This is a genomic window from Novosphingobium sp. YAF33 (assembly GCF_052113265.1).
Taxonomy (GTDB): Bacteria; Pseudomonadota; Alphaproteobacteria; order Sphingomonadales; family Sphingomonadaceae; genus Novosphingobium.
The window spans coordinates 1-56,803 of record NZ_JBFRCW010000025.1 but is presented as its reverse complement, the minus strand read 5'-3'; the positions used below and the strand labels follow the sequence as shown (position 1 = coordinate 56,803).

The 56,803-nt window shown below is 63.5% G+C and carries 49 protein-coding genes, 1 pseudogene and 1 riboswitch (1 of these 51 cut by a window edge); of the genes and pseudogenes, 21 read left to right on the top strand and 29 right to left on the bottom strand.

Annotation, left to right across the window (positions count from 1 at the left end; translation table 11 throughout):
• Positions 1–464 carry the 3' portion of a Coenzyme F420 hydrogenase/dehydrogenase, beta subunit C-terminal domain gene (locus AB4Z00_RS25690; protein ID WP_442047775.1) on the top strand. 226 nt of this gene lie to the left of the window's left edge, so 464 of the gene's 690 nt are visible here — the last part of the coding sequence; the start codon falls outside the window, past its left edge; its stop codon occupies positions 462–464.
• Between the two features lie 306 nt (positions 465–770).
• Here AB4Z00_RS25690 and AB4Z00_RS25685 read toward each other — a convergent pair whose 3' ends face one another.
• The 10 genes from AB4Z00_RS25685 to AB4Z00_RS25640 all read right to left on the bottom strand — a co-directional run bounded on the left by AB4Z00_RS25685 (position 771) and on the right by AB4Z00_RS25640 (position 12,249).
• Positions 771–1,874, bottom strand: a complete 1,104-nt coding sequence (locus AB4Z00_RS25685; RefSeq protein WP_442047770.1) for a DNA topoisomerase IB — start codon at positions 1,872–1,874, stop codon at positions 771–773.
• A 58-nt stretch (positions 1,875–1,932) separates the two neighbouring features.
• Complete coding sequence (locus tag AB4Z00_RS25680) at positions 1,933–2,292, bottom strand: c-type cytochrome (RefSeq protein ID WP_442047769.1); 360 nt, start codon at positions 2,290–2,292, stop codon at positions 1,933–1,935.
• Between the two features lie 55 nt (positions 2,293–2,347).
• Positions 2,348–3,136 (bottom strand): cytochrome c oxidase assembly protein, encoded by a 789-nt coding sequence (locus AB4Z00_RS25675; protein WP_442047768.1) that lies wholly within the window; start codon positions 3,134–3,136, stop codon positions 2,348–2,350.
• Between the two features lie 397 nt (positions 3,137–3,533).
• On the bottom strand, positions 3,534–4,151 hold the full coding sequence (locus AB4Z00_RS25670; protein WP_442047767.1) for a cytochrome c oxidase subunit 3: 618 nt from the start codon (positions 4,149–4,151) through the stop codon (positions 3,534–3,536).
• Positions 4,148–6,040 (bottom strand): cbb3-type cytochrome c oxidase subunit I, encoded by a 1,893-nt coding sequence (locus AB4Z00_RS25665; RefSeq protein WP_442047766.1) that lies wholly within the window; start codon positions 6,038–6,040, stop codon positions 4,148–4,150. The genes AB4Z00_RS25670 and AB4Z00_RS25665 overlap by 4 nt, the downstream gene beginning before the upstream one ends.
• Positions 6,037–6,999, bottom strand: coding sequence for a cytochrome c oxidase subunit II (locus AB4Z00_RS25660; protein WP_442047765.1), 963 nt, complete (start codon positions 6,997–6,999; stop codon positions 6,037–6,039). Before AB4Z00_RS25660 ends, AB4Z00_RS25665 begins: the two co-directional genes overlap by 4 nt.
• A gap of 23 nt (positions 7,000–7,022) precedes the next feature.
• Positions 7,023–7,472, bottom strand: a complete 450-nt coding sequence (locus AB4Z00_RS25655) for a c-type cytochrome (RefSeq protein ID WP_442047764.1) — start codon at positions 7,470–7,472, stop codon at positions 7,023–7,025.
• Positions 7,472–9,754: an FdhF/YdeP family oxidoreductase gene (locus tag AB4Z00_RS25650; RefSeq protein WP_442047763.1), complete on the bottom strand. Its 2,283-nt coding sequence runs from the start codon at positions 9,752–9,754 to the stop codon at positions 7,472–7,474. Before AB4Z00_RS25650 ends, AB4Z00_RS25655 begins: the two co-directional genes overlap by 1 nt.
• Positions 9,755–10,156: 402 nt before the next feature.
• Entirely contained in the window at positions 10,157–10,678 is a 522-nt protein-coding gene (locus tag AB4Z00_RS25645; RefSeq protein ID WP_442047762.1) for a hypothetical protein, read from the bottom strand.
• Between the two features lie 1,394 nt (positions 10,679–12,072).
• Positions 12,073–12,249, bottom strand: coding sequence for a DUF3606 domain-containing protein (locus AB4Z00_RS25640; protein WP_442047761.1), 177 nt, complete (start codon positions 12,247–12,249; stop codon positions 12,073–12,075).
• 167 nt (positions 12,250–12,416) lie between these two features.
• Between AB4Z00_RS25640 and ligD the strand changes: the two genes are divergently transcribed.
• From ligD to AB4Z00_RS25625, 3 genes are read left to right on the top strand one after another with little or no spacing between them, the layout of a single operon-like run.
• Complete coding sequence (gene ligD / locus AB4Z00_RS25635) at positions 12,417–14,273, top strand: DNA ligase D (RefSeq protein ID WP_442047760.1); 1,857 nt, start codon at positions 12,417–12,419, stop codon at positions 14,271–14,273.
• Positions 14,270–15,079, top strand: a complete 810-nt coding sequence (xth, locus tag AB4Z00_RS25630; RefSeq protein WP_442047759.1) for an exodeoxyribonuclease III — start codon at positions 14,270–14,272, stop codon at positions 15,077–15,079. Before ligD ends, xth begins: the two co-directional genes overlap by 4 nt.
• Positions 15,079–15,585, top strand: coding sequence for a cupin domain-containing protein (locus AB4Z00_RS25625; RefSeq protein WP_442047774.1), 507 nt, complete (start codon positions 15,079–15,081; stop codon positions 15,583–15,585). Before xth ends, AB4Z00_RS25625 begins: the two co-directional genes overlap by 1 nt.
• A gap of 679 nt (positions 15,586–16,264) precedes the next feature.
• Here the strand turns inward: AB4Z00_RS25625 and AB4Z00_RS25620 are convergent.
• Positions 16,265–17,392: an ATP-dependent DNA ligase gene (locus AB4Z00_RS25620; RefSeq protein ID WP_442047758.1), complete on the bottom strand. Its 1,128-nt coding sequence runs from the start codon at positions 17,390–17,392 to the stop codon at positions 16,265–16,267.
• 607 nt (positions 17,393–17,999) lie between these two features.
• On the opposite strand from AB4Z00_RS25620, the gene AB4Z00_RS25615 reads away from it, so the two are divergent.
• From AB4Z00_RS25615 to AB4Z00_RS25605, 3 genes are read left to right on the top strand one after another with little or no spacing between them, the layout of a single operon-like run.
• A complete protein-coding gene (locus tag AB4Z00_RS25615; protein ID WP_442047757.1) occupies positions 18,000–18,560 on the top strand; it encodes an SRPBCC family protein in 561 nt (186 codons plus the stop codon).
• Positions 18,560–19,750, top strand: coding sequence for a zinc-dependent alcohol dehydrogenase (locus tag AB4Z00_RS25610; protein ID WP_442047756.1), 1,191 nt, complete (start codon positions 18,560–18,562; stop codon positions 19,748–19,750). Before AB4Z00_RS25615 ends, AB4Z00_RS25610 begins: the two co-directional genes overlap by 1 nt.
• 7 nt (positions 19,751–19,757) lie before the next feature.
• A complete protein-coding gene (locus tag AB4Z00_RS25605; protein ID WP_442047755.1) occupies positions 19,758–20,540 on the top strand; it encodes an SDR family NAD(P)-dependent oxidoreductase in 783 nt (260 codons plus the stop codon).
• Positions 20,541–20,601: 61 nt separating this feature from the next.
• On the opposite strand, the gene AB4Z00_RS25600 is transcribed toward AB4Z00_RS25605, so the two are convergent.
• Positions 20,602–20,778, bottom strand: a complete 177-nt coding sequence (locus AB4Z00_RS25600) for a hypothetical protein (protein ID WP_442047754.1) — start codon at positions 20,776–20,778, stop codon at positions 20,602–20,604.
• A gap of 362 nt (positions 20,779–21,140) precedes the next feature.
• Between AB4Z00_RS25600 and AB4Z00_RS25595 the strand changes: the two genes are divergently transcribed.
• The 5 genes and pseudogenes from AB4Z00_RS25595 (at position 21,141) to AB4Z00_RS25575 (ending at position 25,864) form a co-directional block, all read left to right on the top strand.
• On the top strand, positions 21,141–21,419 hold the full coding sequence (locus AB4Z00_RS25595; protein ID WP_442047753.1) for a hypothetical protein: 279 nt from the start codon (positions 21,141–21,143) through the stop codon (positions 21,417–21,419).
• Positions 21,420–21,709: 290 nt separating this feature from the next.
• Positions 21,710–23,734, top strand: a pseudogene (locus AB4Z00_RS25590) (catalase); the annotation flags it as partial.
• A gap of 151 nt (positions 23,735–23,885) precedes the next feature.
• A complete protein-coding gene (locus AB4Z00_RS25585; RefSeq protein WP_134093666.1) occupies positions 23,886–24,308 on the top strand; it encodes a hypothetical protein in 423 nt (140 codons plus the stop codon).
• Between the two features lie 63 nt (positions 24,309–24,371).
• Positions 24,372–25,124 carry a peroxide stress protein YaaA gene (yaaA, locus tag AB4Z00_RS25580; protein WP_134093667.1) on the top strand — a complete coding sequence of 251 codons (753 nt, stop codon included), beginning with the start codon at positions 24,372–24,374 and terminating at the stop codon, positions 25,122–25,124.
• Positions 25,121–25,864 (top strand): SDR family NAD(P)-dependent oxidoreductase, encoded by a 744-nt coding sequence (locus tag AB4Z00_RS25575; protein ID WP_442047752.1) that lies wholly within the window; start codon positions 25,121–25,123, stop codon positions 25,862–25,864. The genes yaaA and AB4Z00_RS25575 overlap by 4 nt, the downstream gene beginning before the upstream one ends.
• 54 nt (positions 25,865–25,918) lie before the next feature.
• Here AB4Z00_RS25575 and AB4Z00_RS25570 read toward each other — a convergent pair whose 3' ends face one another.
• Positions 25,919–26,272, bottom strand: a complete 354-nt coding sequence (locus AB4Z00_RS25570) for a VOC family protein (RefSeq protein ID WP_134093669.1) — start codon at positions 26,270–26,272, stop codon at positions 25,919–25,921.
• 220 nt (positions 26,273–26,492) lie between these two features.
• On the opposite strand from AB4Z00_RS25570, the gene AB4Z00_RS25565 reads away from it, so the two are divergent.
• Positions 26,493–29,642: a glycoside hydrolase family 2 TIM barrel-domain containing protein gene (locus AB4Z00_RS25565; RefSeq protein WP_442047751.1), complete on the top strand. Its 3,150-nt coding sequence runs from the start codon at positions 26,493–26,495 to the stop codon at positions 29,640–29,642.
• A gap of 170 nt (positions 29,643–29,812) precedes the next feature.
• On the opposite strand, the gene AB4Z00_RS25560 is transcribed toward AB4Z00_RS25565, so the two are convergent.
• The 4 genes from AB4Z00_RS25560 to AB4Z00_RS25545 all read right to left on the bottom strand — a co-directional run bounded on the left by AB4Z00_RS25560 (position 29,813) and on the right by AB4Z00_RS25545 (position 34,052).
• Positions 29,813–30,193: a DUF779 domain-containing protein gene (locus tag AB4Z00_RS25560; protein WP_431567711.1), complete on the bottom strand. Its 381-nt coding sequence runs from the start codon at positions 30,191–30,193 to the stop codon at positions 29,813–29,815.
• A gap of 57 nt (positions 30,194–30,250) precedes the next feature.
• Complete coding sequence (adhP, locus tag AB4Z00_RS25555; protein ID WP_132269242.1) at positions 30,251–31,282, bottom strand: alcohol dehydrogenase AdhP; 1,032 nt, start codon at positions 31,280–31,282, stop codon at positions 30,251–30,253.
• 97 nt (positions 31,283–31,379) lie between these two features.
• Positions 31,380–32,900: an aldehyde dehydrogenase gene (gene adh / locus AB4Z00_RS25550; RefSeq protein WP_132269244.1), complete on the bottom strand. Its 1,521-nt coding sequence runs from the start codon at positions 32,898–32,900 to the stop codon at positions 31,380–31,382.
• 180 nt (positions 32,901–33,080) lie between these two features.
• Positions 33,081–34,052, bottom strand: a complete 972-nt coding sequence (locus tag AB4Z00_RS25545; protein WP_431567712.1) for a GAF domain-containing protein — start codon at positions 34,050–34,052, stop codon at positions 33,081–33,083.
• 263 nt (positions 34,053–34,315) lie between these two features.
• On the opposite strand from AB4Z00_RS25545, the gene AB4Z00_RS25540 reads away from it, so the two are divergent.
• The 3 genes from AB4Z00_RS25540 to AB4Z00_RS25530 all read left to right on the top strand — a co-directional run bounded on the left by AB4Z00_RS25540 (position 34,316) and on the right by AB4Z00_RS25530 (position 37,955).
• Positions 34,316–35,902 (top strand): TIR domain-containing protein, encoded by a 1,587-nt coding sequence (locus tag AB4Z00_RS25540; protein ID WP_442047750.1) that lies wholly within the window; start codon positions 34,316–34,318, stop codon positions 35,900–35,902.
• 73 nt (positions 35,903–35,975) lie between these two features.
• Positions 35,976–36,455, top strand: a complete 480-nt coding sequence (locus AB4Z00_RS25535; RefSeq protein ID WP_132269249.1) for a nucleotide synthetase — start codon at positions 35,976–35,978, stop codon at positions 36,453–36,455.
• A gap of 27 nt (positions 36,456–36,482) precedes the next feature.
• Positions 36,483–37,955 (top strand): TRAFs-binding domain-containing protein, encoded by a 1,473-nt coding sequence (locus tag AB4Z00_RS25530; protein ID WP_442047749.1) that lies wholly within the window; start codon positions 36,483–36,485, stop codon positions 37,953–37,955.
• 18 nt (positions 37,956–37,973) lie between these two features.
• On the opposite strand, the gene AB4Z00_RS25525 is transcribed toward AB4Z00_RS25530, so the two are convergent.
• The 4 genes from AB4Z00_RS25525 to AB4Z00_RS25510 all read right to left on the bottom strand — a co-directional run bounded on the left by AB4Z00_RS25525 (position 37,974) and on the right by AB4Z00_RS25510 (position 43,071).
• Positions 37,974–38,633 carry a Crp/Fnr family transcriptional regulator gene (locus AB4Z00_RS25525; protein ID WP_442047748.1) on the bottom strand — a complete coding sequence of 220 codons (660 nt, stop codon included), beginning with the start codon at positions 38,631–38,633 and terminating at the stop codon, positions 37,974–37,976.
• 715 nt (positions 38,634–39,348) lie between these two features.
• Positions 39,349–41,043, bottom strand: coding sequence for a M28 family metallopeptidase (locus AB4Z00_RS25520; protein ID WP_442047747.1), 1,695 nt, complete (start codon positions 41,041–41,043; stop codon positions 39,349–39,351).
• 162 nt (positions 41,044–41,205) lie between these two features.
• A complete protein-coding gene (locus tag AB4Z00_RS25515; RefSeq protein WP_442047746.1) occupies positions 41,206–42,321 on the bottom strand; it encodes an aminotransferase class V-fold PLP-dependent enzyme in 1,116 nt (371 codons plus the stop codon).
• A gap of 3 nt (positions 42,322–42,324) precedes the next feature.
• Positions 42,325–43,071, bottom strand: coding sequence for a tryptophan 2,3-dioxygenase family protein (locus tag AB4Z00_RS25510; RefSeq protein ID WP_134093678.1), 747 nt, complete (start codon positions 43,069–43,071; stop codon positions 42,325–42,327).
• Positions 43,072–43,217: 146 nt separating this feature from the next.
• Here AB4Z00_RS25510 and AB4Z00_RS25505 point away from each other — a divergent pair, with 146 nt between their 5' ends.
• The gene (locus tag AB4Z00_RS25505; RefSeq protein ID WP_442047745.1) at positions 43,218–43,676 is read left to right on the top strand and encodes an Lrp/AsnC family transcriptional regulator; all 459 of its coding nucleotides are present in this window, start codon (positions 43,218–43,220) and stop codon (positions 43,674–43,676) included.
• A 36-nt stretch (positions 43,677–43,712) separates the two neighbouring features.
• On the opposite strand, the gene msrB is transcribed toward AB4Z00_RS25505, so the two are convergent.
• The 5 genes from msrB to AB4Z00_RS25480 form a co-directional block, all read right to left on the bottom strand.
• Positions 43,713–44,162 (bottom strand): peptide-methionine (R)-S-oxide reductase MsrB, encoded by a 450-nt coding sequence (gene msrB / locus AB4Z00_RS25500; RefSeq protein ID WP_314468572.1) that lies wholly within the window; start codon positions 44,160–44,162, stop codon positions 43,713–43,715.
• Between the two features lie 67 nt (positions 44,163–44,229).
• Entirely contained in the window at positions 44,230–45,534 is a 1,305-nt protein-coding gene (locus AB4Z00_RS25495) for a glycoside hydrolase family 130 protein (RefSeq protein ID WP_442047744.1), read from the bottom strand.
• Between the two features lie 16 nt (positions 45,535–45,550).
• Positions 45,551–46,270 (bottom strand): metallophosphoesterase family protein, encoded by a 720-nt coding sequence (locus tag AB4Z00_RS25490; RefSeq protein ID WP_243654420.1) that lies wholly within the window; start codon positions 46,268–46,270, stop codon positions 45,551–45,553.
• Positions 46,263–47,051 carry a hypothetical protein gene (locus tag AB4Z00_RS25485; RefSeq protein ID WP_134093681.1) on the bottom strand — a complete coding sequence of 263 codons (789 nt, stop codon included), beginning with the start codon at positions 47,049–47,051 and terminating at the stop codon, positions 46,263–46,265. The genes AB4Z00_RS25490 and AB4Z00_RS25485 overlap by 8 nt, the downstream gene beginning before the upstream one ends.
• Positions 47,052–47,121: 70 nt before the next feature.
• Positions 47,122–48,024 carry a LysR substrate-binding domain-containing protein gene (locus AB4Z00_RS25480; protein ID WP_442047743.1) on the bottom strand — a complete coding sequence of 301 codons (903 nt, stop codon included), beginning with the start codon at positions 48,022–48,024 and terminating at the stop codon, positions 47,122–47,124.
• A gap of 147 nt (positions 48,025–48,171) precedes the next feature.
• Between AB4Z00_RS25480 and AB4Z00_RS25475 the strand changes: the two genes are divergently transcribed.
• Positions 48,172–49,476, top strand: a complete 1,305-nt coding sequence (locus AB4Z00_RS25475) for an N-succinylarginine dihydrolase (RefSeq protein ID WP_442047742.1) — start codon at positions 48,172–48,174, stop codon at positions 49,474–49,476.
• A gap of 69 nt (positions 49,477–49,545) precedes the next feature.
• On the opposite strand, the gene AB4Z00_RS25470 is transcribed toward AB4Z00_RS25475, so the two are convergent.
• The 3 genes from AB4Z00_RS25470 to AB4Z00_RS25460 form a co-directional block, all read right to left on the bottom strand.
• A complete protein-coding gene (locus tag AB4Z00_RS25470; protein WP_442047741.1) occupies positions 49,546–50,361 on the bottom strand; it encodes a universal stress protein in 816 nt (271 codons plus the stop codon).
• A gap of 67 nt (positions 50,362–50,428) precedes the next feature.
• Complete coding sequence (gene nhaA / locus AB4Z00_RS25465) at positions 50,429–51,616, bottom strand: Na+/H+ antiporter NhaA (RefSeq protein WP_134093685.1); 1,188 nt, start codon at positions 51,614–51,616, stop codon at positions 50,429–50,431.
• Between the two features lie 155 nt (positions 51,617–51,771).
• Positions 51,772–52,974, bottom strand: coding sequence for an MlaA family lipoprotein (locus tag AB4Z00_RS25460; RefSeq protein WP_442047740.1), 1,203 nt, complete (start codon positions 52,972–52,974; stop codon positions 51,772–51,774).
• Between the two features lie 202 nt (positions 52,975–53,176).
• A riboswitch (SAM-I-IV-variant riboswitch) is annotated at positions 53,177–53,284 on the top strand.
• A gap of 34 nt (positions 53,285–53,318) precedes the next feature.
• Here AB4Z00_RS25460 and AB4Z00_RS25455 point away from each other — a divergent pair.
• From AB4Z00_RS25455 to AB4Z00_RS25445, 3 genes are all read left to right on the top strand, one after another.
• Positions 53,319–54,314 (top strand): homoserine O-succinyltransferase, encoded by a 996-nt coding sequence (locus AB4Z00_RS25455; protein WP_442047739.1) that lies wholly within the window; start codon positions 53,319–53,321, stop codon positions 54,312–54,314.
• 168 nt (positions 54,315–54,482) lie between these two features.
• Complete coding sequence (locus tag AB4Z00_RS25450; RefSeq protein WP_431567725.1) at positions 54,483–55,208, top strand: TorF family putative porin; 726 nt, start codon at positions 54,483–54,485, stop codon at positions 55,206–55,208.
• A 22-nt stretch (positions 55,209–55,230) separates the two neighbouring features.
• Positions 55,231–56,803 (top strand): PDC sensor domain-containing protein (locus AB4Z00_RS25445; protein WP_442047738.1); only part of this gene is annotated, 1,573 nt, incomplete at its 3' end.

Below are 56,803 nucleotides of genomic sequence, written 5' to 3'. Positions count from 1 at the left end.
ACGCGTGGGTGGAACCTTACAGTTCCGATGGTCGCGGCACGAATGTAGTAATAGTCCGCAGTCGAGAAGTCGACGCTCTCATCCGATGTGCGATAGCAGACAAACGGCTGGGGCTGCAGGAGGTCAGCGCCGATTTTGTGGCCGAAACCCAGGCTGCCGGGCTACGGCAGCGGCGCGAAGGCCTGGCCTACCGGTTGGCGTTCTCGCCGCCGCCCCTCTCGCTAAGGAAACGCGTCGCCAAATCACGCAACATCCCTCTAAGGCGCAAACTTATCTACCGGGCCAGAAGGCTAATTTCCATACATAGCCATGAGATATTTTGGCTGTCCAAGCGTTTGCAGGTGCCGGTTATTTATCTTTATTGGGCATGGGGGTCAAAATACGTCTATGAAGGGCTCGCTTACCTGCGTGGTCCGCTCGGAACGCTATTTTCATACCTCGACCGTTCGAGAGATCGCGATTAGCTCCGCAAGAATCGCATTTTGGGCGAAAGCGTCCTTTAATGCCAGGGCAGTTGTATGAAGATCTCTAGTGTCATCTGCGTTCGATCACTCTTGTATGTAACRACACAATCGAACTGAACAAATCAGTAGATAATTACTGGCCGGCGTCGGTCTTTAATCCTCTTCTGGCGCCGGTCCAAAATCCCGACCTTTTTCTTTCGGTTATGGGAGGACGGGAGCGCCTGATAACACCGAAAGAGATCAGCGCCCGGCAAGTTTGAGTGTTTCCCCGCCAAGAGGCTACTATAAGGCATATGCCGCTGCGTTTCAGGCAGGTTCGTAGCTCTGCTTCTGTTTCAAACGGCGTTGCAGAAATGCTAGGACCAGCGCTTCCTCCGGCTGAAGGTCGCCGATGCTTTCTCTTAACTCGCGTTCGACTTCCTGCTCAATTTCCAGGATGAGCGCATCTTCCATATAGCTGTCGATCACTTCGGGATGAATATAACATTTTCGGCAGATCGCCGGCGTGTTGCCGAGCCGCGATGCTACCTGTTCGATTGCGGCCCTAATGTTCCGCTTCGCGGCCGCTTCGCTGTCGTACTGCTCGAATTCTGCCAGGGCGAGAGCTGCAAGGACCGTGCCCGTCCATGTGCGGAAGTCTTTGGCGCTCACATCGCGGCCGCTTATTTCGCGCAGGTAAGCATTGACGTCGCTTGAAGTGACCGAGCGCTGGACCCCGTCCTCATCGAGGTATTGGAACAAATGCTGGCCAGGTAGCTCCTGGCTTTGTTTTACGATGCGGGCAATGCGCCGATCGGTCAGCCTGAGATTCCACTGCTTTCCGCTTTTTCCTTTGAAGCGGAATTTCATCTCGTTTCCGTCAATCTTGACATGTCGGTCATTCAGGGTCGTGAGACCGTAACTTTTGTTCTGCTTGACATAGTCAGCATTGCCAACACGGATCATCGTCGTTTCAAGAAGACGCACAATGGTGGCGAGAACCTTTTCCCGCGGCAGACCGCGCCTGCGCATATCATTATCAATGGCGCCTCTTATCGACGGCAGAGCCTGCGCAAAAGCGAGCATGTGCTCATACTTGGAGCTGTCGCGGATTTCCCGGAACCGCGTATGGTACCGATATTGCTTACGCCCACGCCCATCGCGACCAGTAGCCTGAATGTGACCATTTGCGTCGGGGCAAATCCAGACCTCTGTATACGCAGCAGGGATGCCGATGCCTCTGATCCGTTCCAGCACGGCCGGGTCTGAGACCCGCGATCCGTCTGGCATTCGGTAGGACCATCCCCTGCCGCTTTTACGCCGCGAAATTCCGGGTTCCTGATCATTGACATAGCGTAGACCGGCGCTCAGCGCAGCGTCGTATGGATCGACGAGGGATTGATCTTCAGGCATCGGACTAACGATGTTCATGGGTAATGAACGCGCCAGGCTGGCATGGTTTCCCGGGATGCGCCTTCCTGATCCGGGCTTATTTTTGCGAGTACAGATAGGCTGAAATATCGCGTGCCTTTCGAAGCGGCATAGGCTGCTTTGGCATTCCGCAGCCGGGCGACACCTTCTGTGGATCCTGCAACCAGTTAATCAAGTTGCTCGGGTCGTTCGCTAATCGGCCCCCTATCTGGGCACGCAGACCCAGATGCGTAAGATCCGGGCCGACCTGACCGTCGGCGCCCGGCACGCCGGGTATGATATGGCAACTTCCACAGCCATACTGAACCAGCGCTGATTTGCCGGCTCCTTCGTTGCCCCCACTCAAGCTTTCGGCACGAAGGCGCGCAGTGTGGCGTCCCTGTAAATATTCGTAAGCACCCGCAGCGATCGAGATCATAAGCGCTGCGCCTATAAGCAGGATTAGCCATTGCAGGCTGCTCGGTATCGCTCGTCTAGCCATGCACGGGCTTCCATAGGCGCTGCATGAGAAGGAGGGCTGCTCCTCCGTGAACCAGCCCGCCCGGCACCCACATGATGAGGCCGGCCAGCTGTTGATCTTCTGCCGGTGTGAGACCGAACGGTGCCATGCCCATCGTCGAGTAGCCAGAATACCAAGGACTTGAGGCGAAGGCCATCAGCGCGCCAAGAGCTCCAGACACGATCGACGTTATCACGAGGCAAAGGGCGGCAACGCTGATGGATCGATGCCGCGCAAGCATGGCATACCAGAACAGCAAGGCAGCAGTCAGGAATGCGGCGTGCTGTACAGCATGCCACCATTCACTCGCCAGAGCCAGATTGAAGAGGGTAGGCATGTGCCATAACCACAGTACTCCCGCTTGGATAATGGTCGCAGTCACGGGAGCAGACAAAAAGCCCCAAAGTGAAGCAAACCGAGAGCGGACAACCCAGCTTCCAACAGGCTGCCGGATCTGAGACGGAAGGGCCCAAAGCATGACGGGAAGCGGCTTCGAGAAGACGAGTAGCGGTGCGGCGACCAGCATGATGAGCTCGTGTTCGACCATGTGCGCGCAGAACGCTAGTTCGCCAGCTTCATGCAAAGGCGATACAAGGGCCAGGGAAAGAACGATCCAGCCGCTGCCAAACAGACGGGCCCGGTGAAGCAGCTGGTTTGCTCCTCGCCTGGAGCGGGATCGAAGCCGCCGCCACCCCGCGCCGAATAGCAATGCACTAAAAAGGAGCGGTGTGACGATTCCCGGATCGAAGTTCCATTGCGGCAAGCCATGATGGCTCGTAACCGTCGTATGTGCGAAGGCTCCCGGTGAGGGATAAAGCCCGAGACAAACGCAGGCCACAGCACAGGCGAAGTCTCTTAGCCGGTACATACGGGCACAGTCGCAACAGCGAGGATCTGGAAGCCGATAGCGAGACAGAACATTCTTGAAAAAGCCGGCTGTAATTTTGACAGCCAACCGCTCGTATCTGCCTCTGCGCGGTCCCGAAATGGGCGGCCAAACCAGACACTTGCTAAGCAGATCGCTATGCTCGCAAGACCCCATATGACCCCGACCATGCGTTCCCCGCATCGAGCTTTATCGAGAACTGATAAACCCTGTTCAAAGACGAACCAGGTTGCCGGAGGCAGGCTCAAAGCAACCCACGAACGAGCCTGCGCGCTCATGATAGTCTCGGCGTCCAATAGATGAGCACATAGAGGGGAAGCCAGCAAATGGCCACGAACGTCCAGTAGTTGGAATTATCCTCAACATCGGCAAATTGGTCGTCCTCCACTTCATGAGTAAACAACCACGCTGTCAGCACGGCGGATTCTCCCCATTCGGTCACGATATGAGTGGTATGCAGCACCAGGAGCAGCCAGGTGATCGAGCCGAAGCTGTCGTTGTACCAGGAAACGCCCAGGCTATGGAACTCCATAGCCCGCGCGCCGAGAAGGGCGAGCGTAATGAGCGACATTGCCAGCATTCCCCATCTGACGCCCGCACGGTGCTTTGCGCGTGCCCAGCGAAGGACAAGCAGGTTCGGCAGTTCGCTGGTAAGCAGGCCCGCCGTGAACACGCCGCCCCATAGCAGATCCGGTACCGCGTCCCCTTCGGGCGGCCAGACTGCTGCCTGGGTCATGAAGTAGAGGTAGGCGGCTGCGGCGAGCGCGAAGCCCGTGCCCTCAATCAGCATGAAACCGACGTTGCCCCACCAGACCAGATGGTCTGCTCCGCTTGCGCTGCGGGGAAGGTGGGAGAGGTCGCAGACCGCGACGATCCGGGGGGTATCACTCATGACCCGGCTCCAAGCGGTCCATCACTGGCGCGCGGGCGGACCGGCCAGAACCAACCTGTAAGCGAGGCAGCAATGGGCAGTAAGCCAATCGCTATAGCCCACGGCGTGAAAATGCTGCCGACGAACATGGCAGAGACGGCGATCGCGCTGATGAGAGGCCATATTGATGGTCCCGCACTTTTCTGCCAGTAAAGGGGTCGCGCTTCGGCAACGCTCGTTATGAGAACTTCTCGCCGCGCGAGCACGGATCCGGTGACAACTTCTAGCTCTCCCGGGCGGTCCCACAAAGGCGTCAAGGAAGACACCTGCGGCGCGAACGCGAAGTTGGGCGGCGGCGGCGGTGCCGGACACGCCCACTCCAGAGTTGGCGCCTGCCAGGGGTTGGAGCCGCTCAGCTCGCCGCGCCAATAGCTCGCGAATGCGTTGCCAGCGAATACAAGGGCACCGATGACGGCAATGACCGAGCCGGCGGTGGCGACCTGGTTGAGTCCCTCCCAGCCCAGCCCAGCTGGATATGTATAAATGCGCCGCGGCATGCCCAGAAGACCAAGTATGTGCATCGGGAAAAAACCGAGGTTGAAGCCGCCGACAATCAGCGCGAAAGCGACCTTGCCCCAACGTTCCGACATCATCCGGCCGGTCGCTTTGGGGTACCAGTAACAAAATGCTCCGAACAACGGGAAAATCGCTCCCCCGACGAGAACGTAGTGAAGATGCGCGACCACGAAATATGTGTCGGTGAGCTGCAGGTCCAGGGCCGCCGAAGCGGTCATGACGCCTGATAGGCCGCCAAGAACGAAGGTGGCAAGAAAGCCAATCATCCAGAGCATCGGTGTCGCGAAACGAACGCGGCCGCTCCAGATCGTTGCTATCCAGCAAAAAATCTGCAGGCCCGCCGGCAAGGAGATGGCCATGCTTGCCGCTGTGTAGAAGTTATTGCCGAGGCGCGGCAGGCCGACTGCAAACATATGGTGTACCCACAGACCGAAAGCGAGCGCGCCGATTGCCATGATAGACAGCACTACCACGCTATGACCAAGCAAGGGCCGACGGGCGAAGGTCTCGATGATAGATGAAACAAAGCCCGTCGCGGGCACGAAGATGATGTAGACTTCCGGGTGGCCGAAAAACCAAAAGAGATGCTGAAATAGCAGTGGATCTCCGCCGCTGGCGACAGCGAAGAACTGTGTGGAGACCAGCCGATCCGATATGAGCATAGACGTCACTAGCATGACCGCTGGCATTGAAAGGATCGTCATCAACGAGGCGATGAGCATGGCCCAGAGGAAGACCGGCATTTTGGCGAGCGTCATACCCGGAGGACGCATTTTCAAGATCGTCGCAGCTACGTTGACCGAAGCTGCAAGCGCGGCCACTTCCGTGAAAGTGATCATTTGAGCCCAAACGTCTGCCCGGTGTCCAGGCGAATAGGCCGGGCCGGAAAGAGGAGGGTACTCAAACCAGCCGAGATCGGGGGTGATGCCGATGGCATGAGCAAGCCATAAGGTCAGAACCCCGCCGAAGTAGAGCCAGAAGCTGAAAGCGCCGAGGCGGGGAAAGGCCATGTTGTGCGTGCCGAGCATCAACGGGACGATCCAGAAGGCCATCGCTTCCATGATCGGCACGGATACGAGAAACAACATGGTCGAACCATGGAGAGAGAAGCTCTCATTATAGAGCTGCGGCCCCATTCGGGTATTGTCCGGAACGGAGAGCTGCCAGCGCATGTCAAGTGCGAGCAAGCCTGCTAATAGCATCAGGAACAGGGCCGTGACAATGTAACGCCCCGCGATCCGTTTGTGATCGACGGTGGTTAGGAAGCCCCATAGTCCTGGTGGGTCGCCCCAAGTACGATTGAGCTGTTCAATACGAGAAGGGACTACCGTCATTTCAGGCCTGCCAGATAGTCTGCGACTGCGTCAGCACGGCTCGCACTCAACCCGCTAGCGGGCATCATGGTACCTGGTTTTAACGCCTGAGGCTGGACGATCCATCCTTGCAGCCCTCCGCGCGTCATTGGCAAGGTTCCTGCGGCAATCGATCGCCTTCCGGCGATATGGGTAAGATCGGGCCCTGCTTTTCCCTTGGCCGAAGTACCACGGATTACGTGGCAGCTTGCACAGTGCGCATCAAAAACTGGAGCGCCAGGGAGGGATTGTAAGGAACCGAGCTGAGCGGGCGCTGCTTGACGGGCCAGCCAACTATCGAAACTGCGCGCATCTTCAATACGTACGTCAAGAGCCATATGGGCGTGCTGGGCTCCGCAATATTCGGCGCATTGTCCGCGATACCAGCCTAACCGGCGCGGCGTAAGGTCAAGCTGGTTGGGGCGGCCGGGTACCATGTCGATCTTGCCCGCAACATTAGGCACCCAGAAGCTGTGAATAACGTCTGATGTCCGGACAAGAACCCTTGTGGTGCGGGAGACTGGCAGATGAAGCTCATTTGCCGTCTCGATCCATTTACCAGTTGCGGCATCCTGGTACTCGATCCGCCACCACCATTGATGCGCTGTGATCCTCACGAGCATCGCCGGCTGAGCGCGGGTTGAAAAAAGCGCACGGTCGGCGAGGAAGCTGGCCAATATCAACGCGGTAAGTGCCAGTGTGATGACAGTCGCTGCGCCCCATAGACCTTTGCCGATGCTTGGTTCCTGTGCGACGTTGATTTTGCGGGCAGCAGCTGCCTTACCGCGCAGGACACTCCAGCATAGGCCCACCAGAACGCTCGCGTAGAGTAGCCCGGATACGATGAACATCAGTATCAGGAGCTGATGGAGAGCAACTGCTTGGTCACCCGCCGGCGCAAGCGGAGATTGTTGATGCGCGCATCCGCCAATGACTAGCATAAGCGCTAGCGCGCAGGCCCGTTTCATAGGGGGCCTTTCCAGATCCGACCGCTGGGCTCCGAGGATTGGTCGTCGTTAAGGCGGTCAATTTTCTCCTCATGATGACGGGGCAGATCACGAACGTAGGCCGTGAGTTGCCAAATCTGTTCGCTGGGAATCGAAACGCCGAAGCCAAGGCCAGGGTGGCCGTTGGCGATAGCAGAATAGATAAAGGTGAAAGATCGCCTTTTTTCGGGGGTTGGCGCATCAAGGGAGATCGGAGCGCCCGCGTGATGGCAACCGTTGCAACCGTACCAGGAGAAATATCGACCGCCCTGGGAAATCTGGTAGAAGTTGTTTTCGGCAATTGAAATTCGGGGGTCCGTCCGCCCATTCGGCGCGGTTTGCGGCAAGTCAGGGCCAAGTGCGCGTTCCTCGCTACTGCACGAGATGAGCAAACCGGCAAGAATGGCGATGGCAAGTGACCGGCTCACTAGCAAACGATCCGAACAGGAATGCCCTTCGCTGCCGGTGTTTTGGATTCCTCGTCATGATACCACAGAGGCATCAACGGGTTCATTTCAGGATAATATGCGCCGATGCACCCACGCGGCAGCGAGAACGGTGTAATCGTCAATCCATCCACTTGCCGGTGAACACCGTCACCCGCATCGCTCGCAAGAGCAACCAATTGTCCGTCAGACAAGCCAGCCGCAGCGATGTCGTCTGGGTGCATGAGCACAACGCTACGGGTGCCTTCGATGCCGCGTAGCCGATCCGAAAAGCCATAGATCGTCGTGTTGAATTGGTCATTGGACCGGAGGGTCATCAGCCGGTACCGGCCCAGCGCGTCGGCAAAGCCGACGGAGCGCATGGATTTTGGCACTGTAAATTGAGCCTTGCCACTTTCCGTTTTCCAGATGCGCTCACGAGCGGCGTTGCCCCTATAGAAACCGCCAGGGGTGAAAACGCGCTCATTGAAGTCGCGGAACTGGTCCGGGTAGGTCTCCTCGATGGATTGACGTACTTTCGAATAATCCGCTGCCCAGGCATCCCAGGTGACTTTGGGGTTGGGAGCCAGCGTTGCTTTTGCCAGTCCGGCAACGATGGCAAGTTCGGACATCAAGAAGGGAGAGGCTGGTGTGTTTTTTCCTAGCGAGCCGTGGATGCAGGAAAGCGAGTCTTCCATCGTTACTGCCTGGGGGCCACTCGCTTGAAGGTCCTCTTCCGAGCGACCAAGGCACGGAAGTAAATAGGCCACTTTGCCGTTTATCAAATGACTACGGTTGAGCTTCGTGGCGATCTGGACCGTCAAGCGCAGGCCGGCCCAGGCCCGTTCCATCTTTTCACGCTCGGGAATGGCCCGTACGAAGTTCCCGCCCAGTCCGATAAAGGCCCGAACTTTTCCTGAAAGGATATTTTGACAGGCCTTGACGGTGTTCATGCCCTCTTCGCGTGGAGGCTCGAAGCCAAACTGTTCAGCGAGTTGATCGAGCGGCACAAGTTCAGGCTTTTCAGATATGCCGACGGTTCTTTGACCCTGTACGTTGGAATGCCCTCGCACAGGGGAGATACCAGTACCTTCGCGCCCGATATTACCTTTGAGCAGCCACAGGTTGGTCAGCGCTGCGAGATTGTCAAAACCGTGGACATGCTGAGTCAGGCCCATACCATACATCGCGATCGCCCGCGGCGCCTCTGCGTAAATTTCTGCCGCGGTTAGTAGATCTTCTCGCGAAAGCCCACTTTCCTCCTCGACTTTCGGCCACTCCAACGCCGTGGCCCATTCCTTCAGCTCTTCGAAGCCGATGGTGTGCTGGTCAATAAAGTCTACATCGAGAACGTGCTGCTTCTTCTCGGTCCAGGTTCTTTTTTCAATTTCAAACAAATGTTTGATCATCCCTGAGATCGCAGCGATATCTCCGCCCGTCTTTACCTGAAGGTACAAGGTGGATATTTGCGTTTTCTTTGGGGTAAGCATTTCGACTGGACTTTGCGGATTCTTGAAAACCTCCAGGCCCTTTTCTCGCACTGGATTGAAGGTCACGATCTTTGCGCCGCGCTTGACCGCTTCCTGCAATGGATGAAGTAAGCGAGGGCTGTTCGAACCGGTGTTCTGGCCAAAAAAGAAGATTGTATCGCAAAGATGCAGATCGGAAAGAATGCAGGTTCCCACTGGGGAACCGATGAGCTTTTTCAGGGCTACCGACGTCGTCTCGTGGCACATGTTCGAGCTGTCGGGGAGGTTATTATGCCCATACAAACGTGCAAAAAGCGCATAAAGGTAGCTGGTCTCGAGAGATGCCCGACCGGACGCATAGAATACCGCATCTTGCGGGCTGATCGCCTGGAGCTCGGCTCCGATCTTCGCAAATGCTTCGTCCCAGCTGCAAGGCACATACTTATCACTTACCGGATCGTATCGCAGTGGGTGGGTGAGGCGACCCTGATGCTCGAGGTCATGATCTGACCAAGTCTTCAGTTCCTCGACCGTGTGTTGAGCGAAGAATTCTGGGGAGCAGCGGCGACTGGTAAGCTCCCAGATCGTCGCCTTGGCTCCGTTTTCGCAAAATTCCAATGGGTGCGGGTGAGCAGGCTTGGTCCATGCACATGAAACGCACATGAAGCCCTTAACCTTATTCTGGCGCCGTAATGTGTTCAGCGCAGCAGGCGTGGGTGCCTCCCGCCACGCCGTCTCGGCGATCCCCCTTACAGATCCCCATCCGCCTTCGGCACCCTCATAGTGAACGGTATGCTCGTCTTCGTTTGTCGGCATGAGGTTCTCGCATTCTGATCAGCTATCCAGAAACGCACCAGCAATGTAGCGGTTCGCTCGCTATAATCTGTATCAACAAAGCGTTTTCAAAGGCTCGCAGAGAATCTACCGGTTTCGCATCACGTTTAGCCCCTGGCAGCCCAGACCCAATGACGGCGCTGCCCACGACGAAGCAGACCATGGAGCCTCAATTAATCGGGCCGTTTCAGTGTCGAGGTGAACAGGCCTCTTTCAGGCATACCTATTAACTTCGCCAAAGGGCGAGGCGGTAAGGCCAGTCGGGACGCAGCCATTCTCACATCCTGTCCGAAAGCAGCGCAGCGATAGTACCTCGACTGTTTACCGGGCCAACAGAAGGGGTAGCAGGCGCGAGCATCTGTCCCGCGCCTGCACGTATTTTTATCAGATGCCGGCCGATCGCGCCTGGGTGGCGTTGTGCCCCCCTGCGCGGTAAAGCGCTTCGCGAACGCCCTGCGTATCGACGCCAGTGTCTTCCACGGTAACCACCACGGCGCCATCCTTCATGCGTTCGCCATAGTAAGCGGCATCTTCCTCACTGACACCATGTTTGGTGAGAGTCTCGTTGAGGGTACCGCCGATGGCGCCCAGCACCGCACCGATTCCGACGGCCTCGGGTACCGCCGAAGCGGCGATTGCACCAGCCGCAGCCAGTGGTCCTACCCCCGGGATAGCGAGTGCGGCAACGCCGAGACCAGCGCCAAGTGCACCGCCGCCAAGGATGCCGCGAAGCACGTTGCGGTGATGCTCATCGGTGACTTCGCCGTCGCCCGAGCGGGTTGTGGTTGTGCCGCCATGGTGCGCGATGACGGAAAGATCGCCGTCGCTCAGTCCCAAAGCCCTCAGCTGAGACACGGCACGCTCTGCATCGGCGTGCGTGTCGAAGATTGCGGATACCTTTGACATCGGTTCTCTCCTATCGGCCTAGTGCCGGCAATACAAAGCAGCACACCGAAAGATCGTTCCTTACTAAGCGGCCGTTCGAGGCATTTTGCGAGCAGCTGCCTTGCACCTATTGGCCTGGGTAAGAATAAGGGTCCGCAAAACGCAGATGAATGGAAAAGAAGCTCGCGCTTGCCGGGATCAACCAAGGCAATACCGAGGACGAAGCAAACCGAGTTGCTGTCAACCGATCCGCCGTCTGGTAACAGGATATTTTTTGTTGGTTTCGCCCATGACCGGATCAACAGTTGCGAAATAGGGTAACAAGCAAGATCGACGATCAGTCGCAGCTCTTGTGCTCCGCTGTGCCTAGGCACTCGGCACGTGGCCCGAGAACATGAGTGCTGTCAGCGTAAAGGGTCAGGCGCTCCCGAGAGCGCCAAAGTTTGTTCGCCTGGGCTGGCCTTGTGCGGATGCTGATATCCAAGTTGATAAGGACCAACTTTGCAGGCCACGGGCGATATCGACCAATGCCGCAATAGGGGCGATAAAGCGCAAGGCGGCGCTCCATTTCAGCGCCGAAGTTTTGTTGGCTATCGGCGTAGCGTTCACGCCTGACCCCGCTCCCAGTCGAATGAAAATTTATAAAGCATTAGCATTAGAAATAGCATCGCCCTCGTTGACGCCAATGTTGCGACCACGGCACGGCGCGACTGACACTCGAGAGCTCTTGGACAGGTTCAATAAGGCGATCAGCGCCGCCCCCGCGAATTCTGCCATGAAAGCGAGATGTCTCGCTTCACGGGACTGGCGATTTAAACGGCAGGGCCAGCTTGAAAGTGAGGGTCGCAATCCCGCAGGCGAGGAGGCGAGGAGGCGAGGAAGCGAGCAAGGTCAAGGCGAGAGGTGCTCGATCAAGCTTGCGAAAGCGGCAATAACTGGATCGCGGCGTAATACGTCACGGGGTTAGGCTGCCGTACGGCTACTTGGCGGCCCGTTAGTCTGTGAAGCAGCAGCGGTTCAAATTTGATAGCACGAATAACGGGCGCGTGGGAGAACCGGGCGGACGGGGCAGGGCGGCGACGGATTATCCAATCGACCCGTATTCGATGCGCTCGCAGGTTCAGCGGTCAGGCATCGTCTTCGATTTCAAGCCACCAGTATCGCATGGCAGCGTTCCAGCCCTAGCCGTGCGTCTTCGGCAAATCCTGCCGCGAACCGAGCATCGGAGGCATTGCCCTGTTAGCTCTCGGGCTGAGAGCATACGACAGGTTTTTTTATTGCCGCCGTGTCTTCATCAAGGGCCTTGGTCCGATCGATAGAGCAGCACAAGGATATTGGAATCGGCGCGCTGTTCCTCGCAGAGCGAGCGGCATGGGGTGTTAGGTGAGCGACTGCACAACTGGGCAGGGCGATCGTCAGCCTTTCAAGTGCTGCTCGACCGCATCTGCGCTGTTACCGACCGCCTTCACCGCCTCTTCCAGCCGTTCCTTGCTGACGCCAAACTTGCCGGTCCAATAAGCGACCTCATAATCCTCGCCCAGCGCAATGCGCGCACGGTCCTGGGGGCCGCGAGAAGTCTTGTCGTCTGTCATTTCCGCTTCCTCATTCATTGATGAGTTTAGTGAACGCTTTGGCGATGAGCCGGTTTCCAGGATAGGCGCGCCGTGAAGCGGCGGTCGGCGAGCTGAGTCCGGCACGGGCCGGAACGAGTCCGCGTCTCGCGCGCTTTCATCCACATGACGACTAAAGGCTGTTGATCATGACGCGAGCAAGCTCGGGACGCAGGAAAGCGACTTCAAGCAGCAGCGCACCGCCTTTCCGCCCGGTGCAGCTCGCGACCTTGGTCGACACCGTTCCTACTGGCAATCGCTGGCTGCATGAGATGAAATATGACGGTTACCGCGTGTTGCTGAGCGTTGGCGGCGGCGAGGCGGTTGCTTATACGCGCTCCGGTCTCGACTGGTCGGACAAGTTTAGCGCGCTGGTCGCCGATGCCGCGAAGCTGAAAGTTGGCTCGGCGCTCATCGATGGAGAGGCGGTTGTGCTCGACGCCGAGGGTCGCTCCAGCTTTCAGGCGCTGCAGAATGCCCTAAAAAGCGCGCCCGGTTCGATCGACTATTATGCGTTCGACCTGCTGGAGCTTGATGGCGAGGACCTAACTCAGCTGACACTGACCGAGCGCAAGGCGAAGCTCGCGAAGATCCTTCCCAAAGGCAATTCGCGATTGCGTTATTCGGATCACATTGCGGGCAATGGCGAAAAGTTGCTTAACCAGTTCTGCGCCGCGGGCCTCGAGGGAGTTGTCTCCAAGCAGTCCGATGGCCGGTACGTCGGCTCGCGATCGGGAGGCTGGCTCAAGACCAAATGCATCAAGCGTCAGGAGTTCGTCGTGGTCGGATGGACTCCGTCGGACAAGTCGCGGCTGTTCCGATCGCTGATCCTCGGCGTCTACGAGGATGGAGTGCTCCGTTACGCCGGCAAGGTTGGCACCGGTTTCGACAACCAGGAGATTATCGACCTGATGGCGGTCATGACACCGCTCGAACAGGAAGCGCCAACCGTGAAGGCACCGCGCGCAGAGGTTCGTGGGGCGCATTGGCTGCGATCCGAGCTGGTCGCGGAGATCGCATTTACCGAGATGACCAATGAGGGGACGCTCCGGCATCCCTCCTACCTGGGTCTGCGCGAGGACAAGAAGCCGGAGGCGATAGTGGTGGAAACCGAGGCGCCGGTGAAGGCGGCTACCGCACCGGTCACATCGGTCGCCATCAGCAACCGCGACCGCGTCATCTTTCCCGAGGGCAAGCTCACCAAGGGGGAGCTGGCGGATTACTACGCGCAAGTGGCGCCGATCATGCTGCCTTGGGCCGGATCGCGACCGATCAGTCTTGTGCGCTGCCCCCAGGGGCGGGCCAAGAAATGCTTCTTCCAGAAGCATGACGCAGGCAGTTTCGGAGATGCCGTGCGGCATGTCGCGATCCGCGAAAAGGACGGGCATGATGAGCCCTATCTCTTCCTCGACACCCCAGCGGGGCTGCTCACTTGTGTGCAGATGGGCACGATCGAGTTTCATGGGTGGGGTTCGAGGATCGAGGATGTGGAAAAGGCCGACCGCCTCGTCTTCGATCTAGATCCCGATGTCGGCCTTGATTTCGAGAATGTGCGCAGCGCCGCCTTCCAGTTTCGCGACATCCTTAAGACGCTGGGCCTCGAGACCTTTCCGATGCTGACCGGCGGCAAGGGCGTGCATGTGATCGCCCCGCTGGTTCCGGAGGCGGAGTGGCCGGAAGTGAAGGACTTTGCGCATCGGCTTGCGCAGGCCGTTGCCCAGAGCGACCCGGAGCATTTCACCGCCGCTTTGCCAAAAGTACAGCGCAAGGGCCGCATCTTCGTCGATTATCTTCGCAACCAGCGCGGAGCGACGGCGGTCATGCCCTATGGGGTCCGCGCACGTGAAGGCGCACCGGTCGCTGTACCGATCACCTGGAAGGAAATGGAGACGATCGACAAGCCATCGCACTGGAGCATCCGTGATGGTGCCGAACTTGTAAGGCGGGCCGGCTCGGCAGCGCTGAGCGGTTGGGGCCGCGCCGACCAGAAATTGCCCGGCCTATGAAGATCGCCACCTACAATGTGAACGGCGTGAATGGGCGGCTGCCGGTGTTGCTGCGCTGGCTCGAGGAAGCAGAACCCGATGTGGTTGTGCTACAGGAGTTGAAAGCGCCGCAGGAGAAATTTCCGGAAAGTGCCATCCGCGCCCTTGGCTATGATGTCATCTGGCACGGTCAAAAGTCGTGGAATGGGGTCGCGCTGTTAAGCCGCGTCGGTCAAATCCACGAGACGCGGCGCGGGCTTCCGGACGATCCTGACCCGAGCCAGAGCCGCTATATCGAGGCGGCCGTCAATGGCATCCTGCTTGGCGGACTTTATCTCCCCAATGGCAATCCGCGGCCTGGCCCCAAATTCGACTACAAGCTGCGCTGGTTCGACCGCCTTATCGAGCATGCTGCCACGCTGCTGGAGAGCGAGCTGCCGGTGATGCTGGCCGGTGATTTCAATGTCATGCCCACCGATCTCGACGTCTACAAGCCGGAGCGGTGGATCAATGATGCGTTGTTCGCTCCCGAAGTGAAAGCGGCGTATTTCCGGTTACTGGACCAGGGCTGGACCGACGCACTGCGCACGCGGCACGCCGGCGAGGTCATTTATACATTCTGGGATTATTTCCGGAATGCCTACGGGCGCAATGCGGGCCTGCGCATCGATCATCTGCTACTCAGTCCCACGCTTGCCGACCGGCTGCTCGATGCGCAAGTCGACAGCCATGTGCGCGGCTGGGAAAAGACCAGCGACCATGCCCCGGTCTGGATCGAGCTGGCCGACAAGCCGAAGCGCAAGCGCGCGCCGAAAGCGAAGACGTGATGGAGATTGAGAGCTTCCTGCTCGGCGAGAATGGCTGGGTGCCAAACAACACGCGATTGCCCGTGGTTGTATATCGCGGGGCGCTGGAGTGCGATGGCGATGATTTAGCCTGCCGCTTCGAGGCCTTGTTCGATGACCATGGCTGGACCCCGACCTGGCGCGACGACGTGTTCGACTATCGCCACTATCATTCGACGGCGCATGAGGCTTTGGGCGTGTTTGCAGGCGAGGCGACACTCGAACTTGGCGGGTCAGGCGGGCGCGACGTCTTCGTCGCAGCCGGCGATGCGCTCATGCTGCCGACGGGCACTGGCCACCGCGCAGTTTCTGCGAGCGACGATTTTCGGGTCGTCGGCGCCTATCCGCAGGGACAAAACTGGGACATTTGTCGCGGCGCGCCGAATGATGCTGCCCGCGCACGGATGGAGGCGCTTCCTGATMCGAAGCGCGATCCTGTAACCGGCGCGGCGGGAGCGGGGACGGATGCGCGGCCAGGACCAAGTTGACTGGCGGCGGTGCCTGCGGCGCGGCCCGCAGCGCGCCTGGCTTTCAGCCTTTCGATGCGGGTTACTGCCATTGCCGGACTTGCCAGCTGAACAGCGGCGCACCCGTCACGCGCGTTCGCGACGGTGCCGTCGGTGATTTACATATCATCAATGGTTTACGGCGACGCTGCGATCATCCGAAATCGGCAAGCGGGTTTCTGCGCTCCATGCGGCACGGAGCTCGCGATTCAGGTCGAGCACCGGGCCGACACGATTGACTTCACGATGGCTTGTGAGCCGAGAGCCTTCGTGCCGGGCTTTCATATTTGATGGGTCAGCGTATCCCCTGGTTCGACACCGCCGACATGCGACCGCGTCATGCCAGGTTCCGGCCGGCTACTGGTCGACTGTTTGAAGGCCGCACCGGGCCTGAGATGTTACCGGCGGCCAGTCACAACCGAGTTTTCGAATGGGCCGCATCAATCCGCTGAAAGTCGACGTCGTGACAGATTTCTGAAGCCTATCCCTCGCCAAGCATCGTTGCTCGAAGATGTCAGCTAGCTTGCCTGCCGCGAGGTCGCCGGCCTTTTACGCTAATCCAATAACTGGGATTGTTTGCTGTTTTCCAGCCAGGTGTTCCTCGATCTTCGACAGGGCAGATGATTGCTTCACCGCTTCTGTGCCCTCTTCCGCTCGCTGCTTATACGCGAGGTGCGCTCGGTAGGTCGGCCGCGTCCGAATCCGGCGCGATCAGCTCTACCAGTTCGGCGGGCTTGAGCTCTCGGATGAGTTGATCATCGTTGCACTGCCGTCCGGCTTTGTCAGGGCGCCAGCGATGAAACCGCGTGCCGTGGCGGAAACGGCCAGCGGTCACCTGGTCATAGATTACTTCGGCAACCAGCTGATGATCGAGGGGAATATAAACGCCGCTCTTATTCGGGTTCCAGCGGCTCGGGCCTCCCGGCGCTTTACCTGTAAAGCCGGGACCGCCTTCATGCAGCTTCAAGACACTGCGAAGTGCCTTTCGCTCCGCGACCGGGAACGCCGAGCTAAAGCCAACAAGGTCCAGCTTCCCGTCTTTGTTGAAGAGGCCGAGCAGTAATGATGAAACCTCCCCCTTGTCATTGGTACGATAGCCGCCGACCACGCAGTCGGCTGTGCGTAATTGCTTGACCTTGCGCATGGCACGCTCGCCCGGCCGATAGGGTTGGTCGAGTGGCTTAGCGACCACCCCGTCGAGGGCGCCGCCCGTCGCGCTCAACCAAGTCGCCGCCTGTTCGAGAGACAACGATGCCGGGGAAAGTATCAGGGCTGGATTGATGATTGTCTTGTGCAGTTCCTCAAGCGCAGCGCGGCGTTGCGCGAGTGGCCGGGCGCTGAGGTCGTGCGGGCCGATCCTCAGAGCGTCGAACAGGACCAGTTGCGCCGGCGTTTCGCGCGATAGTTTCGCGATACGTGAGGCCGCGGGGTGAAGGCGGGCCTGCAGCGCATCGAACGAAAGTACATCGCCAATGGCTATGACCAGCTCGCCGTCGATCAGAAGACTTTTTTCCTCTAGACTTCGAATATGCTCGATCACTTCGGGGAAATAGCGGCCGAGCGATTTGCCGGATTTTGACCAAATCGTGACATCAGCGCCCTTGCGATCGACAAGGGCACGGAAGCCATCCCACTTTGGCTCAAATTGCCATCCTGGCGGTTCGGGCAGCGTTTCGACCAGCAGCGCCTCCATCGGGGCGAACGGGGGTGCGGGCTGATCGATCAAAGACGGAGAGGATTGCCTGCGGACCATGGCGGTATAACCCTCATTGGCGCAGGCAGTTTCCAAGTATGGTTAGGCGCCAGTCGACCGGGCGGCTCAAGAGGCATAGTTTTGGCTGGCTTGAAAAAGAGGCGCCTGCGCACAATGCGAAGCATACATGATCGACATCGGCTGACGGGCGAGCGGATGGTTCGGGTGTCGTCCACCTAGAGCCATGAAATCCCTGTGCTGATGACTGGCGGACTTAAAAGGGTTTGTCGCCAATCGCACGCACTGTCTTCGATCGCACATCCCGTCCAGATGGCGCGGGTACGACAACAGGCTGTAAGCCTGTGTGAAGGAAAGGCACGAGATCGGCCGCTTGGCTTCCATCATGCAAGACCTCCGGCACAGAAAGCTGAAGCCTGAGATATCGTTTTCGCTCCAAGCTGCCGCAGGACGGACCGGCGGCTTTGGAAAACTTAATCTTGGTCAATCTGAAAGACCCGGCAGCTGGGCGTGCCGGGGCGGCCTCGCAGCTCGAGATACTTACCCCTCGGAAAAGCGCCGACAAGCTCGCCTGCTTACCCCGAGTATACCTCGTCTCGTCCTCTCGAACCTTGCAAGCCTGGAGCAGCGCGGAACCGGCCAACAATCCGGTGAGTTCGACCAGAGTATTAGCAGGAGCAAACATATGGCTACTGAGGCAGAGCCGGACCGGGCATCGCGCGACGATGCCCCCGTCACGACCGCGAAAGAGTCCCACTCCGAAAGAACGCTGCTGGCAGAAGCAGTAACAATAAACCGACCAGCTCTCGAGCTTTACAGCTTCTGGCGTGATACCGCCAACCTGGCACGTTTCATGGAAAATATCGAAAGCATCGAGCCGATAGATTCCACGCGGTCTCGCTGGAGGGTGAAAGCGCCGGCCGGGCGCGAAGTCACCTGGGAGGCTGTAATCACCAGCGAAGTGCCTGGTGAAGAAATCACCTGGCAATCATCGGAGGGTGCTGACGTTGCAAATAGCGGCCGGATCGAGTTCCGCGACGCCGGCGCCCGGGGGACCGTCGTAAGGGCTGTCATTGCTTATGAGCCGCCTGCCGGTCTCGTAGGTCAGCTTATTGCGAAGCTGTTCCAGCGCGAGCCGCGAATTCAGACGCGGCGGGACTTGCGGCGCTTCAAGCAGCTTATGGAAACCGGTGAAATTGCCACTGCAGCGCGCACCCGCGCGCAACTGGAAAAGGAAAACGGCTGATGCGCGCACTAACATGGCACGGCAAGCATGACGTGCGGGTCGATACTGTCGACGATCCGGAAATTCTCAATCCGCGCGACGCCATCATCAAGATCACGGCGACCGCCATTTGCGGCTCCGACCTCCACCTTTATGATGGTTACATCCCGACCATGCAGAAAGGCGACATTCTTGGCCACGAGTTCATGGGGGAAGTCGTCGAGACCGGCCCGAAGAGTACGCTCCAGCGAGGGCAAAAGGTCGTCGTTCCGTTCACCATCGCGTGCGGAAGCTGCTATCATTGCGGGAAACACCAGTATTCGGCGTGTGACAATGGCAACCCTGCTGACAACCAGGATATCGGGCGTGAACTCTATGGCCAGCCTATGTCGGGGCTATTCGGCTATAGTCATCTGACCGGCGGCTATGCGGGCGGGCAGGCAGAGTATGTGCGTGTGCCGTTCAGCGATGTTGGTCCGATCGTAGTGCCTGATCATCTGGAAGACGAAAAAGTCCTGTTCTTATCGGACATCCTGCCGACCGGCTGGATGGCCGCCGAGAACGCAGAAATCGAACCAGGTGATACAGTGGCGGTTTGGGGCTGCGGCCCGGTGGGGCTCTTTGCAGTCCAATCTGCCTTTCTGATGGGGGCTGCCCGCGTCATTGCCATTGATCACTTCCCGCGGCGGCTGGAACTGGCGAAGCGGTTTGGCGCTGAAACGATCAATTTTGAAGAATCGAAGACTTACGAAGCGCTCATGGAGATGACGGGGGGGATCGGGCCGGATGCGGTGATCGACGCGGTCGGCCTTGAGGCACACGGGTTTTTCCTCGACAATGTGATCGACCAGATCAAGGCCTCGACTTTCATGGGCACTGACCGCACGCATTCTATACGGCAGGCTATCGTTGCTTGCCGCAAAGGGGGACGGGTTTCAATGCCGGCCGTGTACGGCGGGGTCGTTGACAAGTTTCCGCTTGGCGCCTTCATGGAAAAGGGCCTGACCTTGAAGACAGGTCAAACTCATGTGCAGCATTACATGCCTGGGCTGCTCAATGCCATCGTCGAAGGCAAGATCGATACAACTTTCCTTATCTCGCACACGCTGCCGCTCGAGCAGGCGCCGGAAGGGTACAAGATGTTTCATGACAACCAGAACGAAGTGACCAAGGTCGTACTGAAGCCCGGCCTTGCGGCCGCAGCCGAGTAGGTGGACGATGGCGAAAAAACTTGCCTTGGTCACCGGCGCCTCCACCGGTATCGGCTTCGAACTTGCAACTTTGGCCGCTCAAAATGGATATGACGTCATGATCGTCGCCGATGAACCGCTGATCGAAGCGGCGGCGGCAGATCTGGTGCAGTTCGGCACGCAAATCACTCCCCTCGAAGCGGACTTGTCTACATTTGACGGCGTTGACCAAGTGCTTGCCGCTATCGGCGGAAGGCCGATAGAAGTGTTTTGCGCTAATGCTGGTCGCGGGTTAGGGCACGGGTTCTTGGAGCAATCGGTGTCCGACTGGCGCCGGGTAGTCGATACCAATGTCACTGGAACGCTCTATTTGTTGCAGCGCGTTCTTGCCGATATGGTCACCCGTGATGCTGGCAAGGTGCTCGTTACAGGGTCGATTGCCGGGTTCATACCTGGTAGCTTCCAGGCTGTGTACAATGGCACTAAAGCATTCATCGACAGCTTCACCGATGCCATTCGCAATGAACTCAAGGACGTCAGTGGCGTTACCATAACAACGCTGATGCCGGGCCCGGTTGAAACTGAATTCTTCGCGCGGGCCGATATGCTCGATACCAGTGTTGGCGCTTCCGAAAGCAAAAGCGATCCGCTGGCAGTGGCCCGCGACGGTTGGAACGCCATGATGAAGGGCGAGGCGCATATCGTGTCGGGCCTGAAGAACAAGGTTCAGGCTGCCCTCGCACATGTCACGCCTGCTGCGATGCTGGCTGAGCAACACCGGAAAATGGCGGAGCCTGGCTCGAACGAATGAAACTGGATCGCCGCCATGACCCTGGAAGCGGATGGCAATCCACTACCAGGGTCAAGGTTGCTCAACCTTTGGCGCGATCGTTCTCTGGGTAGTCTTCCGGCTTTACGCTGCCGACCATGGGGCGATCTTCCGGTTTTTCGGGCTTTTGGCCGCTCTCATGTTGATGATGCGGATTAGCTTTGTCGGGTCGCGCGTCGCCGAGCGGTCCTGTAGGGTTTTCGGGGTCGCTATTTGCCATGACTACCTCCTGGTTGCGCCGGGCGGATCTGGAGATCCGCTCTCACCTGGATAAGACCGCAGATTGCCTGAACGTTCCCGCAGGCCTGATGCCTTACGGCAACGCTGCTTGTTGAAGCGCAGGTCTGCCTCGGTCTTTTTTGAGCTGCCGAACGTGCATGATAACAGCACGAAGGCAGAGGCCCTTCATGTGAGTGTGCCTTCTACCTGTCTGCAGCTTTCAAGCTGCGGGAATCAAGAAGAGGCCGATCTGGCCAATGGTTTATCCAGATTCAGGCGTCTGGATCACAAGCACCGTGGCATCGTGCAACATCAGCAGATCCTGCGGCTTATTGCTAATGGATACTCAAAGGAGAAGATGAAGTGGGACAAACAATCGAGCAGGTCTTTGATACGCGCGAAGAGGCAGATCTTGCAATCGAACACTTGGTTCAGGAACACGGCATTGAAAGAACCGACATCTTTGTCGAGACTGAAGGTGAAAGCAACAGCTCGGGTCGGTCGGTCAGCGGGGGAGATTTTGCCACGAAGCTTGAAGAGGGCAGGTCGGATCCCAAGCTCGGTGGAGGCATTCGCGTCTCCGTAGATATAAACGACGAAAATCGCGCAAACGATGTGCGGCGGGCATTAAGCATTCGATAATAATGAAGCTCCGCAGAGACCGGCAGTCTCGCGGATAAGTCAAGGTTGTAAGCCGAATAGCGCAATAGGCGAACGTGCATGTAAATATGCGTCTCATTCGAAAATGATTGATACAGGTTAATTTTGCTCGACGGGTTTGCAACCAGTTTGCTGGCCCCGGGTTGCAACTGCGGTTCAACTCGACAGGAAACGCCCGTGGCCACATCATCTTCGCAGCGACCCAAGCCTTCCTCGAACAAAGCTAAGGGCGAGACGCCGGCGGCAATCGCAGGAGCCGACATCGGCGGCGAGCGGCGCTGACGACCCAGCAGGGCGTGCCGGTTTCGGACGACCAGAACAGCCTGAAGCAGGGCGCGCGCGGGCCGACGCTTCTGGAAGACTTCCATTTCCGCGAGAAGATCTTCCACTTCGACCATGAGCGCATCCCCGAGCGYGTCGTCCACGCGCGCGGCTACGGCGCTCACGGCTACTTCGAATTGACGGACAGCCTGGCCGATGTCAGCCGGGCCGACGTGTTCCAGCGCGTCGGMGARCGCWCGCCYGCCTTCGTCCGYTTTTCCACCGTGGCCGGATCGAAGGGTTCGTTCGACCTCGCGCGGGACGTGCGCGGSTTTGCGGTCAAGATCTAYACCCAGGAGGGCAACTGGGACCTGGTAGGCAACAACATCCCGGTCTTCTTCATCCAGGACGCGATGAAGTTCCCCGATCTCGTCCATGCCGCCAAGCCCGAGCCGGATCGCAATTTCCCGCAGGCCCAGACCGCGCACGACAATTTCTGGGACTTCGTCAGCCTGACGCCGGAAAGCTTCCACATGATCATGTGGACCATGTCGGACCGCGCCATYCCGCGCTCTTTCCGCACCATGGARGGCTTCGGCGTGCACACCTTCCGGCTGCTGGACGCCGAGGGCAAGTCCACGTTCGTCAAGTTCCACTGGAAGCCGAAGCAGGGGCTGCAATCGGTGGTCTGGAACGAGGCGGTCAAGATCAACGGCGCCGATCCGGACTTCCAYCGCCGCGACTTGTGGGRCGCCATCAACGCGGGCGACTTCCCCGAATGGGAACTGGGCGTCCAGCTGTTCGACGATGCCTTTGCCGACAGCTTCGACTTCGACGTRCTCGATGCCACCAAGCTCATCCCCGAGGAACTCGTGCCGATCCGCGTCGTCGGCCGCCTGGTGCTCGACCGGGTGGTGGACAACTTCTTCGCCGAGACCGAGCAAGTGGCCTTCTGCACCCAGAACGTGCCGCCGGGGATCGATTTCTCGAACGACCCGCTGCTTCAGGGCCGCAACTTCTCCTACCTCGACACCCAGATCAAGCGGCTGGGCGGACCCAACTTCACGCATATYCCGATCAACGCGCCCAAGTGCCCCATGGCTCATTTCCAGCAGGACGGGCACATGGCCATGCGCAATCCCAAGGGTCGGGCGAATTACGAACCGAACAGCTGGGGCGCCGAGCAGGGCGGCCCGCGMGAGGATCCCGTGCGCGGCTTCACCAGCTATGCCGAGACGGCAGAGGGCCMGAAGCAGCGGGTGCGGTCGGAAACCTTCGCCGATCACTATAGCCAGGCACGGCAGTTCTTCGTGAGCCAGGCGCCCGTCGAGCAGAAGCAYATTGCCGATGCCCTCGTGTTCGAGCTGTCGAAAGTGGAGCGCCCGGACATTCGCGCGCGTACMGTCTCCCACCTGATCCGCATCGACCCCRGGCTGGCAGGCACCGTGGCCGACGGGCTGGGCCTGCCGTTGCCCGATCCCGCGGTCGCGGCGCGCGAGCCGATCGCGGACCTTSCCGCTTCGGACAAGCTGAGCATCGTCAAGAACGGTCCAGCGGACTTCAAGGGYCGCAAGCTGGGCATCCTCGTGAGTGACGGCGCYGACGCGGCGGTGCTCTCYGCCCTGCTCAAGGCGGTGGCGGCCGAGGGCGCCGTCTATGAGGTGRTYGCACCCAAAGTCGGCGGCGTGACGCTGTCGGACGGGACCCGTCTGGCCGCCARGCACAAGATCGACGGCGGCCCTTCGGTGCTGTTCGATGCCGTGGCTCTGGTGGTGTCCGGGGAGGGCGCRGGGCTGCTCGCGATGGATGCGGCGGCGAAGGATTTCGTCACTGACGCCTTCGCGCATTGCAAGTTCATCGGTTACACCGGCGCGGCGGAGGCGATCTTCGCCAAGGCCGGGATCGCCGGCGATCTCGACGAGGCCTGCCTGAAACTGGGCGGTGCCAAGGATGCCGGCGCCTTCCTCAAGGCTTGCCGCGCGCTGCGTCACTGGCCGCGCGAAATGGCGGTCGATCTCGACGCGCAAACGGGCTGACGCAAACGCCGGTTTTCGGCGCGGCCCGGTCTCGGTTTCCCTGTCTGGAACCGGGCCGGGCCGCTGGTCGTTTCTCAGCCTCGACGCCGTTCCCGTTTGCGGACTAGTGTCATCCGCGAGCGACCCCGACGATTACCGAAGGAATCCATTCATGAAACGCATCCGCAACCTGTCCCTGCTGGCTTCCGCGCTCGTTCTGGTGCCTGTCAGCGTGCTGGCCCAACCGGCGCCCACTGCCGGCGCGCCTCGTGAAAAGGTTGCAGGGCAGAGCGTGGCCGAGATGGGTCTGCCCCAGGGCGCCGAGGCCGGCGACGCAGAAGCGCGGCGCAAGGCACTGAACGAGCAGCAGGCGCAGGCGGCGCGGGCGCAAGTCGAGGACAACGTGGCGCGCGAACAGGCGCGTGAGGCCGCCATCGCCACGGAAACCGCGCGGCAGGACCGCGAGCAGGCGGCCTATGCCGAAGCCGTGCGCCAGCACGACGCGGCCGTGCAGGACTACCAGGCGGCCCGCACGACCTGGGAACGCGCCAATCCCGCCTGCAAGCGCAACGACCCGGTGAAGTGCCCCCGCTGACCGGGCTTCCGAGGGATGCGGGGCGGTTTGACGTGGTCGTCCGCCCCCGCTACCGCGCGATCGATGATCGCTCTCCTGTCTCCCGCGAAAACGCTCGATTTCGAGCGCGCCCTGCCGCCCCTTGCCGTCACCACCCCGCATTTCGCTGAGGAGGCGGGCAGCCTGGCACGGTCTGCGGCGAACCTGACGCAGAAGCGGCTTTCCGAGCTGATGCACATCTCGCCGCGTCTCGCCAAGCTCAACGCCGATCGCTTTCGCGACTTCGCGGAATTGCCCGAACGGCAGGCCCTCTTCGCTTTTGCCGGCGATGTCTACACCGGCTTCGAGGCGCATACCCTGGACGAGGCCGGGGTCGCTTTCGCGCAGGATCATGTTCGCATGCTTTCCGGCCTTTACGGACTCTTGCGCCCTCTCGACGCGATCCGGCCCTACCGACTGGAAATGGGCACGCGCTGGGCGCCGCGCCACAAGAGCCTGACCGACTGGTGGGGCGATCGCATCGCCGGGTTCCTGCTGGAGCAGCTGGCGGAAGAGGGTTCGGAAACCGTGCTCAACCTGGCCAGCCAGGAGTATTTCGCGGCCGTCTCCGGAAAGTTGCCCGGCGTCCGGGTGATCGAGGTGGAGTTCCGTGAGCCTGGCCCGAACGGCCCGCGCTTCGTCAGCTTCAACGCCAAGCGCGCACGCGGCATGATGGCGCGCTGGCTTTGCGAACATCACGTCACCGAGATCGACGCCATGCGCGGTTTCGACAGCGACGGCTATCGCTTCGATGCCGCCGAGAGCGATGCCGACCGCTGGCGGTTCACCCGCTCGTGAGCGCCGCGGGCCGGTCCTCCGCCGTCGTCATCGGCGCATCCGGCGGGATCGGCGCCGCGTTCGAAGCGGCCCTGATCGAGGAAGGCGCTTACGAGGTCGTCCATGGCTTCGCGCGATCGCGGACCGGGGCGGATCACCTCGACCTGCTTGACGAGGCCAGCATTGCCGCTGCCGCCGCCCGCGTGGCCGCAGGGCCGCCGCCGGGGCTGGTGATCGTGGCCACCGGGCTGCTCCACGAGGAGGACCACGGCCCGGAGAAGGCGCTGCGCGATCTCGATCCTGCATGGCTGGCCCGGCTCTATGCGGTCAATGCCATCGGGCCGGCGCTGGTGGCGAAGCATTTCCTGCCGCTCATGCCCAAGTCGCGGACGGGACCGGTGGCGGGAACCGGCAGCGGGGCGCCATCGGTCTTCGCGGCGCTCTCGGCCCGGGTCGGTTCGATCAGCGATAACCGGCTGGGCGGCTGGCACGGCTATCGTGCGTCGAAAGCGGCGCTCAACATGCTGGTGCGCAATCTCGCCATCGAGGAACGGCGCCGCAGCGAGCGCACCATCGTGGTGGCGCTCCATCCGGGCACGGTCGACACGGCCCTGTCGCGCCCGTTTCAGGGCAATGTTCCGCCCGGCGGCCTGTTCGATGCCGAACGCGCGGCGCTGCAGTTGCTGGACGTGATCGAAGAGCTGAAAGTGACTGACAGCGGCAAGCTCTTCGATTTCGAAGGCAAGGAAATCGCGTTCTGAGGCAGGCCGGCCCAGGCTGAGGGGGCGGCAGGGATCTGGGGCCGGACTTCGGGCCTAGTCGTCAGGTTGCCACAGTTCGAGCGGATTGCCTTCCGGGTCATGGATGCGGGCGAAGCGGCCGACGCCCGGCATGTTCCATTCGGGATTGGTCACCACGGCCACGCCCGAGGCGAGCAGCCGCGCGCAAAGCGCGTCGAGATCGTCCACCCGCAAGTTCAGCATCCACGCCTTTTCGGCCGCGAAATAGTCGCTATCGGCGGGGAAAGGTGCGAAAACGCTTGGGCCGGCCTGGGTATCCCAGGCGCCATGCGGCGATGCGCCGACGCCGAGATGTTCGGCATACCAATTCTTCAGCGCCTCCGGGTCCTTCGCCCGGAAGAAGAAGCCGCCGATACCCGTCACGCCCATTCCCGTGCTCCCGATCCGAATGGCATGGCCATACCACAGGCCGCGCGGCTCAGCGAATGCTTCCTCGGCAGAGGAAAGCCGCTGCCCGCTGCCTTGCAATTCGCCTCACGAAGTATACGATATATCAAGCGGCCGGATCGATCCGGCTTTCACGGTTTCATTCCCGCGAGGGGCGTCCCGGCGCGGGGCGTCCCGGTGGGAGTCGGCAAGGGGCGGATTGGTGCGACATTTCCTGAACAGCTGCGCGGTGGGCGGGCTCATGACCGGGCTCCTGCTGGCGCAAGCCGCCACGGCCCAGCCCGCCCCCGCATCTCCGGCCGATCGTTCGGCCCCGGCAGAATGGGAGCAGCCCCAGGTGGTCCGGCAAGGCGCCGAGCCCATGCGCGCCACGTTCGACGGCTTCGAGACACGCGCCGGTGCCCTTTCGCGCGACGTGGCGAAATCGCGCTATCACTTGTCGCTGGACGGGGACTGGAAGTTCCATCTCTCCCCCACGCCGGAAAGCCGCCCGGCCGAATTCTTCAAGCCCGATTTCGACGTGAGCGGCTGGGGCACCATGAAAGTGCCGGGCATTCTCCAGGCCGAAGGGCACGGCCGCCCGGTCTTCGTCGGCAGCGGCTATCCCTTCCCGCGCGACCAGCCATGGATCGACCATCGCGTCAATGAAGTCGGCTCCTATCGCCGCGACTTCACGGTGCCTGCGAACTGGTCCGGCCGCCGCCTCTTGCTGACGGTGGGCGCGGCGGGCGCGGCCTATTACATCTGGGTCAACGGCCAGCGCGTCGGTTACTCCGAGGATTCCAAGCTCCCCGCCGAGTTCGACGTGACCCGCTATGCCCATGCCGGCAGCAACACCGTCGCCATCGAACTCTACCGCTTCGCCGATGGCAGCTATCTGGAAGACCAGGACTTCTGGCGCGTCAACGGGATCGAGCGGAGCGTGACGCTCTACGCGGCGCCGGCCACGCATATCCGCGATCTCACGGTCGATGCCGGGCTGGAGAATGCCTATCGCGACGGCAAGCTGACCGTGAAAGTCGACCTGGTAGGCCAGCCCGAGGCGATGCGCCTGCGCGCGACGCTGCTCGACGGCAAGCGGGAAGTGCTGACGCGCGGCGGCACGGCGCAAGGGGGCACGGTGTCCCTTGAGGCGGGCGTGCCCGCGGTGCGGACATGGTCGGCCGAGGACCCGCAGCTCTACACATTGCTTGTCGAACTGCTCGACGCCGACGGCAAGCTGGTGGAGGCCACCAGCCGCCGCATCGGCTTCCGCACCGTGGAGATCGCCGGGGGCGAAGTGCGCGTGAACGGCAAGCGCGTGATGATCCGCGGCGTCAATCGCCACGAGCACGACCCGAAGACCTTCCACGTCGTCTCCGAGGAGACGATGCGCCGCGACATCGAACTGATGAAGGCGGCGAACGTCAATGCCGTGCGCACCTCGCACTATCCCAACGATCCGCGCTGGTACGACCTGGCCGACGAATATGGCCTCTACGTCATGGACGAGGCCAATATCGAGAGCCACGGCTACCTCAGCCTGTCGCAGGAACATGGCAACGATCCCAAGTACCTGCTGGGCAACGATCCCAAGTGGCAGGCCGCCCATCTCGACCGGGTGGAGCGCATGGTTCGGCGCGACCGCAACCACCCCTCGATCATCTTCTGGTCGCTGGGCAACGAGACCGGCATCGGCACCAATTTCGAAGCCGCCGCCAAGTGGGTGCGGGCGAACGATCCCAGCCGCCTGATCAACTTCCTCGGGTGGAGCATGAGCAACTGGCGCCACCCGGTGAACAGCTATGTCGACATCTTCGCGCCGATGTACGACGACGTGCCGAAGATGATCGACTACGCCCAGGACCCGGCGTTCACTCAGCCCCTGATCCTGTGCGAATATGCCCATTCGATGGGCAACAGCCTGGGCGATCTCCAGGGTTATTGGGATACGATGCGTCGCTACCCCAAGCTGCAGGGCGGCTTCATCTGGGACTGGGTGGACCAGACCATGGAGTTGAAGGACAAGGACGGGCGGGCCTATTGGGGTCAGGGCCTGGACTACGATCCCGATCCGAAGGACGGGGGCCTGCACGGCGACGACAGCCCGGTGGGCGACGGCGTGATCCAGTCCGACCGGACGCCCGATCCCGAATATTACGAACTCGCCAAGGTCCAGGCGCCCATCGCCTTCACCCACGATGCGGGCGGCTACCGCGTGGTCAATCGCCACGACCATATCGACCTTTCGCGCTTCACGCTCGACTGGACGGTCATGGAGAATGGCAAGGATGTCGCCAGCGGCGCGCTGGTGACGCCGGACGTGGCCGCGGGGGGATCTGCTGCGCTGGTGGTGCCGGTTCCGGCGGTCAGGGACGGCTCGGCCGAGCGCATCCTCGTGCTGCGTGCCCGCGCCAAGGCCGGCGCCGTGCCGACGCAGCCCGCCGGGCATGTGGTGGGCTGGGAGCAGTTCGCCTTGACCGCGCCGGCCGTCGTCGCGGCGGCGGCAGGCACGGTCGCGCCCAGTGAAACCGCATCTGCCATGCGCCTCGCCTCGGGCGATGCGGTGCTGGAGATCGACAAGGCGACCGGCCTCGTCACCCGCTACGCCCGCGGCGGCAAGCTGCTGCTTACGGGAGGAGCGCCCAATTTCTGGCGATCGCCCACCGACAACGATGTCGGCGCCGGCGTACCCAAGAGCCATGCCATGTGGCAGTATTTCTCCGAGCATCGCCGCGTCGAGGCGGTCGAGCGGGACGGCAATGCCGTGGTCGTGCGCCATGACATGGGTGTGGGCTCGGTGAAGACCGAAACGCGCTGGACCATGGCCGCCGACGGCTCGGTGGGGGTCACTTTCCATTTCGAGCCGCTGCGCGACACGCTGCCCGATCCGCTCCGCCTGGGCCTGGCTTTCGAGACGCCCGCCGTGCTCGACCAGGTTCGCTGGTTCGGCCGCGGTCCGCAGGAGACTTACGCCGATCGCAAGACCGGCGGCCTCGTCGCCCAGTGGCAGGGCGCCCTGGCGGACCAGTTCCACGATTACGCAAGGCCGCAGGAATCGGGCAACAAGACCGACGTGCGCTGGATCGAACTGACAGGCGCCAGGACCGGGCTTCGCGTCACCGGCGCGCAGCCGCTGTCGGTCAATGCGCTTGCTTTCCCTTATGCGGACCTCGCCATGAAGCCGCCCGGGCAGGCCCATAGCGCCGACATCCGCCCGCATGGCAACGGCACCCTGCTGATCGATGCGGCGCAGGCGGGCGTGGGCGGGGACACCGGCTGGAACCTCGATGGCCGGGCGCACATGCCCTATCGCATCGCGCTGAAGCCGCTGACATATGCGTTCACCATCGGCGCGCCGGGATCCCGCTGAAACGGCCGGCGGAACGCGGTTGTGCTGTTGGGCAGGGCGCTTCGTTTCTTGGCAGCTGCGGCATCCTGAACGTGTTTCAGGATCCCTTGTCGGGCCTGCTGCGGCGCGCGGGGTCTTGCGGGCGTTCTGGGTGACGTCGCGGTTGCCAGAGCAGCGGGCAGGGCCAGCCTTCAGGGCGTGCCCGAACCCTTGTCCAACTGCCGCAACTCGTCCTCGGTGAAGACACGGCCGCGCGTCAGGAAGCGGCGTTCGCGGCCGTTGTCCAGGCTGAACATGCCGCCCCGGCCGGGAACGACGTCCAGGATGAGCTGGGTATGCGCCCAGGCCATGCCTTGCGCCCGGCCGATGTAGACGGGCGCGCCGCTCACTTCGCCGAGCAGGATGTCGCCCTCGCCGATGCGGAACTCGCCTTGCGGATAGCACATGGGGGAAGATCCGTCGCAGCAGCCGCCCGATTGGTGGAACAGCACCGGACCGTATTCGGCGGTCAGTTCCGCGACCAGTTCAAGTGCCGCCGGGGTGGCGGCGACCCGTTTTACCTCATTCGTCACCCCGGCGAACTCCTGTTCTCTTCGTTCGACCTTGCGTCGTTCCGCCTTGCCGCAGCCTCATCCGGCCATGTCGAGGACGACGCGCCCTTCGATCTGGCCCTTGTGCATGCGATCGAAGATGGTGTTGATGTCCTCGATCTTCGCGGTCTCGACCGTTGCCCTGACTTTGCCTTGCGCTGCGAAATCTATGGATTCCTGCAAGTCCAGCCGGGTGCCGACGATCGAGCCGCGCACGGTGATGCCGTTGAGTACCATGCCGAAGATGTTGAGCGGGAAGTCGCCGGGTGGCAGGCCGTTGAGCGCCACGGTGCCGCCGCGTGCGGTCACGCCGATGGCCTGTTCGAAGGCTTTCTCGCTCACCGCCGTCACCAGCACGCCGTTGACCCCGCCGCCGGTCTCGCGCTTGATGATCGTGGCCGGATCCTCGTTGCGGGCATTGACCGTGATCGTCGCGCCCAGCCTGCGGGCAAGGTCCAGCTTGCCGTCGTCGATGTCGATCGCCGCGACGTTGAGGCCCATGGCAACGGCATATTGCACGGCCATGTGGCCCAGCCCGCCGATGCCGCTGATCGCCACGTAGTCGCCGGGCCTGGTGTCGGTCATCTTCAGGCCCTTGTAGACCGTGACGCCAGCGCAGAGCACCGGCGCGATCTCGGTGAAGCTGATATTGCCGGGCAGATGGCCGACATAGTTGGGATCGGCGACCACGTAGTCCGCAAAACCGCCGTTGACCGAGTAGCCGGTGTTGAGCTGGGTTTCGCAAAGAGTTTCCCATCCGCCCAGGCAATGCACGCAGTGGCCGCAGGCGGTGTAGAGCCAGGGCACGCCCACCCGGTCGCCCTCCTTCACATGAGTGACGCCCGCGCCGACCTGGCTGACATAGCCTACGCCTTCGTGGCCCGGAATGAACGGCGGGTTGGGCTTCACCGGCCAGTCGCCCTCGGCGGCATGGAGGTCGGTGTGGCAGACGCCGGAGGCCTGGATCGCCACCTGGATCTGGCCGGGGCCGACTTCGGGAACCGGTACTTCGTCGATCGTCAGCGGTTTTCCGAATTCACGCACGACGGCAGCCTTCATGGTCTTGGCCATTGGAACACTCCTCTCGGGGGATAGTCAGGTGGTCGGGGGTTGGGGGGCGCGCGCCGCGAGCGGGAGAGAGCGGTGCGGCGCGCGCCGGGGGTGAAGCTCAGAAGAATCCGAGCTTCCGGGGGCTGTAGCTGACCAGCATGTTCTTCGTCTGTTGGTAGTGGTCCAGCATCATCTTGTGGGTCTCGCGCCCGATGCCCGACTGCTTGTAGCCGCCGAAGGCCGCATGGGCCGGGTAGGCGTGGTAGCAGTTGGTCCAGACGCGCCCGGCCTTGATCTCGCGGCCGAAGCGGTAGCAGGTGTTGGCATCGCGGCTCCACACGCCCGCGCCGAGCCCGTAAAGCGTGTCGTTGGCGATGGAGAGCGCTTCGTCCGCGTCCTTGAAGGTGGTGACCGAAACCACGGGGCCGAAGATCTCCTCCTGGAAGATCCGCATCTTGTTATGGCCCTTGAACACGGTCGGCTTGACGTAATAACCGCCCGCCAGTTCGCCTTCCAGCTGCGCCGCCTCGCCGCCGATCAGGATTTCGGCGCCTTCCTGGCGGCCGATGTCGAAGTAGGAGAGGATCTTCTCGCGCTGTTCGGAGGATGCCTGCGCGCCGATCATCGTCGCGGGATCGAGCGGGTTGCCCTGGACGATGGCGGCCACGCGCTGCAGGGCGCGCTCCATGAAGCGATCATAGATGCTTTCCTGGATCAGCGCGCGGCTGGGGCAGGTGCAGACTTCGCCCTGGTTCAGCGCGAACATCACGAAGCCCTCGATCGCCTTGTCGAAGAAGTCGTCATCGGCGGCGGCCACGTCCTCGAAGAAGATGTTGGGAGACTTGCCGCCCAGTTCCAGCGTCACCGGGATGAGGTTCTCGCTGGCGTATTGCATGATGAGGCGCCCGGTCGTCGTCTCGCCGGTGAAGGCGATCTTGGCGATGCGGCTGGACGAGGCGAGCGGCTTGCCCGCCTCCAGGCCGAAGCCGTTGACGATGTTGAGCACGCCCGGCGGCAGCAGGTCGCCGACGATCTCCGCCCAGACCATGATCGAGGCCGGCGTCTGCTCCGCGGGCTTGAGCACCACGCAATTGCCTGCCGCCAGGGCCGGGGCGAGCTTCCAGGCGGCCATCAACAGCGGGAAGTTCCAGGGAATGATCTGGCCGACCACGCCCAGCGGCTCATGGAAATGGTAGGCGACGGTGTCCTGGTCGATCTCGCTGATCGAGCCTTCCTGACCCCGGATCACACCGGCGTAGTAGCGGAAATGGTCGATGGCGAGAGGTACGTCGGCGGCCAGGGTCTCGCGGATCGGCTTGCCGTTGTCCCAGGTCTCGGCCGTGGCGAGGCGCTGCAGGTTCTCTTCCATGCGGTCGGCGATGAGATTGAGCACGCGCGCGCGTTCGGCGACGGAAGCCTTGCCCCAGGCGTCCTTGGCGGCATGGGCGGCGTCGAGCGCGGCCTCGATGTCGGAAGCGTCCGAGCGGGCGATCCGGCCCACGACCTGCCCGGTGATCGGGGAGATATTGTCGAAGTAGCGACCGGCCTTCGGCGCGACCCAGGCACCGCCGATGAAGTTGTCGTAGCGTTCTGCGAAGGGGGCCTGGAGTGCGGTCCGGTCCTGAACAAGTGCGTCCACGGATATATCCTCTCTTGCGGCGCCTGGTGGCGTCTCGTCGAGGATGAGTGTTGCGCAGTGGAAAGGATTGCGGAAGCGGGTGGGGGCGGGCGAGCCGGCCTTGGTGTCTCACCCGCGAGACAGTTTGCGGATTTCTCCTGAGCCCGATGACCTGAGCCCGCTGACCTGAGCCCAGTGGCGCTAGCGCGAGAGGCCGGCCTTGGCCATGCGGCGATAGAGGGTGGCGCGGCCCACGCCCAGGATGCGCGCCGCCGAACTGGCGTTGCCGCCAGCCTGCGCCAGCGCCTGGCGCAGGACGGTGCGGTCGCCGTCCTCGAAGGAAGGGCCGGACGACGCCGCGCCCAGCACCTGGTCGAGCGGACGGGGGCGGCAGAGCATGGCGTCCGTGAGCCGCAGCCGCGTACGCGCGCCGCGGCTGGCGCCGATCACCAGGTCGTCGCGGTCGGTGGCCAGGAGAGCGGTGCCGTGGACCGGATCGTCGGCCAGGAACACGATGCGCGAACCGGCGAAATGCTGGCAGAAGTAATCGCGCTCGATCCGGCGGGCCGCGTCGCGCACCAGGGCGGAGACGAGTTCCGCCATCGCCGGGCCATGGTCCTGGCGGTAGCTGGAGACGTCGAGCGCGCCCGCCAGCCGCCCGTGCGGATCGTGGAGCGGGGCGTCCATGCAACTGATGCCGACATTGCGGCTGGCGAAGTGCTGGTCGCGGTGGATGACGACGGGCTGGTCCTCGAAGAGGCAGGTGCCGATGCCGTTGGTGCCTTCCTCCGCCTCGCCCCAGCGGCCGCCTTCCACAAGGCCGACCGCGTCGAACTCGGCGGCGTCGCCATCGCCCACCCGGCGGTCGAGCACGATGCCGGTCGGATCGCTGAGCACCACGCCGCAGCCCGATCTGCCGACGGAACGATACATCTGGTCCAGCACCGGGCCTGCCACGGCCAGCAGGGCGGCATGTTCGCTGCGCCGATGGCCAAGGGTGGCAAGGTCCACGCGGGCGCGCTTGGCGCCCGTGCCGGGATCGAGCCCATGGTGGAGGAGAGAGCGGCACCATGACGCCGTCACGGCCGAAACACCGGCGCTGCTCGGCGAACGTACCGCGTCGATAACCACATCGATGTGGCGCAGCTCGGGGCTGGGGCCGTTCCGACTCATCGCATCTCCTGCGCGCAGGATCACGGTTGCAACCGATGAAGTCAAACGGCTCCTCTGGGTACGGCGCGATCTCAGGGAAAATCCCGGTTCACTCGCGAAATTTCGCAGCGCTTTTCGAACGTTGCACCGCCCTGCCCATCTGGTAGGGGAGAGGACGGCGGGACTTTGGGGCGACGAACAGGCGGCGGGCCGCTATTGAACCATAAGGGATGGAGCCGATTCAAAGGCTTTCAGGGGCGTTGGCAGATGGTCGTTTATTGCCGATGACGGCGGAACAGGACATCGCGGGGAATGAGGGAACGCGCCGCTACCGCGCGTTCCTGAGCTATAGCCATGCCGATGAGCGCTTTGCCGGCCAGCTGCACCGCTGGCTGGAATCCTATCGCATCCCTGCGCGCCTGGTCGGCACCGTCACCCGCGCGGGGGAAGTTCCGCGCCGCGTCACGCCGATCTTCCGGGATCGCGCCGAGCTGCCCGCGGCCTCCAGCCTCGACCAGGAAGTGCGCCAGGCGCTGTCGCAATCCGATGTGCTGCTGGTGCTGTGTTCCCCCGCGGCGCGCAATTCGCGCTGGGTCGATGCCGAGATCGAGCTGTTCCGCAACCTCCATCCCGACCGGCCGGTGATCGCCGCGCTGCTGGAGGGAGAACCGGAGGACAGCTTCCCGGTCTCGCTGGTCGGCCCCGATGCGAACGGCGTGGTCCACGAACCGATCGCGGCGGATTTCCGCGCCGAGCATGACGGGCGCAAGCTGGCCCGGCTCAAGATCGTCGCCGGCCTTACCGGCATCGCGCTGGACCAGATCATCCAGCGCGATGCGCAACGTCAATTGCGCCGTGTGATTGCCATCACGCTCCTTACGGTGCTGCTTACTTTATCCATGGCCCTGATGCTGATCTTTGCGCTGCGTGCGCAAATGGAGGCGGAACATCAGCGACAGCAGGCCGAAGGATTGATCGAGTTCATGTTGACGGATCTCAGACAGCGGCTGGAAGGCGTGGGCCGCCTGGATGTGCTGCAATCGGTCAACGAACGCGCGCTCGATTTCTATGCCGACCAGTCGGACCTCAAGGCCCTCCCGGCCGACTCGCTGGAACGCCGCGCCCGCATCCTCCACGCAATGGGGGAAGACGACCACAAGCGCGGCGACCATGCCGGCGCCCTGGCCAAGTTCAGCGAGGCGCACCGCGTCACCGGCACTTTGCTGGCAGCCGATCCGCGCGATCCCTCGCGCATCTTCGCCCATGCCCAGAGCGAGTTCTGGCTCGGCTACGTGGACTTCATCGCCAAGCGCTACGACAAGGCCCTGCCGCGGTTCCTGGCCTATCGGGCGCTGGCGGAACACCTCGTGCGCCTGGTGCCCGGCAACCAGGCCTATTGGCGCGAACTGGCTTATGCGGAAGGCAATATCTGCACGATCGCCGTCACCCGGAAGGGACCGGAAGAGCAGCTCGCCGAATGCGGCAATGCGCTTCGCACGATGGAGCGCGTGGCCCGGATGGAGCCGCAGGACCGCAGCCTCGATGCCGATATCGCCAACCGTCACGCCTGGATGGCGGACGCCCTGCGGGCGCAGGGGCGCGACGTGGAAGCGCTTGGGGAGCGGGCGAAGCAGGCGGCCATCGTGCAGCGCCTGGTGCGGGAAGATCCCAAGAACGCCACCTATCAGCAGGACTGGATGCTGGCGCGCTATTCGAATGCGCAATTGCTCTATAGTCTCGGCGAGAAGGGGCGTGCGGAACAGTTGCGGGACGAAGCGCGGGACGATGTCGCCCGGCTCATCGCATCCGATCCGGAAAACAACGACTGGCGGCTCTGGCAGATGAAGCTGGCCCGTCCGTTGGAAGACTGATCCGAATCCGGGCCTCGCGCCAGAAGCCGGCGGCTTTTGAAGCGAGGTTTTTCAGAAGTTTAGGGGAAAACGCATGTCTACGCTCAATTATACCCAGTACGGCCTGTCGCCGTCCTTCGATCTCGGCCTGTCGGACGATGCCACTGTCGTGCCGTTCCGCGTGACGCTCGAAGTCGTGGATGAGCAGATTTCGCTGCATTACGAAGTGGTGGACGGCAAGGATCTGGACTACATTCCCATCACTTGCGACAGCAAGGTGGAGATCGAACTGGTAGGCGACCAGCTCTATTTCTCGAAGCAGTGGGATGCCATCACCACCAAGGAAGCGCTCTCCTCATTCTATGGCGGCCTTGAATACAGCAAATACGACGAGGAACTCGATCGCTACAAGGTCGTCCGCTTCCAGGCGCGTTTCAATCGCGGCGGGAAGTTCGGGACCAAGCATCCGTTCAACATCAACGTCGACCTGCTGCAGGGCACCCGCTGCGAACCCCGCTGGATCGGCCTTACCATCGATCCCGACATCAAGAACCCGCCGCCGCAGCGCTTCTGACTTTCCAATCCTCCAAGGGGTGCGCCCGTGACTCTTCCTGCCCTTGCCAGAATCAGGCAGATCGCGCGTGCGGGCGACACCCTGCGGGCCTGGCGCATGTTCGAGGAAACAGGCCTCGGCGCCTCTTCCGCCCCCGATGCGCTCAGCCTCAAGGGCCGGCTGCTCAAGGATCGCGGGCTGCGCAGCCTGGGCGGCGACCGGGCCAGCCTGCTCGAACAGGCGCAGGAGGCCTACCTACAGGCCGCGGGCGGCCGCCCGGCGACTTATCCGCTCATCAACGCGGCCACCATCGCCTTCCTCAACGACCGTCCCAAGGAGGCGCGGGACATCGCCGGCCGCATCCTGGACATTCTGGCGAGCGGCGCACACGAGCCGGAGACACGCTACTGGCTGGGCGCGACCGAGGCCGAGGCGCTGCTGCTGCTGGACGATCCGCAGGCGAGCCGCGAAGCGCTGGAACGGGCCATGCAGGCGGCCCCGGAGGCTTGGGAAGACCACGCGGTAACGCTGCGGCAGTTTCGGCAGATACTGGAACGGCTGGGCCGGTCGCCCGACCTGTTCGATCATCTCCAGCCGCCGCCCAGCCTCTATTTCTACGGGATCATCGGTCTTCCGGACGATGAGGCCGAAGTGCGCGCGAAGCTGGAAAGCGTGCTCGACGAGATCCGCCCGGGCGCCGTTTTCGGCGCATTGGCGGCCGGTGCGGACATCCTCGTGGCGGAAATGGCCTTGGCGCGCGGCGCCAGGCTTCATGTCGTGCTGCCGACGGCGATCGCACGGTTCCGGGAAATTTCGGTCGCGCAATACGACAGCCAGTGGGGCGAGCGGTTCGATCGCCTGATCGAGGAGGCCGACGTGGTCGAGGTGCTGGGCGGCAATGCCGGCCTGTCCGAGGCGGCGATCCTGAACGGCGCGCGCGTGGCCATGGGACTGGCGCTGCGCCATGCACGAAGTCTGGCGACAAGGGCCTTGGCGCTCCATGTCTCGCGCCCGACCGACGATCCGGCGCTGGCCGAAACGGAATGGCGCGCACAGGACCTGCCGGTCTGCAAGGTGAACCTCGAAAACTGGCTGCCCGCACGGGGCGGGGCACTGGACCCGGCCTCGAACCTGGCGATCGTCGCTTCCGCGGAGCCGTTGCCCGCGATTGCCGGTCATGAACCTGTCGCGCAGGTGCATGGGGAAGGCGGTGAAATCCTGGGCTTTGCAGACCTGGTGGCGGCCATGAGCTATGCGGAGGCGGCCCTGCGACTCGCGCCGGAGGTCCGTCTGGGACTCGACAGTCGGGCCGTGGCGCTGGAGGAAGCCCTGGAAGCTTCGGGTGAACTGGCCGTTCTGCTGGCCCGCGCGGCCCCGCCGGGCAGCATCTGTGCATCGTGGCCGCAAGTGGCCGCGCTGGATATCCTGGCGCCGCGCTACCGTTTCGAATCGGCGGGAGAGATCGTCACGAGCCTTGGCGACGTGCCCATCGGGTTGTTCTGCCGCCTCACTGCCGCCTGATCGCAGCGCGAATCGTTTTCAGCAGATCAACTCGGCCAGCATGCGCGGTGCATGGATGGTGAGTTGCTCGTCGTCGCGGCTGATGATCCCGCGGCGGATCAAGGTGGCGATGGCGCGCGACGCCGTTTCGCGGGTGGTGTTGGCGCCGAGCGCCAGAGTGGTGACCCGGGGCGAGGGCACGATCCGGTCGCGACCGTCGGCCAAAGCGACCAGTTCGGCATAGACCCGCCCGGCCGCACTGTACGTCATGCGGGTTACCATGCGGTCCAGCGCGCGGTCGAGCTGGCGGGCGAGGAGGCGCGCCATACCCGCCGCGATCTGGACGTTTCCGGCCACGAGTTCGGCGATTTTCGGGGCTTCGGCGCAGAGTAGCTGGCAATCCAGCAAGGCGCTGATCTCGGCGCGGTGCACCGTGGCGGCCGGATAGGCGCCGAAGAATTCGCCCGGCCCATGCTGCGCCACCTGCTGGCGCTGTCCTTCCAGCCCATATGTCTCGACTCGCAGTGCGCCGTCGATGACCAGCCAGCAATTGTGCGAGGGTTCGCCCTGGCGGGCCAGGATATCCTTGGTGGCCAGGCGCTGCGGAATCAGGACGCGGGCAAGGGACTCGGCAGATTGCCGATCGCACCGAAAAATCGCCCCGATAGCCTCGATCTGACTTTCGAAATCCAAAGACACAGCCCCTTAGCCGATGCGGCGAACGCTGCACGACTGCATCGGGCTTAACCCATCCAGGCGGGTTAGGGGAAGAAGCTAGGTGTCGATTCCTGATGAGGCGTGATCCCCGTCACGCGCCAGGGGCAATTCAAGGCGTACACAAATGGCGCGACCCGAAGGCGGCTCGTACAGAGCAGCCCTATTCCTTGGCCCGGAGGTCTTTATGGCCTTCGGGCCATTTTTTATGTGCCGACGGGCTCGTCGAGGGCTTCATGAAGCGCCTCTGCGAGTTTCGCGGCCGGGCGATGCAGTTTCAGGCTTCGGTATGGAAGGGCCTTGTTTCGGCCTCTTTATCAGCGTGCGAACGTTTCGAAGTGCGACCCGAGGACGGGTTTGGAAGTGCGGCTAGTTCTTGTTTCGTCGCAATGAATTGCTGCCGCAGAGCTGCCATCCGAACAAGTGAAAAAAAAGTCATTGCGGTGTTAAAAAGGCAGTATTCCGAAGGACATCGGGAGTGTCTGCTGGTGCCGTTGCACCTGACCGAATGTGCCGGTCTTGGCGGAACTCCTTCATTCCATTCGAAGAAAAGGATCCGGGGCCGTGGTTTGCACGGTTCCGGACAGAGTAGACCGGAACGGTCCTTTCTTGAACGCGGCGGCAGCTGGCCCGGCCGGCTGCATGGCCCCGACGCCGTTTTCCGGCGCCGGGGCGATGCATCGACCTGGCTTTGCCTGCCTTACTTGCGCGAGGCGGAAGTCGCGTCGCGGGCCGCGCGGAACTCGCTGTCCTGCGACCAGTTAGGCCAGTCGCGGCCGTTCGCCAGGCGGTTGCCGACGCTGTAGAGCAGCGTCATGTCGCTGTTCCAGCCGGACGTGTTCCAGTTCGGATCGTATTCGTCGGCCGGCTGGTGGTACTTGTCGCGCGTGTAGATGTCCGACAGTTCCTTGCCGCGGGCGTCGCCGCCGTTGACGAGTTCACGGCCCGGGCTGAACGAAATCGCCGGGACGCCGCGCTTCGCCATCGGGAAGTGGTCCGAACGGTAGAAGCTGCCCGCTTCCGGGCGCGCATCGGGGGTATAGTGGCGGCCCAGCTTCTGGCCTTCCTCGGTCAGCATGGTCAGCAGATCGAGCTTGGCCGCGCCCGAGATGCTGAAGTTGGTGGTCTTCTCGATCGAGAGCGGGCCGTCCATGTTGATGACGCCGGCCGTCGTCGCCAGCGGGCGCAGCGGGTTGTCAGCATAGTATTCCGAGCCGAGCAGGCCCTTTTCTTCCGCCGTCACGGCCAGGAACAGCACCGAGCGTTCCGGCTTCGACTTGGCGAAAGTCCGCGCCAGTTCGAGCAGCGCCGCCGTGCCGGAGGCGTTGTCGCGCGCGCCGTTGTAGATGCGGTCTCCCTTGGCATCGGGCAGGCCGACGCCGAGGTGGTCCCAGTGGGCCGAGTAGATCACGGTTTCATCCGGATACTTCGAGCCGCGCACCAGCCCGGCCACGTTGTGCGAGGTGATGATCTCCGACTTCACCGCATAGTCCGCGCTCATCGTTGCCTTCAGCGGCATGGCCTTGAAGTCCGTCTTGCGCGCGGCGGCCTTGGCGGCTTCGAAGTCCAGCCCCGAAGCCTTGAAGAGCTGCACGGCGAGGTCCTTCTGGATCCAGCCTTCCATCTGCGTATGCGCGGACTTCGGATCGGCGCGGACGATGTCGAACATCGTGTTGGTGTTGCTGTTCTTGACCGTCGCCCAGCCGTAGGAGGCGGGCTCGCTCTCGTGGATCACCAGCACGCCGGCCGCGCCCTGGCGGGCGGCTTCCTCGTACTTGTAGGTCCAGCGGCCGTAATAGGTCATCAGCTTGCCGCCGAAATCCGCCCCGCCATCAGCCGCACCGCCGCCTTCGAAATCGGGATCGTTGACCAGCACGACCATGATCTTGCCCTTGAGGTCCACGCCCTTGAAGTCATCCCAGCCGCGTTCCGGGGCCTTGACGCCGTAGCCGACGAAGACCAGCGGCAGGTCCTTGATGGCCACCGAGGACTGCCCCGTTTCCGCAGCGCGGACGGCGATCTGCTGGCCCTGCGACAGGGGCGTGGCGGCACCGCCGATGGTCATCGCCAGGCTGGGCGCGCCGACGATTTCCGACTTGCGCAGCGGCACGTCCTGGAACCAGGTGCCCTTCTGCCCGGCCGGCTGGAGGCCGGCGGCCTTCATCTGCGCGGCGATGTAATCGATGGTCTTCTTTTCCGCCGGGGTGGCCGGGCCGCGTCCTTCGAAGGCGTCGCTGGAGAGCGTCTTGATGTCGTTCGAAATGCGGGCGACGTCGAAGGCGGGTGCGGCGGGCGCCGCCAGGGCCACGGAAGCCATGGCCGATGCCGAAAGAAGGCCGCCGAGGGCCAAAGCGCGCAGGGCGCTGCGCGAGGCGCGGAACGTGGGGGAGGTCATCGATACTCCTTGGCCGGTCGGCCGTTGATGGCGTGCTGAATCGGGTCGATCCAAGGCGGCCGATGATGCCGATCCCCCGACGTATGTCGATATGTATACCTTATGATTTCGACAGTCGCGGACGCCGAATGCCTGCACTATCGACGATGGACCGCGGTCCGATCACGAAACGAGGCGAAACGCCAGCCCGGCTTCGGTGATCGCCCGGCCCAGTGCCTTCGCTTCTTCCGGGCTGTTCCAGGCGTGGAACGAGGCCCGCAGGCAGCGGCCGCGCACGTCGTAGCGGAAATCGCCGGGCGCGAGCACCGCGTGAAGGCGGTCGACATCGGCGAATTCCAGGCAGAGCGTTCCCCCGCGGCCGGTCATGTCGATCGGCCGGTCCACGGCGCCGGCAAAGGCGGCGATGCAGTCCCGGTTGTGGCCCAGGATCCTGTCCTGCCCCAGCGCGGTCACCGTCTCGATGCCGGCAAGGGCGAGCGCGAAAGGCGCAATGGACGGGCTGCCGCCCTGGAACCGGCGTGCGTCGGCAGCGGGGCGGAAGCTGCGGATGTCGAATTCGTAAGGGTCTTCGTGGCCGAACCAGCCGAGGTCGAGTGGTTCGATGCCGGGCGTCAGGTCGCCGCGCAGCCAGAGCCACGCGGCGCCGGGGCCGCCGCAGAGCCATTTCACGCTCGATCCGATCACAGCGTCCGCGCCCCAGGCGTGCGGTGCTACCGGCAGGATCCCCGCGGACTGGGCGGCATCGACGATGGAGAGCGCCCCGTGGCGACGGGCCATCGCGGCGATCTCGGCAAGCGGAGAGGTGACGCCGGTGTTCGAGTGAACGTGCATCGCGACGACCGCCGCCACGCTCTCGTCGAAATGGCTTTCCCAGGTGGCGACGTCGCCGGGCGACTGGGCCGCGGGGATCAGCCGTGTCTCGAAGCCCAGTCGTTCCAGTCCCTGCGCGACGTAACCCACGGTCGGAAAGGCCTGCTCCGACATCAGCACACGGTTGCGCTCCGGGGTCGGTCGCAGCCCGGAGAGGAGCGAGAACAGCGCGGAGGAGACACTCTGCTGCGGCGCGACTTCGTCCGCCGCCACGCCGATCAGCCCGGCGAGGGCGGCGCGGAACTTCTCGATCGTTTCCAGCCACGGTCCCCAGGCAGCGCCGCCGGTGGTCTGCCATGGTTCGAGATAGCACGCGTCCAGCGCGGCGCGCGCCGCGCGCGGCAGGCAGCCGACCGAGTGGCTCATCAAATAGGGGCCACCCTCGGGAACATGGAACAGGTCACGCATCGATCACTGGCTCGCCTTTTCCGCAATGCTGTCGCGCACGCGGCCATAGTCATGGCCCCATTCGTCGGTCATTTCCACGCGCACGTCCCAGAGCTGGGGGAAAAAGCGATGTTTCGCACCGGCTTGGAGCAGATCGACGGAGCGCCCCTTCAGCGAGGCCGAGCCCATGCCGATCGAGCGGTGGATGAGGAACAAGTGGTGCCAGCGGAACTTGCCGAAAAGTTCGTCCAACTCCATCAGCGCCTCGGCGACGGCATAAGCTTCGTCATGCGCATAGCCATGATCGTAGATGTCGCGCACCGTCCGCCCGGCGCCGGAGACGTAAGCCGCATCGAAAGTCTGCCAGAGATCGGGGATGATGCGAAGCAGCACGCGGAAGCCCGGCGATTCCTGGCCGCTGCCGTTGCCGAGCTGGAGGCGGATCTGCTGGTATTCCTTGGGCGACATGGTTTCCAGCAGGTCGAGCTGCTCGGTCATCATGCGCATGATGCGGTGGCAGCGGCCGAGCAGGGTGGTAACCCGGAACGCCTGCTTCGCGCGCAAGTGCTCGTCCACGGCGACGATCGTATAGGCCATGAGCTTCATCCACAGCTCCTCGACCTGGTGGACGATCTGGAACTGCAGTTCGTCGGCATTGGCCAGATCGTCGAAGGGCTTCTGGCAGGTCAGCAGACGATCGGTCTGGAGATAGAGTTCGTAGTCGAGCGCGGCGGGCGCTTCGAGCAGTTCGTAGACCTTGCGGCGTTCCATGTTGTCTTCCCGGGCTTGCTGTGAGAGGACATTAGCACTGGACGGGCGGGACATTGGTCCCAATCCACAAGCCATAGGCTATTCCCGAAGAACGATTGGCGCGGTACGGTGAAGATGGGAGAACGGACGTTTCGGTGGGGAAGGGCATGACTCTCGACGCGGCGGACAAGCGCATCCTGGCGGCGCTGGAGCAGGACGCGCGGCTCAGTTTTGCGGGGCTGGGCGAGGTGGCGGGGCTGTCCAAGACGCCAAGCTGGAAGCGGGTCCAGGCCATGGAGAAGGCTGGCGTCATCACCGGCTATCATGCGGTGATCGACCCGGCAGCGATCGGGCTGGGCACCAGCGCCTTCGTCCATGTCTCGATCGAATTCGACCGGCACGAGGCGTTCGAACGCGCGGTGCTGGATGAAGCGGCGGTGCTGACATGCCACGCTGTCGTCGGGGATTTCGACTATCTGCTTCTGGTGATGACCGGCGGTGTTCCCGACCTTGACGACTTCCTGCGCAACCGCCTGCGCCGGCTTCCGGGCGTGCGCCACTTCAACACCACGCTGGCCATGCGCGACGTGAAGCCGCGCGCCTACCTCACCGACGCCGCAAGCTGACAGCAAGGGCGCGGTGAGGCATGCGATCGGGCCGGGTCAGTCGATGTCTTCGACCTGGTCGATGTAGCTGGCGTAGCCTTCGTCCTCCATGTCCTCGCGGGGGACGAAGCGCAGCGAGGCGGAATTGATGCAGTAGCGCAGGCCGCCCCGATCGCGCGGGCCGTCCTCGAAGACGTGGCCAAGATGGCTGTCGCCATGGGCCGAGCGCACTTCGGTACGGGTCATGCCATGGGTGTGGTCCACCAGGTTGTTCACGTTGGCCGGTTCGATCGGCTTGGTGAAGCTGGGCCAGCCGCATCCGGATTCGTACTTGTCCGAGGACGCGAAGAGCGGCTCGCCCGAGACGATATCGACGTAGATGCCGGGCTTCTTGTTGTTCAGGTATTCGCCCGATCCGGGGCGTTCGGTGCCGCTGCGCTGAGTGACGTGGAACTGCTCGGGCGTCAGGCGCGCGATGGCTTCTTCGGTCTTTTCGTAAGTCGGCATGGATCGGTTCTCCTTGCGGGCGAAGATGGTGATCGAAGCGGGCCGTGAGAAGGGGGCTTCGACGTTGTCAGGCCGGGACCAGCACGCCGAGCAGATCGTCCAGCGAGCAGGTGGCGAAGCCGGTAAGCTCATCGCCGATGCCGTAAGGCAGAAGCACGCGCCGCCCGTGGACGAGGGCGCCGCAACTGTAGGTCACATTCGGAACGTAGCCGCCGCGCTGTTCGGCGCTGGGAAAGACCAGCGGTGCCCGCGTGCGCTTCAGCACGCGCGAGGGATCGTCGCGGTCGAGCAGGCAGGCGCCGATGCAATAGCCGCGGACCATGCCGACGCCGTGCGTGAACACCAGCCAACCCTCGTCGATCTCCATGGGCGATCCGCAATTGCCCATCTGCACGAATTCCCAGGGGTAGGCCGGCCCGAGGATCGGCTCCCCGCTTTCCCAGGTGAACAGGTCGTCCGAGCGCAGCAGCCAGATGTTCTCGCCATCCTGCCTCCCGAGCATGACGTACTGGCCGTCGATCCGGCGGGGGAACAGGGCCATGCCCTTGTATCCGGTCATCCGGCCTGCCAGCGCGCGCATCTCGAACGTCCGCAAGTCCACGCCGCGCAGCATCTCCTGCCGCGTGTTCTGGCCGTCGTAGGCCGTGTAAGTGCCGATCAGGAAGCGCTGGCCGTCGTCCTCCACGAACATGACCATGCGGAGGTCCTCCACCCCCTGCCGCTGTTCGGGCAGGACCGGGAAGATCACGGTTTCCGATACGTCCTGGCTGTCCTCGCACTGGAGGCGGACCCAGCCCTCGTTGTCGCTTTCGATGCGGGGCGGGATGCAGTGCGGCCACGCCGGGTCGATGGTGACGGTTTCGCCGCCGTCCCAGGAACCGGTGCGGAAGGTTACCGAGGAAATGTGCCCCTCGCCGATGCCGCGCAGCGAGAGCAGGAAGCGCAGGGGCGCGCCGGGGGCAAGCGCCTCCTGCGCTTGCGCCTCGATCGGGATCCGCACGATGCTGGGATTGAACAGGGCGGCGGATTCGAAGGCGTATTCCTGGCTGAAGTAGGCGCCCAGCAGCAGGCGGTCGCGGTGGTTCAGCGCGGAAATATCGCCCAGTTCGTCGGCCAGGCTGTCGACCTGGCGCAGGAAGAAGGCGTCGGCGTGGCAATGGCGCTCGCGCATCGGACCCATCACGAAGCCGATCATCCGCTCGCGCACGTCCTCGTCCAGCGAGAGGATGCGCTGGACGATGACCTGAGGCTTGGGCGGGTGGTGGTCCGCGAAAGCGGCCGGATAGGCGAAGTGGAAGGGCCGTATCACCGTGCGCGCGGGATCCGGCCGCAGCTCCAGGTCCAGCTTGGTGAAGACGTCGGCGGCTTCCATGCTCCGGCGCTGTCGCTCAGACGTCCAGCAGGGCGTAAGGGCGCCCGAACCTGGCGGAGACCACGAACTGCGCGCAATTGTAGACCGGCACGCCGCGCGTGGTCTTGCCCTCGTACGTGCCGCGATGGGCGTGGCCGTGGACCACGGCCTTGACGTTTTCGAACCGGTCCACGGCATCGGCAAGGCGGGAAGAGCCCAGGAACGGGAAGATTTCCGGCGGCTCGCCCGCGACCGTTTCCGGGATCGGGGCATAATGGAGCACGGCCACCGTCCGCTCCGTCCGCAGCGAGCGCAGGCCGTTCTCCAGCTTGCGCGCCTCGTTGAGCGATTCGTCGACGAAGCTCTTGATCGCCGCCTCTCCGAAGGCGCCCAGCTCGCCGCGCCCGAAGCCGCCGACGAACCCCTTCACACCCGCAAAGCCCACGTCCTTCACCACCACGGCCTGATCGTCGAGGATGGTGACGCCGCCCTGGCGCAGGATATTAGCGACTTCCTCCGGCTGTCCGCATTCGTAGTCATGGTTGCCCAGCACGCCCACGACGGGGATCGAGCAGGCCGAGAGATCGGCCGCCAGACGCTCGGCCTCGCCGGTCTTGCCGAAATTGGTGAGGTCTCCGCACAGCGCCAGGACTTCGGCATTGTCGGAGATTTCGCGGAACAGGTCGCGGTAGGAACCGCCGTCCTGTTCGGTGACGTGAAGGTCGCCGATCGCCGCCAGGCGGAGCGTGTCAGACATGTCGTTCATGCTTCTCGTCCAGTCCTTTTCCTACCAGGTCCGCAAAGCCCCATTCGCTGATGTCGATCACGTAGTCCCGCGGGGAAAACAGGCGTCCGCGGCAGATCCGCACTTCGGCGGGGGGCAGCTCGGCCTGGGCGCGGATGCGTTCGATCAGCGTGTCGAACAGCCAGCGCGGGATCGCCTCGCGCTCGGTGGGGTAGATGAAGCGGAAGTTGAGCACATGGAGCAGCAGGACTTCCCAGTGCAGTTCCATCAGGGAGAGGAGGCGGTGCCAGTCGATCTCGTCATGCTTGCGCAGGATGGTATGGGCGATGTCCGCTCCGTCGTAGCGATAGCGATCCTGGATGAAGGCCTTGGAGACGATGAATTCGGTCGGCGGGGTGATGCGGACCTGGGTGCCATAGACCTCGGCCGTGAAAACATCGCTGAACCAGGCGTCGGTGATCGGGATCGATGCGGAGGACATGTTGAAGATCACGTCGAAGAAGTTCTTTCCGGACCATACTTTGGCGATCCAGCGCTCGTCCTCCACGGTGACGTCGTAACCCTCCTGCTTGAAGCGGGCGAGCAGCCGGGGGGCGTCTCCCGGCTTGCAGAACACGTCGATATCCTTGGTCGGGCGGACGACGCCGGTGTGGCAGGTCAGCGCATATGTGCCAGACAGCAGGTAGGGGATGTCCCAGGACCCCAGCAGTTTCAGGCTGTCGGCATAGAACGCCGCCGCCTCGGGGGGCGGGTCGAAACTGTGCGGTTCGGTCGGCGTCGGAATTTCGAGCATGCTAGGGGGTGCGCCTGATAAAGGGTGTCCCCGATCAACCTTGCGCCGCGCCGCTTTGTTCCATGACAGATCATGGCTGGGGCCGGCACTCCTGCGCCAGCCATGCCCGAAAGCGGCCGAGGGCGGGGCTTCTGCGGACGTGTTCGGGGTAGGCCAGCCAATAGCTGCGGTCTTCGGCCAGCGGGGCGTCGATGGGGATCACCAGCTCGCCGGCTTCCAGTTCGGGCGCGATCAGGAAGCTGGGCAGGAGCGCCGCGCCGCCGCCGGCCTTTACCGCCTGCGCCAGCATCAGGAAATGGCCGAGGCCGGGCAGTCCCTCCATGGCCGGCGCAGCGATCCCGAACATCGCGAACCAGCGCGACCAGGCATCGCGCCGCGCGGACTGCACCAGCAGCGGCACGCGCAGCAGGTCCTCCGGCGCGGCGATCCCGTGGCTGTCGCGCAGGCTTGGCGCGACGACGGGCACGACATGCTCCTGGAACAACAGGTCGTGCTCCGCGCCCGGCCAGTCCGCTGCGCCGACGTGGATGGTGGCGTGAAAGGGCTCGGCGGAGAAATCGAAGATGTCGGTCCGCGCGGCGATGTTGACCACCAGGTCCGGGTGCTGCCGGGTGAGCCGCGGCAGGCGGGGGGCGAGCCAGCGCATGCCGAAGCCCGGCAGGACGGCCAGTTCGATCACATGCTCCGGTTCGGGGTCGATCAGGCGGCCGGTGGCGCGCCGAATTGCGGCGAGCGCGGGAGCAATCTCCTCCAGATAGGCACTTCCGCCCGCGTTCAGCACCACGCGGCGGCCATGCCGGTCGAACAGCGCGGTGCCGAGCCAGCTTTCGAGATTGGCGACATGGCGGCTCACCGCGCCTTGCGTCAGCCCGATCGCCTCCGCGGCGCGGGAAAAGGATCCGAGGCGGGCCGCGGTCTCGAAAGCGTGCAGCATCGCCATCGGTGGCAGGTAGCGGCGGTCGTCCGGCTTCATTCCATTCGCTCATATCATTATGCGTGGAATTGGGGTTATTAGCGGAAAAGGTATCGGCCAACATGCCAAATATGCATGAAGATCGCCGCGCTTGGCCGCGCGGACGCCTTGTGCGACGGTGTTGCAGGGGCTGGAAGGAGCTGCGGGATGCGCGAGATCAATTTCGATGGGCTGGTCGGGCCCAGCCACAACTATGCGGGCCTTTCGCTGGGCAACATCGCTTCCGCTTCCAATGCCGGCGCCACGTCGGCCCCGCGCATGGCCGCGCTGCAAGGGCTGGGCAAGATGCGGCGCATGCTGGCACTGGGCCTGCCGCAGGGGCTGCTCCTGCCGCAGGACCGGCCCGATGCGGACTGGCTGCGCAAGCTGGGCTTTTCGGGCAGCGACGATGCGGTTCTGCGCGCCGCCTGGGAGCAGGACCCGGCGCTGCTGCGCAATGCGTTCTCGGCCTCATCGATGTGGACCGCCAATGCCGCCACCGTCTCGCCCGCGCCGGATACGGCGGACGGACGCTGCCATCTGAGCGTGGCCAACCTCTCCACCATGCTCCACCGCGGTATCGAGCATGACCAGACCTTCCGCCAATTGCGGCTGGCCTTTGCCGACGCGCGCTTCTTCGCGGTTCATCCGGCCCTGCCGCCCGGTCTGGGGGATGAAGGCGCCGCCAATTTCATGCGTCTGGGCGAAAGCCATGCGGAGCGGAGCCTAGAGGTCTTCGTTTACGGGGAGCGTGCGGTCCAGGGCAGTGCAGGGCAGGTCTTTCCCGCCCGCCAGCACCGCGCGGCCAGCGCGGCCATCGCCCGTCGCCACGGCCTTGCCGCCGCCGATCATACGCTCGTCCCGCAAGGCGAGATCGCCATCGCGGCGGGAGCCTTCCACAATGACGTGGTTGCCGTGGCCAATGAAAACGTGCTGTTCACTCACGAACAAGCCTTTGCCGACCGCGATCTGGTCTACCGCGTCCTGCGCCAGCGAGTGCCGGGCGCGGTCATCGTCGAGGCACCGGCCGCGCGGATAAGCCTCGACCTCGCGATCCGCACTTACTTGTTCAATTCGCAGCTGGTGACGCTGCCCGGCGGAGACATGGCGCTGATCCTGCCGCAGGAAGCGCGGGAGGCCTCTGCTGTCTGGGAATGGCTGGAGGAAGTGGTCGCGGCGGACAATCCCATTCGCCGTCTGGAAGTGGTCGACGTGCGCGAATCCATGCGCAACGGCGGCGGCCCGGCCTGCCTTCGTCTGCGCGTGGCGGTATCGCGGGAAGCCCATGCGGCCATCGATCCGCGGTTCCTGCTGGACGAGCGCGCCTGCGACCGGATCGAGGCGGTGATCGCGCGGGAATGGCCGGAAAGCATCGCGCCGGGAGACCTCGGCGAGCCGGACCTGTGGCACCGCTGCCGCTCCGCGCGCGCTGCCTTGCTCGATGTGCTGGGCTTCGCAGCCGGAGAGCTTTGAGGCGGGCCAGGTTTCTGGTTCGCCGGATCTTCCAGGTCATCAGGTGTTTCCACCCGATTGGAACATGCTTCAGCCTTCGGGTGTCTTTTTGACGACAAGCGTATCGGCGGCAATCCAGCCCAGCAGCGCCGAAGTGTTGCTGCCGAAAGTCGCCTGCGCCAGTCCGCTCCGGTCGCGGCTCCCCACGACCACGAGATCGGGCGCGAATTGCATGATGGCGCGGGCGAGCACTTCGTCGGGCGCGCCGAGTTCCAGGCGCGGCGTGATCCTGGCGGCAAGCGCCGCCGGCAGGGCTTCGTTAGCGAGAAATTCGTCGAGCCGGGCGCCTGCCTCGCGCCGCAGTTCCTCGCGCATGCCGTCGGAATCGACCCAGCCGCGAAACGGTACGTGATAGGCGTGAACCACCTCGATCGGTACCTGGGGGAAGAGTTCGCCGGCAGTGCGCAAGGTCCGCAAGGCATCGACCGACAAGTCGACGGCCACCAGCATGCGCCGGTACGGCGTGCGGGCGCGTTGCTTGACCACCAGCACCGGAGCGGCGGCATTGCGGATGATATGGTCTACCGCCGTGCCCAGGAAATAGTCGCCGAGGTGATTGAACCGGGCGATGCCGGTCACGATGAGCGAGGGGGCAAGGTCCTGCGCCACGTCGGCAATGGTGTCCGGGGCGGGACCGGCGGGCAGGAGGATGCGGACATTGCCGGGATCGGCCGGCAGCGTCTGGCGCACATCGTCTTCGGCCACCCGTTCCTCGGGGCGGAGGGCGTGGAGCACGCACGTCTGCACCTGCCATTGTCCGCCGAGCATGAGCGCCCGGTCCACCGCGCGGTCGCTTCGCGGGCTGAGATCCGTGGCGACGAGTACCGGTCCCCGTTGTTCTGCCATGCGCGGTCCCTTCTCTTCCTTCGTTCCCGGGCCGTCCGGCCTTGCGGCGCCCGGATGTTCAGTCCTTTCAGGCCGCCTCGACCGGAGCCTTCCGGCGCGAGGCGGTGAGGCGCAGGACGGCGAATCCGGCCAGGGCGGACACGATGGAGCCGCCCAGCACGCCGATCTTGACCTCGTCGATGAGGATCGGATCGCTGAAGGCCAGCCCGCCCACGAAGAGGCTCATGGTGAAGCCGATGCCGCAGAGCAGGCACATGCCGTAAGTCTGCATCCAGGTGGCGCCGCTGGGCCGCTTGGCGATGCCGAGACGGGCGCAGAGCCAGAGCGCCAGGAACACGCCGATCTGCTTGCCCAGGAACAGGCCCCCCGCTACGCCCATGGGAAGCGGCGCGATCAGATGCTCCATGCCCAGGCCCGCCAGCGAAACCCCGGCATTGGCGAAACCGAACAGCGGCACGATGGCATAAGCCACCCAGCCGTGAAGCCCGTGTTCGAGGCGGTGCAGCGGCGATTCCTCGCTGTCCGGCGCGCCGGGCGTGGCGCGGATCGGGATCAGGCTTGCGGCCAGGACGCCGGCGATGGTCGCATGGACGCCCGACAGCAGCACGGCCAGCCAGAGCGCCGCGGCCAGGATCAGGTAGGGCCACAAGGCCTTCACGCCCACGCGGTTGAGCACGAACATGACGCCCATGATGACGCCGGCCGCCAGCAGGGCGGCGCCGTTGATCTCGCTGGTATAGGCCAGCGCGATCACTGCGACGGCGCCCATGTCGTCGACGATGGCCACCGTCGTCAGGAACAGCTTGAGCGAGGCGGGCACGCGCTTGCCGAGCAGCGCCATGACGCCGATGGCGAAAGCGATGTCGGTAGCCGCGGGAATGGCCCAGCCGCGCGCGAGTCCGGGCGTGGACCCGGCGATGGCGAGGTAGATCGCCGCCGGGCAGATCATGCCGGCGGCCGCGGCGATCGCGGGCAGCGCGCGATCGGACCAGGTGGACAAGTGCCCGTCGACGAACTCGCGCTTGATCTCCAGGCCGACGAGCAGGAAGAACAGCGCCATCAGCCCGTCGTTGATCCAGTGGGCGAGAGACATCGGCCCGATCATGACGTGCAGCGTGTGGAAATAGGTGTCGGCAAGCGGGCTGTTGGCCACGATCAGCGCCAAAGCTGCCGCGACCATCAGCAGGATGCCGCCGGACGCCTCACTGTGCAGGAAGGCGCGCAGGGCGGAACGGGGGCGCTTGAGCAGGGGCATCGATGTCGAGCGTTCTCGTCGGGATGGCGGGCGGGAAAAGGCGGCGGACATGGCCCGATGCCTTTGCAGATACCGGCCAGCCTAACCGGGATGCGACCCGAAGGCCACCCCAAGCGCTGCACTCCCCGCCGGTTTCCGGCAGGAGCCTCCGTACTTTAGGGCGTGGGTACCGTTTCGAGGGTGGGCACGGGAGCGGCGGTGGTGGCAGGAGCGGGGGCGGGCCCGGAAGCGGCCGGCTGGACAGGGGCCGCGGGGGAATTGCCCTGCGGTGCGGGAACGGCGGGCTGTGCCGGTGCCGGTGTCTGCTCCGTCACGTCCTTTGTCGCTTCGGCCTTGGCTTTGGCTTCCGCTTCCTTCGCCTTGTCCTTGTTGTCGGCCGTCTTCATGCTCGGGCCGTAGACCGGCACCACGTCGGGCGTGATCCGGCCGTGGAGCGCCTCGATCTCCGCCTTGCGCTGCCTCAGGTAGAGTTCGCGGTAGGCGGCGTAGGGCTTGTCTTCCTTGCGGATCTTGTTGATCCGCTCGTCGAAGGCTGCGCGCTCGCCCAGTTGGTCGACGATGGTCATCGGCAGCACGACCGCCGGATTGGTGAAGGGCTTGCCGATGACGGCGGGCACCAGCAGCCTGTCGACCGAATCGCCGATGATGTCGCGCAGCGTCGTCGGGCCGACGATCGGCAAATAGAAGAACGGACCGGGGCCGACGCCGTAATAGCCCAGCGTATTGGCCAGCCCATTGGGGCGGTAGGGCAGGTTGAACGGCTTCTTCTTGGCCACGTCCACCAGGCCGGCCACGCCCAGCGTCGTGTTGATCGCGAAGCGGCCTGCGGTTTCCGCCGCCTTGCCGGGCTTGAACTGCAACAGGTAGGCGGCGAAGACCACCGGCTCGCTCAGGTTGGTGAAGAAATTGCGCAGCCCCTGGCGAACGGGGCGCGGCAGGCCCTTGTTGTACGCCTTGGCGACCGGCTCCAGCACGGCCTGGTCGACGGCCTGGACCGCCTTGAAGGATTCGATGTTCAGCTTCTGCAGCGGATCGCCCGGCGGTGCCGGTTCGGGCGCGGTGACGACGATGACCGATTCGGGCTCGTCGGAAGCGGCTTCCGGCGGGGTGGCAGAGGCGGCCGGCGCAGACGTGTCAGGAACCGTTGGGGCCGGATTTGCCGGGACCGCAGGATCGGAGACCGGCGGGGTAGTCGCATCGGCAGGCTGAAGTGCCGCCAGCTGAAGGGCGCCAACTTGCGGGTTGCCAACTTGCAGATCACCCGCCTCTGCCGCGGTATCGACGGCGAAGTGAACAGGAGCGTCGGGCACCGACGGGCCCGTCATCAACAACGCCACGGCGGCAGCCGGCAAACTCATTCGATGGTCCTTAGCATATCGCGGTCTCTGCAGCGAAGACGATTTTTCCGCGATCAGGCAATTCCGCTGGGCTTTCCGGCCGCTAGGCTCGATTTCCGCTTTCGTCAATTGGACCGGCCGATGGCTGTCGCATCGCCCAAGCGCCCATTCGCCGCCTCTCGGACAGGCCGTTGCAAGATCGGGCCGAAGCGCTTATGACGCTTCCCAGCATCAAGAGTTGGGATGACGCCCAACGCCAACCTGCCGATCCGGGCAAGGTGGCACTCCCCTCGGGGAGGATGTGGCCGACCCGGCAATCAACGGATCAAGCCACCAGCGTCATCCCCGAAAGAGGACCGACGCAAGTGCCCATCAAGATTCCCGACGATCTGCCCGCCCGCTCCATCCTGGAAGCCGAAGGCGTGGCCGTGATGCGCGAAAGCGATGCGGTGCGGCAGGATATCCGCCCGCTGCGGATCGGGCTGCTCAACCTCATGCCTGACAAGGTCAGCACCGAAACGCAGCTCGCCCGCCTGCTGGGCGCCACGCCCTTGCAGATCGAGCTGACCCTGGTGCGGATCAGCGACCATGTCGCCCGCAATACCTCGGCCGAGCATCTCGAAGCGTTCTACCGCCCCTGGTGCGATGTCCAGCACGAGCGGTTCGACGGTTTCATCATCACCGGCGCCCCGGTGGAGCGCATGGCCTTCGAGGAAGTGCGCTACTGGCCGGAGCTGCGCCGCATCTTCGACTGGACGCGTACGCACGTCCATAGCTGCCTGACGATCTGCTGGGCCGCGCAGGCCTTCCTCCACCACTTCCACGGCGTGCCCAAGCATGCGCTCGACGCCAAGGCCTTCGGCGTATTCCCCCATCGCAATCGCGCGCCGAACTCGCCGTTCCTGCGCGGCATCTCGGACGAATTCGCAGTGCCGGTCTCGCGCTGGACGCAAGTGCGCCGCGCCGACTTGCCAGAGGGCGGCGATTTGCGGGTGCTGGCGGAGAGCGACGACAGCGGGCTTTGCCTGCTCCACGATCCGGCCCGCCGCGCGCTGCTGATGTTCAACCATCTGGAATACGACGGCGACACGCTGGCCAACGAATACAACCGGGACGGCGGCCCGATCCCGGCAAACTACTACCCGAACGACGATCCCTCGCTGCCGCCGATCAATGCCTGGCGCAGCCATGGCCACTTGTTCTTCGGCAACTGGATCAACGAGATCTACCAGACGACACCTTTCGACGCCGCCTCCATCGGCCAGTCGGCGCGGGGCGAAGCGGCAGCGGATGAACGGGCCGCAATCGGGTCGGCCGCAATCGAGCAGGCCGATGGGCCGGTAGACCTGGCCCCGGCGTAACCTCGATGCCGCGCGCGGCCCGGCCGGTCGCGGAATTTTTTCCAGTCGAATGAAGCATTTGTAAATTTCTGTTGCCGGGATCGGCGGGGAGCGACGCGCATCCCGGCCGTCCGGGGGCATGGCGTCCTATAATGTCACTGCCCCCTATCGTCCCATAACAGGACTTCCATGCATTTCGCTTCTTCCGCCGGGTTGGTCCTGGCGCTGTTCTTCCTGCCCGTCACTGCCCAGGCCGCCGACGATACGCCCGACTTTTCTGTCTCGGGTGCCGCCACGATCATCAGCGACTATCGCTTTCGCGGAATTTCGCTGACCGGCAAGGATCCGGCGGTCCAGGCGACGATCAATCTCTCGCACAAGAGCGGGGTCTACCTCGGAACCTGGGCCTCGTCGCTCGACATGGGCGATCGTTACGGCCCCACCGAGGTGGATTTCTACGGCGGCTGGGCCGGGACGGTGGCTGCCGCCACCACGCTCGACGTCGCCCTGGCCTATTACAGCTATCCCGGCGGCGAACGCCCGGCGACGGGGAGCGGCGCGGCGAAAATCGAGTATTTCGAGACGACCGCCCGGCTCACTCACGATTTCGGCCCGCTCAGTGCCACGGTCGGTTCCGGCTATAGCTGGGACCAGTCGGCACTCGGCGGCGACCACCTCTATCTCTTCGGAGAGACCGCCGCGCCGATCCCCGGCACGCCGCTGACGCTGAGAGCGCACGGTGGCCGCAGCAAGGGCGCGATCAGCCCGAAACCCGGCGGATATTACGACTGGTCGCTGGGCGCCGACGCGGCTCTCGGACCCGTTACCCTGGGCCTTGCCTATGTCGACACCGATCTGGGCAGCGCCTCCGCTGCCGATGCCGCCGCGCTCTTCTCGCTTACCGCGGCCTTCTGAAGATACCTCCTGGAGCTGGAAAATGAGAGACGTTTTCAACCGCATGCATATAGCGGGCAAGCTGATGACGGTCGCCGGACTGGCCATCGCCGTGCTGCTGCTGCTGGGCTTCACCGCCGTGGTGGTGGAGACCGGCTCGGCCGTGGGTGCCTTGTCGGACCAGTCCGCCGTGGCGCAGGCCGATGCCGAGGGCAACCGGGTCGAGACCGAAGTCGCGACTTTCGCCGGAACCGCTCGCGCGCTGGCCTCGACTTTGGGTGACATGCACGCGCGCGGCACGCGCGATCGCGGCCTGGCGGTGAGCGTGCTGAAGACCGACCTGCTCAAGTCCAAGGTCGCCCAGGGCAGCTGGGCCATGATCGCGCCGGACCAGTGGGACGGCGGCGACGCCGGCAAGGGCGGCCAGCCCGGATCGGGCAGCAATGGCAGCTTCAGCCCTTATTGGGTCAAGGCTGCCGGCGTGCTGACGATGTCTCCGAACAACGAGGCGGATGCTTATGAAAAGCCCTATTTCCGCAAGTCCTTCGAAAGCGGCGCGGGCGCGATCGTCGACCCCTATTCCTATGACGTGAACGGCACGACGATGCTGATGACGTCGATCACTTATCCGGTCCGCTCGGGCGAGCGCGTGATCGGCGTCGTCGGTGTCGACATGGACCTCGGCGGCGTGTCCGAGCGCCTGTCCAAGCTCAAGCCGTTCGGCACGGGCCGGGTCATGCTCCTTTCCGCCTCGGCAACCTGGGTCGCCAATCCCGATTCCTCCAAGCTCAGCAAGCCTTACGAAGGCGCGGGCCTTGACGAAGTGAAGGCCGCGCTCACCAGCGGCCAGGTGCAAGTCGTGTCCGATATCGACGTCGACGGCGTGGCCACCCGCCGCGTGATCCAGCCGGTCGTCCTGGAGGGCCTCGGTACCACCTGGGCGCTGGTTCTGGACGTTCCCGAGGCGACGATTGCCGCGCCTGCACGCAGCATGGCCTGGCAGCTGGTGATCGGCGGCCTGGTGATCGTTGCGGCCGTACTGGCGACGCTGTTCTATGCGGCCGGCGGCATCATCGGCCGTCCCATGGCCAAGCTTTCGGGCGCGGTGGACCGCCTGGCGAAGGGCGAGCACTGCGCCATTCCCGAACTGGGCCGCGAGGATGAGATCGGCACCATGGCCCGCGCCGCCGATGTGTTCCGCCAGGCCGCGGCCGACCGCGCGGAAGCCGACCGCCGCTCGGCCGAGGAGCAGAAGATCGTCACCAGCGCCGTGGGCGATGGGCTCGACGCCCTGCGCCAGGGTGACCTCACGCGCGACATCACCGAAGCCTTCCCGGCCGGCTATGCCGCGCTGAAGGACAACTTCAACGCGGCCCTGGCCGAACTGCGCCGCATGATCGGTGCGGTCGCGGGCAGCGCCAGCGGCATCCAGACCGGCTCGGCGGAAATCGCCCAGGCTTCCGAGGATCTGGCCCGCCGCACCGAGGCCAATGCCGCCAGCCTGGAGGAAACGTCCGCCGCGCTGGTGCAGATCGACCAGCGCCTCAAGGCCTCGGCTTCGGCCTCGACCCGGACGGTGCGCCGTGCCGACGAGGCACTCTCCACGGTCTCGGGCG

Excerpts from the sequence above, each read along its gene's own strand:
- AB4Z00_RS25585 (WP_134093666.1), top strand. The coding sequence starts at position 23,886 with ATGAAACGCATCCGCAACCTGTCCCTGCTGGCTTCCGCGCTCGTTCTG.
- xth (WP_442047759.1), top strand. The coding sequence starts at position 14,270 with ATGAAGATCGCCACCTACAATGTGAACGGCGTGAATGGGCGGCTGCCG.
- yaaA (WP_134093667.1), top strand. The coding sequence starts at position 24,372 with ATGATCGCTCTCCTGTCTCCCGCGAAAACGCTCGATTTCGAGCGCGCC.
- AB4Z00_RS25470 (WP_442047741.1), bottom strand. The coding sequence starts at position 50,361 with ATGGCAGAACAACGGGGACCGGTACTCGTCGCCACGGATCTCAGCCCG.
- AB4Z00_RS25515 (WP_442047746.1), bottom strand. The coding sequence starts at position 42,321 with ATGCGTGACCTGTTCCATGTTCCCGAGGGTGGCCCCTATTTGATGAGC.
- AB4Z00_RS25680 (WP_442047769.1), bottom strand. The coding sequence starts at position 2,292 with ATGATCTCGATCGCTGCGGGTGCTTACGAATATTTACAGGGACGCCAC.
- ligD (WP_442047760.1), top strand. The coding sequence starts at position 12,417 with ATGACGCGAGCAAGCTCGGGACGCAGGAAAGCGACTTCAAGCAGCAGC.
- AB4Z00_RS25660 (WP_442047765.1), bottom strand. The coding sequence starts at position 6,999 with ATGCTAGTCATTGGCGGATGCGCGCATCAACAATCTCCGCTTGCGCCG.
- AB4Z00_RS25670 (WP_442047767.1), bottom strand. The coding sequence starts at position 4,151 with ATGAGTGATACCCCCCGGATCGTCGCGGTCTGCGACCTCTCCCACCTT.
- AB4Z00_RS25510 (WP_134093678.1), bottom strand. The coding sequence starts at position 43,071 with ATGGAACGCCGCAAGGTCTACGAACTGCTCGAAGCGCCCGCCGCGCTC.
- AB4Z00_RS25460 (WP_442047740.1), bottom strand. The coding sequence starts at position 52,974 with ATGAGTTTGCCGGCTGCCGCCGTGGCGTTGTTGATGACGGGCCCGTCG.
- AB4Z00_RS25570 (WP_134093669.1), bottom strand. The coding sequence starts at position 26,272 with ATGGGCGTGACGGGTATCGGCGGCTTCTTCTTCCGGGCGAAGGACCCG.
- nhaA (WP_134093685.1), bottom strand. The coding sequence starts at position 51,616 with ATGCCCCTGCTCAAGCGCCCCCGTTCCGCCCTGCGCGCCTTCCTGCAC.
- AB4Z00_RS25650 (WP_442047763.1), bottom strand. The coding sequence starts at position 9,754 with ATGCCGACAAACGAAGACGAGCATACCGTTCACTATGAGGGTGCCGAA.
- AB4Z00_RS25645 (WP_442047762.1), bottom strand. The coding sequence starts at position 10,678 with ATGTCAAAGGTATCCGCAATCTTCGACACGCACGCCGATGCAGAGCGT.
- AB4Z00_RS25640 (WP_442047761.1), bottom strand. The coding sequence starts at position 12,249 with ATGACAGACGACAAGACTTCTCGCGGCCCCCAGGACCGTGCGCGCATT.
- AB4Z00_RS25540 (WP_442047750.1), top strand. The coding sequence starts at position 34,316 with ATGACGGCGGAACAGGACATCGCGGGGAATGAGGGAACGCGCCGCTAC.
- AB4Z00_RS25450 (WP_431567725.1), top strand. The coding sequence starts at position 54,483 with ATGCATTTCGCTTCTTCCGCCGGGTTGGTCCTGGCGCTGTTCTTCCTG.
- msrB (WP_314468572.1), bottom strand. The coding sequence starts at position 44,162 with ATGCCGACTTACGAAAAGACCGAAGAAGCCATCGCGCGCCTGACGCCC.
- AB4Z00_RS25520 (WP_442047747.1), bottom strand. The coding sequence starts at position 41,043 with ATGACCTCCCCCACGTTCCGCGCCTCGCGCAGCGCCCTGCGCGCTTTG.
- AB4Z00_RS25610 (WP_442047756.1), top strand. The coding sequence starts at position 18,560 with ATGCGCGCACTAACATGGCACGGCAAGCATGACGTGCGGGTCGATACT.
- AB4Z00_RS25685 (WP_442047770.1), bottom strand. The coding sequence starts at position 1,874 with ATGAACATCGTTAGTCCGATGCCTGAAGATCAATCCCTCGTCGATCCA.
- AB4Z00_RS25505 (WP_442047745.1), top strand. The coding sequence starts at position 43,218 with ATGACTCTCGACGCGGCGGACAAGCGCATCCTGGCGGCGCTGGAGCAG.
- AB4Z00_RS25475 (WP_442047742.1), top strand. The coding sequence starts at position 48,172 with ATGCGCGAGATCAATTTCGATGGGCTGGTCGGGCCCAGCCACAACTAT.
- AB4Z00_RS25600 (WP_442047754.1), bottom strand. The coding sequence starts at position 20,778 with ATGGCAAATAGCGACCCCGAAAACCCTACAGGACCGCTCGGCGACGCG.
- AB4Z00_RS25485 (WP_134093681.1), bottom strand. The coding sequence starts at position 47,051 with ATGCTCGAAATTCCGACGCCGACCGAACCGCACAGTTTCGACCCGCCC.
- adhP (WP_132269242.1), bottom strand. The coding sequence starts at position 31,282 with ATGGCCAAGACCATGAAGGCTGCCGTCGTGCGTGAATTCGGAAAACCG.
- AB4Z00_RS25535 (WP_132269249.1), top strand. The coding sequence starts at position 35,976 with ATGTCTACGCTCAATTATACCCAGTACGGCCTGTCGCCGTCCTTCGAT.
- AB4Z00_RS25545 (WP_431567712.1), bottom strand. The coding sequence starts at position 34,052 with ATGAGTCGGAACGGCCCCAGCCCCGAGCTGCGCCACATCGATGTGGTT.
- AB4Z00_RS25665 (WP_442047766.1), bottom strand. The coding sequence starts at position 6,040 with ATGACGGTAGTCCCTTCTCGTATTGAACAGCTCAATCGTACTTGGGGC.
- AB4Z00_RS25615 (WP_442047757.1), top strand. The coding sequence starts at position 18,000 with ATGGCTACTGAGGCAGAGCCGGACCGGGCATCGCGCGACGATGCCCCC.
- AB4Z00_RS25495 (WP_442047744.1), bottom strand. The coding sequence starts at position 45,534 with ATGGAAGCCGCCGACGTCTTCACCAAGCTGGACCTGGAGCTGCGGCCG.
- AB4Z00_RS25605 (WP_442047755.1), top strand. The coding sequence starts at position 19,758 with ATGGCGAAAAAACTTGCCTTGGTCACCGGCGCCTCCACCGGTATCGGC.
- AB4Z00_RS25480 (WP_442047743.1), bottom strand. The coding sequence starts at position 48,024 with ATGAAGCCGGACGACCGCCGCTACCTGCCACCGATGGCGATGCTGCAC.
- AB4Z00_RS25490 (WP_243654420.1), bottom strand. The coding sequence starts at position 46,270 with ATGTCTGACACGCTCCGCCTGGCGGCGATCGGCGACCTTCACGTCACC.